This is a genomic window from Lentzea sp. NPDC036955 (genome assembly GCF_055608005.1).
This window is the reverse complement of record NZ_JBVJRC010000006.1, coordinates 629,974-687,644: the sequence shown is the minus strand read 5'-3', so window position 1 is coordinate 687,644 and position 57,671 is coordinate 629,974. Positions and strand designations below refer to the sequence as shown.

At 72.1% G+C, this 57,671-nt stretch carries 46 protein-coding genes and 2 pseudogenes (2 of these 48 only partly in view); 35 read left to right on the top strand and 13 right to left on the bottom strand.

What is annotated here, in order from left to right:
• Nucleotides 1-50, top strand: the end of a protein-coding gene (locus ACZ7CF_RS23690; protein WP_470370616.1) for an FAD-dependent oxidoreductase. The gene continues 1,903 nt to the left of window position 1, outside the view; the window shows 50 of its 1,953 coding nt (coding positions 1,904-1,953); its start codon lies beyond the left edge, outside the window; it ends in the stop codon at nt 48-50.
• 48 nt (nt 51-98) lie between these two features.
• Here ACZ7CF_RS23690 and ACZ7CF_RS23685 read toward each other — a convergent pair whose 3' ends face one another.
• A complete protein-coding gene (locus ACZ7CF_RS23685) occupies nt 99-1,175 on the bottom strand; it encodes a HEAT repeat domain-containing protein (protein WP_470370606.1) in 1,077 nt (358 codons plus the stop codon).
• 113 nt (nt 1,176-1,288) lie between these two features.
• Here ACZ7CF_RS23685 and ACZ7CF_RS23680 point away from each other — a divergent pair, with 113 nt between their 5' ends.
• Nucleotides 1,289-4,321, top strand: a complete 3,033-nt coding sequence (locus ACZ7CF_RS23680) for a TIM-barrel domain-containing protein (protein WP_470370605.1) — start codon at nt 1,289-1,291, stop codon at nt 4,319-4,321.
• 3 nt (nt 4,322-4,324) lie between these two features.
• On the opposite strand, the gene ACZ7CF_RS23675 is transcribed toward ACZ7CF_RS23680, so the two are convergent.
• Complete coding sequence (locus ACZ7CF_RS23675) at nt 4,325-5,026, bottom strand: FadR/GntR family transcriptional regulator (protein ID WP_458432028.1); 702 nt, start codon at nt 5,024-5,026, stop codon at nt 4,325-4,327.
• Nucleotides 5,027-5,171: 145 nt separating this feature from the next.
• On the opposite strand from ACZ7CF_RS23675, the gene ACZ7CF_RS23670 reads away from it, so the two are divergent.
• The 13 genes and pseudogenes from ACZ7CF_RS23670 to rph all read left to right on the top strand — a co-directional run bounded on the left by ACZ7CF_RS23670 (nt 5,172) and on the right by rph (nt 19,586).
• Nucleotides 5,172-6,461, top strand: a complete 1,290-nt coding sequence (locus tag ACZ7CF_RS23670) for an SLC13 family permease (RefSeq protein ID WP_470370604.1) — start codon at nt 5,172-5,174, stop codon at nt 6,459-6,461.
• Nucleotides 6,458-7,873: an acyl-CoA synthetase gene (locus tag ACZ7CF_RS23665; RefSeq protein ID WP_360388649.1), complete on the top strand. Its 1,416-nt coding sequence runs from the start codon at nt 6,458-6,460 to the stop codon at nt 7,871-7,873. The genes ACZ7CF_RS23670 and ACZ7CF_RS23665 overlap by 4 nt, the downstream gene beginning before the upstream one ends.
• A complete protein-coding gene (locus tag ACZ7CF_RS23660; protein ID WP_360388651.1) occupies nt 7,857-9,173 on the top strand; it encodes a carboxyl transferase domain-containing protein in 1,317 nt (438 codons plus the stop codon). The genes ACZ7CF_RS23665 and ACZ7CF_RS23660 overlap by 17 nt, the downstream gene beginning before the upstream one ends.
• A gap of 15 nt (nt 9,174-9,188) precedes the next feature.
• Nucleotides 9,189-9,281, top strand: a pseudogene (locus ACZ7CF_RS23655) (adenylyl-sulfate kinase); the annotation flags it as partial.
• A 122-nt stretch (nt 9,282-9,403) separates the two neighbouring features.
• The gene (locus tag ACZ7CF_RS23650; RefSeq protein WP_470370603.1) at nt 9,404-9,595 is read left to right on the top strand and encodes an adenylyl-sulfate kinase; all 192 of its coding nucleotides are present in this window, start codon (nt 9,404-9,406) and stop codon (nt 9,593-9,595) included.
• A 56-nt stretch (nt 9,596-9,651) separates the two neighbouring features.
• Complete coding sequence (locus tag ACZ7CF_RS23645) at nt 9,652-10,710, top strand: DUF1214 domain-containing protein (protein ID WP_360388653.1); 1,059 nt, start codon at nt 9,652-9,654, stop codon at nt 10,708-10,710.
• Nucleotides 10,707-11,855: a sulfotransferase family protein gene (locus ACZ7CF_RS23640; protein ID WP_470370602.1), complete on the top strand. Its 1,149-nt coding sequence runs from the start codon at nt 10,707-10,709 to the stop codon at nt 11,853-11,855. Before ACZ7CF_RS23645 ends, ACZ7CF_RS23640 begins: the two co-directional genes overlap by 4 nt.
• Nucleotides 11,855-12,634 (top strand): SDR family oxidoreductase, encoded by a 780-nt coding sequence (locus tag ACZ7CF_RS23635; RefSeq protein WP_360389849.1) that lies wholly within the window; start codon nt 11,855-11,857, stop codon nt 12,632-12,634. Before ACZ7CF_RS23640 ends, ACZ7CF_RS23635 begins: the two co-directional genes overlap by 1 nt.
• The gene (locus ACZ7CF_RS23630; protein ID WP_360388657.1) at nt 12,631-13,083 is read left to right on the top strand and encodes an SRPBCC domain-containing protein; all 453 of its coding nucleotides are present in this window, start codon (nt 12,631-12,633) and stop codon (nt 13,081-13,083) included. Before ACZ7CF_RS23635 ends, ACZ7CF_RS23630 begins: the two co-directional genes overlap by 4 nt.
• Nucleotides 13,084-13,304: 221 nt before the next feature.
• The gene (locus tag ACZ7CF_RS23625) at nt 13,305-14,582 is read left to right on the top strand and encodes an aminotransferase-like domain-containing protein (RefSeq protein WP_470370601.1); all 1,278 of its coding nucleotides are present in this window, start codon (nt 13,305-13,307) and stop codon (nt 14,580-14,582) included.
• A 14-nt stretch (nt 14,583-14,596) separates the two neighbouring features.
• Nucleotides 14,597-15,178, top strand: a complete 582-nt coding sequence (locus tag ACZ7CF_RS23620; protein ID WP_360388663.1) for a hypothetical protein — start codon at nt 14,597-14,599, stop codon at nt 15,176-15,178.
• A 74-nt stretch (nt 15,179-15,252) separates the two neighbouring features.
• Nucleotides 15,253-16,878: a purine-cytosine permease family protein gene (locus tag ACZ7CF_RS23615; protein ID WP_470370600.1), complete on the top strand. Its 1,626-nt coding sequence runs from the start codon at nt 15,253-15,255 to the stop codon at nt 16,876-16,878.
• 125 nt (nt 16,879-17,003) lie between these two features.
• On the top strand, nt 17,004-19,586 hold the full coding sequence (gene rph / locus ACZ7CF_RS23610) for a rifamycin-inactivating phosphotransferase (RefSeq protein ID WP_470370599.1): 2,583 nt from the start codon (nt 17,004-17,006) through the stop codon (nt 19,584-19,586).
• 190 nt (nt 19,587-19,776) lie between these two features.
• Here rph and paaK read toward each other — a convergent pair whose 3' ends face one another.
• Nucleotides 19,777-21,075 carry a phenylacetate--CoA ligase PaaK gene (gene paaK / locus ACZ7CF_RS23605; RefSeq protein WP_470370598.1) on the bottom strand — a complete coding sequence of 433 codons (1,299 nt, stop codon included), beginning with the start codon at nt 21,073-21,075 and terminating at the stop codon, nt 19,777-19,779.
• A gap of 138 nt (nt 21,076-21,213) precedes the next feature.
• Between paaK and ACZ7CF_RS23600 the strand changes: the two genes are divergently transcribed.
• Nucleotides 21,214-22,872, top strand: coding sequence for a glycoside hydrolase family 99 protein (locus ACZ7CF_RS23600; protein WP_470370597.1), 1,659 nt, complete (start codon nt 21,214-21,216; stop codon nt 22,870-22,872).
• Here ACZ7CF_RS23600 and ACZ7CF_RS23595 read toward each other — a convergent pair.
• Nucleotides 22,863-23,714, bottom strand: a complete 852-nt coding sequence (locus ACZ7CF_RS23595; protein ID WP_458432014.1) for a LysR family transcriptional regulator — start codon at nt 23,712-23,714, stop codon at nt 22,863-22,865. The two genes, ACZ7CF_RS23600 and ACZ7CF_RS23595, sit on opposite strands and share 10 nt — an antisense overlap.
• A gap of 69 nt (nt 23,715-23,783) precedes the next feature.
• On the opposite strand from ACZ7CF_RS23595, the gene ACZ7CF_RS23590 reads away from it, so the two are divergent.
• The gene (locus ACZ7CF_RS23590) at nt 23,784-24,380 is read left to right on the top strand and encodes a short chain dehydrogenase (protein ID WP_360388679.1); all 597 of its coding nucleotides are present in this window, start codon (nt 23,784-23,786) and stop codon (nt 24,378-24,380) included.
• On the opposite strand, the gene ACZ7CF_RS23585 is transcribed toward ACZ7CF_RS23590, so the two are convergent.
• The 3 genes from ACZ7CF_RS23585 to ACZ7CF_RS23575 are packed head-to-tail and all read right to left on the bottom strand — an operon-like array spanning nt 24,368 to nt 27,607.
• Entirely contained in the window at nt 24,368-24,967 is a 600-nt protein-coding gene (locus ACZ7CF_RS23585) for a helix-turn-helix domain-containing protein (RefSeq protein WP_470370596.1), read from the bottom strand. The genes ACZ7CF_RS23590 and ACZ7CF_RS23585 overlap by 13 nt on opposite strands.
• A gap of 38 nt (nt 24,968-25,005) precedes the next feature.
• The gene (locus ACZ7CF_RS23580) at nt 25,006-26,154 is read right to left on the bottom strand and encodes a GDSL-type esterase/lipase family protein (RefSeq protein WP_470370595.1); all 1,149 of its coding nucleotides are present in this window, start codon (nt 26,152-26,154) and stop codon (nt 25,006-25,008) included.
• Nucleotides 26,138-27,607 carry an amidase gene (locus ACZ7CF_RS23575; RefSeq protein ID WP_470370594.1) on the bottom strand — a complete coding sequence of 490 codons (1,470 nt, stop codon included), beginning with the start codon at nt 27,605-27,607 and terminating at the stop codon, nt 26,138-26,140. The genes ACZ7CF_RS23580 and ACZ7CF_RS23575 overlap by 17 nt, the downstream gene beginning before the upstream one ends.
• A gap of 238 nt (nt 27,608-27,845) precedes the next feature.
• On the opposite strand from ACZ7CF_RS23575, the gene ACZ7CF_RS23570 reads away from it, so the two are divergent.
• Together ACZ7CF_RS23570 and ACZ7CF_RS23565 are read left to right on the top strand one after the other, a co-directional pair.
• Nucleotides 27,846-29,459 (top strand): ABC-F family ATP-binding cassette domain-containing protein, encoded by a 1,614-nt coding sequence (locus tag ACZ7CF_RS23570; RefSeq protein WP_470370593.1) that lies wholly within the window; start codon nt 27,846-27,848, stop codon nt 29,457-29,459.
• Nucleotides 29,452-31,062, top strand: a complete 1,611-nt coding sequence (locus tag ACZ7CF_RS23565; protein WP_470370592.1) for an ABC-F family ATP-binding cassette domain-containing protein — start codon at nt 29,452-29,454, stop codon at nt 31,060-31,062. The genes ACZ7CF_RS23570 and ACZ7CF_RS23565 overlap by 8 nt, the downstream gene beginning before the upstream one ends.
• A 7-nt stretch (nt 31,063-31,069) precedes the next feature.
• On the opposite strand, the gene ACZ7CF_RS23560 is transcribed toward ACZ7CF_RS23565, so the two are convergent.
• The 3 genes from ACZ7CF_RS23560 to ACZ7CF_RS23550 form a co-directional block, all read right to left on the bottom strand.
• Nucleotides 31,070-31,894, bottom strand: a complete 825-nt coding sequence (locus tag ACZ7CF_RS23560) for an aminoglycoside phosphotransferase family protein (protein ID WP_458432008.1) — start codon at nt 31,892-31,894, stop codon at nt 31,070-31,072.
• Nucleotides 31,895-31,910: 16 nt separating this feature from the next.
• Complete coding sequence (locus ACZ7CF_RS23555; protein ID WP_360388700.1) at nt 31,911-32,111, bottom strand: hypothetical protein; 201 nt, start codon at nt 32,109-32,111, stop codon at nt 31,911-31,913.
• 166 nt (nt 32,112-32,277) lie between these two features.
• Nucleotides 32,278-33,441: an LLM class flavin-dependent oxidoreductase gene (locus ACZ7CF_RS23550; protein WP_470370591.1), complete on the bottom strand. Its 1,164-nt coding sequence runs from the start codon at nt 33,439-33,441 to the stop codon at nt 32,278-32,280.
• Between the two features lie 398 nt (nt 33,442-33,839).
• Here ACZ7CF_RS23550 and ACZ7CF_RS23545 point away from each other — a divergent pair, with 398 nt between their 5' ends.
• The gene (locus tag ACZ7CF_RS23545; protein WP_360388706.1) at nt 33,840-34,529 is read left to right on the top strand and encodes a response regulator transcription factor; all 690 of its coding nucleotides are present in this window, start codon (nt 33,840-33,842) and stop codon (nt 34,527-34,529) included.
• Nucleotides 34,526-35,779: a sensor histidine kinase gene (locus ACZ7CF_RS23540; protein WP_360388709.1), complete on the top strand. Its 1,254-nt coding sequence runs from the start codon at nt 34,526-34,528 to the stop codon at nt 35,777-35,779. The genes ACZ7CF_RS23545 and ACZ7CF_RS23540 overlap by 4 nt, the downstream gene beginning before the upstream one ends.
• On the opposite strand, the gene ACZ7CF_RS23535 is transcribed toward ACZ7CF_RS23540, so the two are convergent.
• Nucleotides 35,706-37,256 carry an aromatic amino acid ammonia-lyase gene (locus tag ACZ7CF_RS23535; RefSeq protein ID WP_470370590.1) on the bottom strand — a complete coding sequence of 517 codons (1,551 nt, stop codon included), beginning with the start codon at nt 37,254-37,256 and terminating at the stop codon, nt 35,706-35,708. The genes ACZ7CF_RS23540 and ACZ7CF_RS23535 overlap by 74 nt on opposite strands.
• 63 nt (nt 37,257-37,319) lie before the next feature.
• Here ACZ7CF_RS23535 and ACZ7CF_RS23530 point away from each other — a divergent pair, with 63 nt between their 5' ends.
• From ACZ7CF_RS23530 to ACZ7CF_RS23505, 6 genes are read left to right on the top strand one after another with little or no spacing between them, the layout of a single operon-like run.
• Entirely contained in the window at nt 37,320-38,864 is a 1,545-nt protein-coding gene (locus ACZ7CF_RS23530) for an NAD(P)-binding domain-containing protein (protein ID WP_470370589.1), read from the top strand.
• A complete protein-coding gene (locus ACZ7CF_RS23525) occupies nt 38,851-40,245 on the top strand; it encodes a class I adenylate-forming enzyme family protein (protein WP_360388718.1) in 1,395 nt (464 codons plus the stop codon). Before ACZ7CF_RS23530 ends, ACZ7CF_RS23525 begins: the two co-directional genes overlap by 14 nt.
• Before the next feature lie 11 nt (nt 40,246-40,256).
• Nucleotides 40,257-41,801, top strand: coding sequence for an NAD(P)-binding domain-containing protein (locus tag ACZ7CF_RS23520; protein ID WP_360388721.1), 1,545 nt, complete (start codon nt 40,257-40,259; stop codon nt 41,799-41,801).
• Nucleotides 41,798-42,793, top strand: coding sequence for an alpha-hydroxy acid oxidase (locus tag ACZ7CF_RS23515; RefSeq protein ID WP_470370588.1), 996 nt, complete (start codon nt 41,798-41,800; stop codon nt 42,791-42,793). The genes ACZ7CF_RS23520 and ACZ7CF_RS23515 overlap by 4 nt, the downstream gene beginning before the upstream one ends.
• Complete coding sequence (locus ACZ7CF_RS23510) at nt 42,787-44,082, top strand: cytochrome P450 (RefSeq protein ID WP_360388727.1); 1,296 nt, start codon at nt 42,787-42,789, stop codon at nt 44,080-44,082. Before ACZ7CF_RS23515 ends, ACZ7CF_RS23510 begins: the two co-directional genes overlap by 7 nt.
• Nucleotides 44,083-44,098: 16 nt before the next feature.
• Nucleotides 44,099-45,388, top strand: coding sequence for a cation:proton antiporter (locus ACZ7CF_RS23505; protein WP_360388730.1), 1,290 nt, complete (start codon nt 44,099-44,101; stop codon nt 45,386-45,388).
• Nucleotides 45,389-45,684: 296 nt separating this feature from the next.
• On the opposite strand, the gene ACZ7CF_RS23500 is transcribed toward ACZ7CF_RS23505, so the two are convergent.
• Entirely contained in the window at nt 45,685-48,180 is a 2,496-nt protein-coding gene (locus tag ACZ7CF_RS23500; protein ID WP_470370587.1) for an FtsX-like permease family protein, read from the bottom strand.
• A gap of 3 nt (nt 48,181-48,183) precedes the next feature.
• On the bottom strand, nt 48,184-48,915 hold the full coding sequence (locus tag ACZ7CF_RS23495; RefSeq protein ID WP_360388736.1) for an ABC transporter ATP-binding protein: 732 nt from the start codon (nt 48,913-48,915) through the stop codon (nt 48,184-48,186).
• A 235-nt stretch (nt 48,916-49,150) separates the two neighbouring features.
• Between ACZ7CF_RS23495 and ACZ7CF_RS23490 the strand changes: the two genes are divergently transcribed.
• The 8 genes and pseudogenes from ACZ7CF_RS23490 to ACZ7CF_RS23455 form a co-directional block, all read left to right on the top strand.
• Nucleotides 49,151-50,542 carry a serine hydrolase domain-containing protein gene (locus ACZ7CF_RS23490; protein ID WP_360388739.1) on the top strand — a complete coding sequence of 464 codons (1,392 nt, stop codon included), beginning with the start codon at nt 49,151-49,153 and terminating at the stop codon, nt 50,540-50,542.
• A complete protein-coding gene (locus ACZ7CF_RS23485; RefSeq protein ID WP_470370586.1) occupies nt 50,539-51,465 on the top strand; it encodes a serine hydrolase in 927 nt (308 codons plus the stop codon). Before ACZ7CF_RS23490 ends, ACZ7CF_RS23485 begins: the two co-directional genes overlap by 4 nt.
• On the top strand, nt 51,462-53,006 hold the full coding sequence (locus ACZ7CF_RS23480) for an ABC transporter substrate-binding protein (protein WP_470370585.1): 1,545 nt from the start codon (nt 51,462-51,464) through the stop codon (nt 53,004-53,006). Before ACZ7CF_RS23485 ends, ACZ7CF_RS23480 begins: the two co-directional genes overlap by 4 nt.
• Nucleotides 53,003-53,983 (top strand): ABC transporter permease, encoded by a 981-nt coding sequence (locus tag ACZ7CF_RS23475; RefSeq protein ID WP_458431996.1) that lies wholly within the window; start codon nt 53,003-53,005, stop codon nt 53,981-53,983. The genes ACZ7CF_RS23480 and ACZ7CF_RS23475 overlap by 4 nt, the downstream gene beginning before the upstream one ends.
• Nucleotides 53,983-55,860, top strand: a complete 1,878-nt coding sequence (locus ACZ7CF_RS23470; RefSeq protein ID WP_470370584.1) for a dipeptide/oligopeptide/nickel ABC transporter permease/ATP-binding protein — start codon at nt 53,983-53,985, stop codon at nt 55,858-55,860. The genes ACZ7CF_RS23475 and ACZ7CF_RS23470 overlap by 1 nt, the downstream gene beginning before the upstream one ends.
• Nucleotides 55,857-56,573: pseudogene (locus tag ACZ7CF_RS23465) on the top strand (ABC transporter ATP-binding protein); the annotation flags it as partial. The gene ACZ7CF_RS23470 and the pseudogene ACZ7CF_RS23465, both read left to right, overlap by 4 nt.
• A gap of 5 nt (nt 56,574-56,578) precedes the next feature.
• The gene (locus ACZ7CF_RS23460; RefSeq protein ID WP_360388753.1) at nt 56,579-57,607 is read left to right on the top strand and encodes a dipeptidase; all 1,029 of its coding nucleotides are present in this window, start codon (nt 56,579-56,581) and stop codon (nt 57,605-57,607) included.
• Between the two features lie 16 nt (nt 57,608-57,623).
• Nucleotides 57,624-57,671 carry the 5' end (the start) of a serine hydrolase gene (locus tag ACZ7CF_RS23455; protein ID WP_470370583.1) on the top strand. It continues 3,171 nt past the right edge of the window, so 48 of the gene's 3,219 nt are visible here — the first part of the coding sequence; it begins with the start codon at nt 57,624-57,626; the stop codon falls past the right edge of the window.

Below are 57,671 nucleotides of genomic sequence, written 5' to 3'. Positions count from 1 at the left end.
TGGAGACGGCCCTGGGCGCCGCTCCGCTGGTCAGGCGGGACTCCGCCTGACCAGCCGCTGCACGGTGGTGAGGTCAGGCCCTTGCCCGCCACGGCCAATCAGAGCAGTGCGCGCAGCCCGTCGCGGTCGGCGGGCAGACCGGCCCTGCGCAGCCACAGCACCCGGTTCGCGATCGAGCCCCAGCAGCGGTCGTTGTCCACCACCGCGCCGAGAAAGCGCCGCTGCGCCTCGGAGAGCCGATCACCTGGACCGCCGCGGAACGCCCTGAGCAGCAGCGGTCCCCAGTCCGCGTCCACCGTGTACTCGTTGGTCATCCGGGCGACCGCCACGGCCTCGTCGGCGATCTGGTCGAACTCGGTCGTGCGCCGCAACAGCGCCGCGACCAGCTGGAACCGCAGCTTTCCCTCCAGCTGGGGCGGGTGCTCGCCGAGCAGGTCGTCGGCTGCCTCAGGGTCGCGCAACGCCGCCCGGACCTCCGCGAGCGCCGCGGGATCGCCGTCGTGCGCGGTGGTGACGGCCGCGCACGCCCGCACGCCGGGGTGGTCGTCGGTCAGCAGGGCCGGGATGCCCCAGCCGCCCAGGCTCAGCGCGATGCCCGCGCGCTCCGCCGGGGACGCGTCCTGCGCCGCACGCAGCAACCGGTCGGCCACGGCGCCCCGCCGGTCGGCGAGCTCGTCGGCCTGGAGCAGGTGCGCCACGGCACCGGTGGCCGCCTGGCGCACGGCGGGGTCGGTGTCGTCCAGGAACGGCGCGACCCGGTCGAAGAGGTCCGGCAGGAGGAGCCGGCCGGCCACCCACGGGTCGTCCTCGTCCTCTTCGTCGTCCTCGTCCTCGTCGTCCCACGTCACCGACTCCGCGAACGCGCCGAGCCACTCCAGCAGAGCGGCGCGCAGCGGGCGTTCCCTTTCATCCCACGGCAGAGCGCTCTCACACGGGACACCCACGCGCGGGTCGTCGAGGACCGCGGCCACGAGCTCGGCGGCCGGGAGAGTCGCCGAGCAGACCGAACCCTGGTGCAGCAGCGCCGAGTCGAGGAAGCCGAGGGCGTCTCCGCAGGCCTCCGGGTCCTCGCTGAGCAGGGCCGCCAGCCGGCCGGGGGCATCGGAGGCGGGACCGCAGGCGTGTTCCAGGTCGTCCCAGCCGGTGTCCCGCAAGATCGCTTCCGCTGTGCGCACGGCGGCATCATGTCAGGCCGAATTCCCTCTTGATCGGTCCACCCCGGCAGGCCAGGGTGTGTGCAAGAACCTGAACGACCCTCGCACGCCAACGTTGTCAACGAGGAGACCCGATGCGGAAACGCACGACAGCACTACCTCTGCTGGCACTACTGGGCCTGGTCCTGCCGATTCCGGCGACCGCACAGCCGACGGACACGGTCGTGTCCGGGCAGGCCAGGTTCCAGGTCCTCTCCCCCACCCTGGTGCGCACCGAGTACGCCGGTGACCGCCGCTTCGAGAACGCGGCCACTTACAACGTTGTAAACCGCGCCGGCTTCCCCCGCACGGCCTACCGCTCGCGCACCGAGAACGGCTGGCTGGTCATCACCACCTCGGCGATGACGCTGCGCTACCGCGTCGACTCCGGGCCGTTCCGCGCGGACAACCTGGAGGTCAAGACGGCGAGCACGACCGCGTCCCCGTGGCGGCGGGTCGTGTGCGCGACCGGGCAGCTCTGCGAGGTCGAGGACCAGCAGCGCGAGGGCCTGCTGATCGCGGCCGACCACCCCGGTCACACCGGCAGCGGGTTCGCAGCCGGGTTCCAGTACCTCAACAACGGCGTCACGGCGACCGTCCGCGCCACCGCGGCGGGCAAGCACCGGATCGTCGTGCGCTACGCCAACGGGCAGGGCGGTGACGGCAGGCACGAGAGCCGCACGCTCGGGATCGGCGTCGACGGCAAGGCGCCGAAGCAGGTCACGCTGCCCAGGACCGCGGACTGGCGGGACTGGCAGCTGGCCGAGACCGAGGTCGACCTCACCGCCGGCGAGCACCGCGTCGCACTGACGCGAGGAGCGGGCGACTCCGGCAATGTCAACGTTGACAGCCTCGCGCTCCTCACGGCCGGCCAGGCGTTCCCGACGCAGCGGGCGACCGACGAGTGCCGGTTCGGCACCACCTGCGAGGCCGAGAACGGTGTGACCGACGCCGACATCGCCGACGAGCACGCCGGGTACGCGGGCACCGGGTTCGTCGCCGAGCTGGTCGGCGGCAGGAGCGTGAGGCAGCGGGTCAGCGGGGTCCCGGCGGCGGGCACCCACGCGGTCCAGCTGCGCTACGCCAACGGCGTCGGCGGCGACGGCAAGCACGAGGCGCGCACGGTGTTCGTCAACGGCACGGCGGTCTCGTTGCCGGCCACGGCGAACTGGGCGACCTGGGGCACGGTGACGGCGCAGGTGCCGTTGCCGGCGGGCAGCTCGGAGCTCGCCGTCACGTGCCCGGCGACCGGCTGCCACGTCAACCTCGACACCATCGGGATCGCCTCGACGTCGCAGCACCTCCAGCTCGGCGGTTACCGGCGTTCGCTCGACGGCTACTCCGGCGACGACGGCCCGCCGAGGCTGTACGCCGGTCTGCTGCACCGCGACGGCTGGTACCTGCTCGACGACACGACCTCCGCTCTCGCCACCAGGGCCGTGCGGCCGGACCGGGGCGCACAGCCCTACCAGGACGGGTACGTCTTCGGTTACGGCCAGGACTACAAGGCGGCGCTGGGTGACCTGGCGACGCTGACCGGTGGCCCGAAGCTGCTGCCGAGCTGGGCCTACGGCGTCTGGTACTCGGAGTACATCGACCGGACCGCGGCCGACTTCCGAGACCGGATCGTGCCCGCGTTCCGCGCGAACGGCGTGCCGCTGGACGTCCTCGTGATCGACACGGACTTCAAGGCGCACAACGCGTGGAACGGCTGGCGGGTCGACCCGGCGAAGTTCCCGGCCGACTTCCAGGACTGGGTGCACGGGCAGGGCCTGCACAGCACGCTGAACATCCACCCGAGCATCCAGGCCGACGACCCCGACTTCGCGCAGGCCCAGGCCACCGCGAAGGGCAAGCTGGCGAAGAACGGCAGCCGCGGCGGTGTCGACAGCTACGCGTTCGACTGGGCGGACCCCGACCAGCTGCGCGCGTACCTGGACCTGCACCGGCCGATGAAGACGGACTTCTGGTGGCTCGACTGGTGCTGCGACGGCTCCGGCTCGTCGGCACGCGGCGTCACGCCGGACACGTTGATCAACGAGGAGTACGCGAAGCTGTCCACCCTGGACCGCGGGTTCGCGTTCTCCCGCGGCTACGGCTCGCTGCAGGCGGGCGGCTACAGCGGGTCCGGCCCGCTGCCGACCGGTCCGTGGGCGGAGAAGCGGCACACCCTGCACTTCACCGGCGACACCTCGTCGACGTGGGGTGCGATGAAGGGCACCATCGGCCTCACCTCAGCGGAGGGCGTGGCGACCGGCATGTCGAACATCAGCCACGACATCGGCGGTCACAACGACACCACCGGGCTGCGCGGCTCGGAGACCTACCTCGACAACGGCCAGCTCCGCCACACCACCAAGCTGCCGGACGACCTGTACGCGCGGTGGGTGCAGCTGGGCGCGTTCCAGCCGATCACCCGCTTGCACAGCAACCACGGCGACCGGTTGCCGTGGCAGTACGGGCCGGCGGCGCAGGCCTCGGCGACGAAGTTCCTGAACCTGCGCGAACGGCTCGTGCCCTACCTCTACACGCTGGCGGAGCAGGCCAACCGGACCGGTGTGCCGATGGTGCGTCCCGCGTACCTGGAGTACCCGAGCAGCCCGGAGGCGTACTCCACCGTGGACACGCAGTTCCTGCTGGGGTCTGACATGCTGGTCGCACCGATCACCACCCCGGGTGAGGTCGGCGAGACGCGGGTGTGGTTCCCGCCGGGCCAGTGGACCGACTACTTCACCGGCCGGGTGTACCAGGGCAACACCTGGGCGACGGTGAGCGCGGGCCTCGACACCATGCCGGTGTTCCTGCGCTCGGGCGGCCTGCTGGTGGAGCGCACCGGGAACGTCGCCAACCACGTGCAGAACAAGGCCGACGCGCTGACCGTGCACGTCACGGAAGGCGCTCGCGGTGAGTTCTCGCTCTACGAGGACGACGACCGCAAGCTGTCCGCGCGCACGCGCATCAAGCACGAGGACGGGAAGGTGACGATCGACCCGGCGCGCGGCTGGTTCCCCGGCAAGGTGTCCCAGCGGGACTGGACCGTCGTCGTGCACAGGGCCGACGGCACCACGCGCACCGTGCAGGCGATGGCGAAGTCGGCGCACCGGCGGGTGGTGGTCGACCTCCGCTGACGGTCAGTCCTCCGGGACCCAGTCCAGGAGCCTGACCTTCGCGACCGTCCGCACGTGCCTGCGCATGGCCATCGCCGCCTTCTTCGGTTCACCGGCGGCGATGGCCTCGTAGATCGCGGTGTGCTGGGCCAGCGACCGCGACGGGCGGCCGGGCTGGCGCAGCGACTCGGTGCGGCTCTCGGTGATCTGCGTGGCGATGGTCCGCATGAACTCGGCCAGCAGCGCGCTGTGCGCCGCGGCGGTGACGGCGGCGTGGAACCGGCGGTCGCCCTCCACGCCGGCCCCGCCGTCCGCGATCTCGTCGCGCATGAAGTCCAGTGCCAGCCGGATGTCCTCCAGCTCGGCGGCGGTGCGGCGTTCGGCGGCGAGCTCGGCCAGCTTGGTCTCCATGGCCTCGCGGGCCTCCAGCACGTCCGGGAGGCGCTTGCGGCGTTCGACGAGCTGCTCGACCGGCTCCACGTCGAGGGTGTCGCGCACGAGGTAGGTGCCGCCGCCGTGGCGGGCCTCGACCAGGCCCTGTACCTCCAGCACCACGATCGCCTGCTTGACCGACGCGCGGCTCACCCCGAGGCCGGCGGCGAGGTCGCGTTCGGGCGGCAGCCTGTCCCCCGCCTTCAGACCCGCCTCGGCGACGTGGGCGCGCAGGCGTTCGAGCACCTGCTCGTACAGGCGGGACTTCACCACCGGCCGCAGCGCCTCGGACATCTGCCCAGGGTAACCGGTCAAGTGGCTCAGCCACTAGGCCACCTCTTGACAGCCGGTGGACCGCGGGCGGAAAGTGGCTGAGCCACTCGGCCACTGACCCGGACCACCGGCCCAGCTCGGACAGCACCGACGACGGGAGCCCCGCATGTCCGCCGAACTGATCTCGATCCTCGTGCTGGTCGTGGTGTTCGTGATCGCCACGACCCGGTCGGTCAACATGGGCGCGCTCGCGTTCGCCGCGGCCTTCGGGGTCGGCACGCTGGTCGCAGGCATGGAGGCCGACGACATCTTCAAGGGCTTCCCCGGTTCCCTGTTCGTCGTGCTGGTGGGCGTGACGTTCCTGTTCGCCATCGCGCGCGCCAACGGCACCACGGACTGGCTGGTGCACCAGGCGATCCGGGTGGTCGGCGGGCGGATCGCGCTGATGCCGTGGGTGATGTTCGCGATCACCGGCGTGCTGACGGCGATCGGTGCCGTGAGCCCGGCGGCGGTGGCGATCATCGCGCCGATCGCCATGGGCTTCGCGGCCAAGTACCGGATCAGCCCGCTGCTCATGGGCGTGATGGTCGTGCACGGCGCGCAGGCCGGTGGCTTCTCCCCCATCAGCATCTACGGCACGATCGTCAACGGCATCGTGGCCAAGGAAGGCCTGCCGGGCAACGAGGTCGTGCTGTTCCTGGCCAGTCTCGTGGTGAACCTGCTCATCGCGGCCGTGGTGTTCGTGGTGTGCGGCGGCCTGAAGCTCGCCCGCCAGCCGCTGGAGACACCCGCGCTGGTGCGGACCGGCAGTGGTGGCGACGTCCCCGGCGACAGCGGTGGGACCGAGGAGCGGACCACCCTCACCGCGCCGCGGATCGCCACCCTCGCCGGCCTGGTCGCGCTCGTCGTGGCCGCGCTGGTGTTCGACCTCGACGTCGGCCTGGCCGCGATCACCGTGGCGGTGCTGCTGAGCGTGGTGTGGCCGGAGCAGAGCAAACAGGCGATCAACCAGATCACCTGGCCGACCGTGCTGCTGATCTGCGGCATCCTCACCTACGTCGCCGTGCTGCAGACGATGGGCACGATCAAGTGGGCCGGCGACTCGGTGGCCGGTGTCGGCGCACCGCTGGTCGCCGCGCTGCTGATCTGCTACATCGGCGCGATCGTGTCGGCGTTCGCCTCGTCGGTCGGCATCATGGGCGCGCTCATCCCGCTCGCCGTGCCGTTCCTGCTCCAGGGCGAGGTCAGCGCGGTCGGGCTGATCGCGGCGCTCGCGGTGTCGGCGACCGTGGTCGACGTCAGCCCGTTCTCCACCAACGGCGCGCTGGTGCTCGCCGGCGCGCAGGACGTGGACCGCGACAAGTTCTTCAAGCAGCTCATGGTCTACGGCGGGATCATGGTCGCGGCGGCGCCGCCGCTGGTCTGGCTCGCCCTCGTCGTCCCCGGAATCTGGTGAGTGCCTTGTTCTCGTCGCCCTCGAACCGCGTCGCCCTCCGCTTCGGCGACCAAGCCCTGACCCACGCCGAGCTCGCGTCCTGCGCGGGCGCCCTGGCACAGCGGCTCACCGGCCTGCCGCGGGTGGCGGTCTGGGCCACCTCGACGATCGAGACGTGCGTGGCCGTCGTCGCGGCGCTGCTCGCCGGGGTGCCCGCCGTGCCGCTCAACCCGAAGGTCGGCGAACGGGAGCTGGCGCACATCGTCTCGGACAGCGCACCGGCCGCGGTGCTCGCGGCGCCGGGTGTCGAGCTGCCGCCGGGCCTGCGGTCGGTGCCGCGGCTCGACGTGACCCTCGGCGGTGCTTCCGCCGAGACGTTCGCCGAGCCAGGTGACGAGGCGCCCGCGCTGATCGTCTACACCTCGGGCACGACCGGGTCCCCCAAGGGCGTGGTGCTGCCCCGCCGCGCCATCACGTCCACGTTGGACGCGGTGGCCGACGCGTGGCAGTGGACGGGGGACGACGTGCTGGTGCACGCGTTGCCGTTGTTCCACGTGCACGGCCTGATCCTCGGCGTGCTCGGGCCGCTGCGGCGCGGCGGGACCGTCGTGCACCTGGGCAAGTTCTCGACCGCCGCGCTCACCGAGGCGTTGTCCGGTGACGGCACGATGATGTTCGGCGTCCCGACCATGTACCACCGCATCGCCGAGGAGGTCGGTGACAACCCGGCGCTGGCGGCGGCGCTGCGGGGTGCGCGGGTGCTGGTGTCGGGTTCGGCGGCGTTGCCGGTGCGCGACCACGAACGCATCGCGGCGGCGACCGGGCAGCGGGTCGTGGAGCGCTACGGGATGACCGAGACGCTGATGAACACCAGCGTCCGCGCCGACGGCGACCGCAAACCCGGCGCGGTCGGCCTGCCGCTGGCCGGTGTGGAGGTCCGGCTGGTCGACGACGGCGGTGCCGTGCTGGACGAGACCGGTGCCATCGGCGAGATCCAGGTGCGCGGCCCGAACCTGTTCACCGAGTACCTCAACCGCCCGGACGCGACGGCGGAGGCGTTCGCGGACGGCTGGTTCCGCACCGGTGACGTCGGCACCCGCGACCCGGACGGCTACTACCGGATCGTCGGCCGCAAGGCCACGGACATCATCAAGAGCGGCGGCTACAAGATCGGCGCCGGCGAGATCGAGAACGCGCTGCTCGAACACCCGGCGGTGAAGGAGGTGGCGGTGACCGGCGAGCCCGACGACGACCTGGGCGAGCGGATCGTCGCCTGGGTCGTGCCGGCCGGTGCCGCGCCGTCCGAACGCGAGCTGGCCGACCACGTCGCCCGGCTGCTCACCCCGCACAAGCGCCCGCGGCGGGTGCGGTTCGTGGAGTCGTTGCCGCGCAACGACATGGGCAAGGTGATGAAGCGTGCCCTCCGGCCGTGAACCGGCCAGGGCGCTGATCGCGGCGCTCACCACGTCGTTCACCGAGCTGCCCGGCGACCTGCCCGGGGTGTCGGACGGTCCGCTGGGGTGGCCCGGCTACGGCTCCTCGCTGACCGCCGCCGCGGACCGCACCGGCGAACGGGAGTCCGTCGTGTGCGGCGTCGCGTCGATCGGTGCCGTCCGCGCGGTGGTCGTGGCGTTCGAGTTCGGCTTCCTCGGCGGCTCGCTGGGCACCCATACCGGCACGCGCATCGAGCAGGCGTTCTCCCACGCCCGCTCGTCGGGCCTGCCGGTCGTGTCCCTGGTCGCCACCGGCGGCAGCCGCATGCAGGAGGGCACCGTCGCGCTCACCCAGCTGCACCGCATCGCGCGCCAGCTCGTCCTCACCCGCGCCGCCGGCCTGCCGCACCTCTCGGTCCTGCGCGACCCGTCGACCGGCGGTGGCTGGGCGACGCTCGGCGCGGGCGCGGACGTCGTGCTGGGCCTGGAGGACGCGCAGGTGGGGTTCGCGGGCTCGCGGGTGCGGCCTCCGGGTTACGCGGTGGCCCAGCAGTTCGCAGCGGGTTCGGTCGACCAGCTGGTGCCGCCGGGCGAGCTCCGGCCGCGCCTGGAGCGGTGGCTGCGCCTGCTGACCACCCCGTCGCCCGTTCCCGCCGCGGTTCCGCCGGCGTTGGGTTCGGCGACGCTGCCGCGGACCGGCTGGGAGGCGGTGGAGAACGCCCGCGCGCCGGACCGTCCCCGTGCCGCCGAGTACCTCGCGGCGTACTTCGACTGGTACGAACCGATCAGCGGCGACCGCTGCGGTGGCGTCGATCCGGGTGTGCTGTGCGGCTTCGGGTTCCGCGAGGGCGTTGCCGTCGCGTTCGCGGCCCAGTGCGGCACGGCCACCCGTCCCGCGGGCTTCCGCACGGCGGCACGGCTGGTGCGGCTGGCCGACCGGCTCGCGATCCCGGTGCTGACGCTGGTGGACACACCGGGCGCGGCCAACGACCTGGCCGCGGAGGAGGCCGGGGCCGGGCCGGCGATAGCGGACATGTTCACGGCGGTGGCGTCGGCGTCCGCCCCGGTCACGACGCTGCTGATCGGCGAGGGCGGATCGGGCGGTGCGCTGGCGTTCGCGGCACCGGACCGGACGTGGGTGACGCCGGACAGCTACCTCGCCGTGATCTCGCCGGAGCTGGCGGCGGCGATCCTGAAGCGTGACCGGGACCAGGCGCGGGAGACGGCGGACCAGCTGCGGTTGCGGCCGCAGGACCTGGTGGAGCTGAAGATCGCGCGGGGGATCGCGGACCGCTCCTGACTCACCGGCGACAACGTGCGGCACGGGCTCAGCTCCGCCCTCGGGTTCAGCGCCGCCGACCGGGCGGAGAACGTCCGGCGGATCGCCGAGGTCGCCGCGCTGATGGTCGACGCGGGCCTGATCGTGCCGGTCTGGTTCATCTCGCCGTTCCGCACCGAACGCGCGCGCTGGCACGGGACCTCATCGTCGAGAACGAGTTCTACGAGGTCTCCGTCGACACCCCGCCGGCGGTGGCGGAGCAGCGCGACCCGAAGGGCCTGTACCGCAAGGCCCGACGCGGTGAGCTGCCGAACTTCACCGGCATCGACTCCCCTTACGAGGACCCGGAACGACCGGAGGTCCGGATCGACACCGCGGTGCTGACGCCGGAGCCCGCCACGGCAGAGGCGCTGGCGGGACTGCGTGCGCTCGGCGCCTGTTGAACGTTGTCCAGAATCGGGTATCTTTGACTAGAACACGTTCTAATCGGGAGGTCGGTGTGCCGGATCAGGCGTGGTCGCGGTTCTGCCGGGCGCTGGAGGAGGCAGGCCGGGTGGTGCTGTCGGAGCACGCGCCGGACACCCAGCTCGACCGCGCGGAGGGCTACCGCTACCTCGCCCGGCTGACCCGCGAGATGCTGTACTCCTGCCTGGACAACGCCGACCCCGACTTCCCGCGGTTCCACGAGCTCGACCTGGTGAAGATCGGCGCCGACAACCCGGACAACGTTTACCTGTCCGCGAACATCCGGGGCGACCGCACCTACCGCATCACCGGGACGCGCGGCAGCATCGCCTACTTCAGCATCGGCTCGAAGGCCAACCGCTACGCCAAGGACGGCACGATGGCCTCCACCGGTGAGCTGTCCGGTGCCGACCTCGTGACCGCGCCGGACGGCACCGTCGAGATCATCGCGAGCGCGCAGGAGCAGGGGCCGAACTGGCTGCCGCTGGCCCCCGACTCGACCGGTCTCGTGGTCCGGCAGACCTACCTCGACCGCACGACCGAGGTACCCGGCCGGTGGCACGTCGAACAGGTCGGCGGGCCTGCCGAGCCGGCCCCGCTGACGCCCGAGTTCCTCGCCAAGGCCCTGCACCGGGCGGCCCTGTCGGTGCACGGCACCGCGGCCACGTTCGCACACTGGACCCGGACGTTCATGGCCCGCCCCAACGAGTTGCCCGACTTCGGCCAGGAGGTGTTCCAGCGCGCGGGTGGCGACCCGGAGATCTTCTACCTGCACGGCTACTGGACGCTGCGGCCCGGCGAGGCCTGGGTGGTCGAGACCGACGTGCCCGACTGCCCGTACTGGAACTTCCAGCTGGGCAACTGGTGGATGGAGTCGCTCGACCACCGCCGCAAGATCACCGTCAACAAGCACACGGCCGTGCTCGACCGCACCGGCCGCCTCACGATCGTGGTGGCCGAGCGCGATCCCGGCGTGGGCAACTGGATCGACACCTGCGGTCACACCTCCGGCACCGCGCTGCTGCGCTGGCTCGGCGCCACCGAACACCCGATCCCGAAGTGCCGTGTCGTCGCCCTGGAGGAGCTCCGATGACGGTCACCACCGCGCTCGACGTCGACGAGCTGCTGACCGGGGCCGCTGCCAAGACCGGCCTGGACGACTTCGGCGACGACTGGTTCCGCGAACCGCTCGGCGTGCTCGTCGCGAGCCTCAACGCGGAGGCCTCCCTGTCACCGCCGGGGGTGCGGCTCACCCGGCACCGGCTCACCGCGCTGCTGGCCGACCGGTTGCGGCTGCGCGCCCTGCAGCGCGAGCACCCCGAGGTCCTCGACGTCGAGGTGCGGGTCGCCGCGGAGATCTGCGGCCTGCCGCGCACCGGTTCCACGCTGCTGCACCGGCTGCTGGCCGCGTCGCCGCAGCTCACCTCGACGCTGTCGTGGGAGGTCGCCTACCCGGTGCCGTTCCCCGGGGAGGGGCCCGATGCCGCCGAGCGCAAACGCCGTGCCCAGGAACGCATGCGGGCCTTCGCGCAGCTCTCCCCCGACTTCGGCGACCTGCACACGGTCGTGTGGGACGGGCCGGAGGAGGACGTGCTGCTGCTGGACCGGACGTTCGTGTCCATGAGCTTCGACTCGTTCTACCGGGTGCCGTCCTACGGCGACTGGCTGCGCGCCGCCGACCAGACGCCGGCCTACCGCGAGCTGCGCGAGTGGCTGCAGGTGTTGCAGTGGCAGCAGGAGGGGCGCACCCGGCCGTGGGTGCTCAAGTCGCCGCACCACCTCACCGCGGTCGACACCGTGCTGGACACCTTCCCCGGCTGCAAGGTCGTGATGACCCACCGCTCACCCGCGCGAGCCGTGCCGTCGTACGCCTCGATGGTGCGCATGATGTCGTCGCAGTACAGCGAGAACGTGGACCCGCTGTGGATCGGCCCGTACTGGTCCGGCCGGTTCGCGCAGACGCTGCGGGGTTTCGCCGCGGCCCGGCAGGCCCGCCCCGAGCGGTTCGTGGACGTCCGGTTCGCCGACACCGTGGCCAAACCGCTCGTCGTCGCCCACGACGTGCTCGGCGAGCTCGGCCTGCCCGCGGGCCCGGCCGACGACCAGGCGTTCGCCGCCTACCTGCGGCAGAACCGCGCCGAACGGCACGGCGCGCACTCCTACGCCCCGGAGGACTTCGGCCTGACCGAGGACCGCCTCGAACGGGACTTCGCCTTCTACACGGAGGTCTACCCGTGATGCTCCAGGACGAGGTGGTCGTGATCACCGGCGTCGGGCCGGGCCTCGGCTCGAAGCTCGCACTCCGCGCCGCCGCCGAGGGCGCCAAGGTCGTGATGGCCGCTCGCTCCACCGGCGTGATGGACCGGGTGGCCGAGGACGTGGCGGCTGCCGGCGGCGAGGCCGTCGGGGTGTCCTGCGACGTCCGCAGACCCGACCAGGTGGCGCGGCTGGTCGAGACCGCCGTCGACCGGTTCGGCACGATCACCGGCCTGGTCAACTCGGCGTTCGGCCACCCCGGTTTCGCCGACCTGCTGGACACGCCGGAGAAGGCGGTCCGGCGGTCGATGGACATCATCCTGCACGGCGCGCTGAACGTGACCCGCGAGGTCGTGCCGCACATGAAGGCCGCAGGACGCGGCTCGATCGTGAACATCGGTACGATGACCACCCGCAAGCCGATGCGCGGCGAAGGCGGCTACGCGGTCGCGAAGGCCGCGATGGCCACCGCGACCCAGTTCCTGGCGCTGGAGCTCGGCGAGCACGGCATCCGCGCCAACCAGGCCGTCATGGGCTGGCTGGACGGCCCCGGCGTGCGGTTCTACCTGAAGTTCACCGCCGACGCGCGCGGCGTGAGCGAGCAGGACGTCTACGACGAGATCGCCGCCCGCAACCCGCTGGGCCGCATCCCCACCGACGAGGCGTGCGCGGGTGCGGTGCTGTTCCTGTTGTCCCGCTTGGCCTCCGAGGTCACCGGTGCGACGCTCGACGTCAACGGCGGGGAGTACATGCCGGCATGACCCACCTGATCGAGTCCGTCGTCGTGGAGATCGGCGCACCCGCCGAGTTCGTCTGGCAGGTGCTGGTCGACTACGCCGGCTACCCGCAGTGGAACCCGTACACGCTGAGCGTGGCCACGACGCTGGAGGTGGACTCGCCGATCGACCTCACCCTGCCGCGGCCGGACGGCTCGCCGGGCACGTTCGTGAGCCGGGAGTTCGTGCGTTCCGTCGTCCCACCGAGGTTGTTGCGCTACGACACCGGGGACACGTTCCCGGGGCTGCTCGGGGTGCGGGACCAGTGGATCACGCCGCTGGGCCCTGCCCGGTGCAGCTACCACACCTGTGAGACGTTCAACGGCAAGTACGCCGACGCCGTGGTGGCCGCTCAGGGTGCCTACGTGAAGCAGGGTTTCGACGCCGTGGCGCACGCGTTGCGCGACCGGGTGGCCGCACTGGTCACGGGCTGACCCGGTCCACCGGCCCTGCGGGCAAGAAGACGTCCCAACGCTCGGAACCGCATGTTCGAAAGGGTCGAGGCGGCGCCCAGGCGGTCATTGTCGGACGGCGTCTCATTGCTTGCCAATGGACATCCGCCATACCCTCCGCATGCTCATTTGCCAGTTGATTCGGGGCGATGCGGGTGGGACCCTTCACGGTCGCTTTGAGTGACCTCCATGAAACGCAGAGCATGCCATTCGTCGACGCGACCGCTCTTCGCCGGGTCACGTCGGGAAAATCGGGTGATGTCATCTCGCTCGCTTCCGGCACACCGGACGAGAGCGACTTCGACCTGAACACCGTGCGAAGTCATCTGGAACTCTTCCACCGACACCTCGCGGACAGCTACGGCGGGGACGAGCGCGACGCGACCAGGACGATTCTTCAATACGGCCGCGTCAAAGGTGTGATCAACGACCTCGTGGCCCGGCACCTCGAGGTCGACGAACAGATCACCGCGGACGCGGATTCCATTGTTGTGACGGTGGGCGGCCAAGAGGCGCTGTTCTTGGTGATGCGGGCAGTGCGCCGCACCGACAGGGACGCGGTTCTCGCGGTCCACCCCACCTATTTCGGCTTCACCGGCGCGGCAGAGCTCGCCGATCTGAAGGTGCTGCCGGTGAAGGACAGCGCGGACGGGATCGACCTGGACGACCTGGCGGACGTGGCCGCCGAGGCGGTCGCGGCCGGTCTCCGGCCCCGTGCCGTCTACGTCGTGCCGGACTTCGCGAACCCCACCGGTACGACCATGCCCGTGCACACCAGGCAGCGACTGCTCGAGCTCGCAGGCCGGCTCGGGTTGCTGGTGGTGGAGGACAACGCGTACGGGCTGCTGTCCACCGATCGCGCGCACCCGCGCACGATCAAGTCGATGGACCGGGACAAGCAGGTCGTCTACTGCGGTTCGTTCGCCAAGACCGGTGTTCCCGGCGCCAGGGTGGGGTACGTGGTGGCCGACCAGCCGGTCACCGGCGGCGCCCCCGGCGAGACGTTGTCGGACGAGCTCGCCCGGATCAAGAACATGGTCACGCTGAACACCTCGCCGATCGCACAAGCGGTCATCGGAGGAAAGCTCCTCCACCACGATTTCAGCCTGCGCGAAGCCAATCTCGCCGTGGCCCGGCACTACCACCGCAATCTCACCGTCGCACTGGACACCCTGGCCGAACTGTTCCCGGAGGGCTCCGAACCGGAGGTCACCTGGTCCGCGCCGCGCGGTGGGTTCTTCATCGTGGTGAACGTCCCGTTCGAAACCACGGACGAGCTCTCGGGAAAGTGCGCTGCGGAGCACGGAGTTCTGTGGGTTCCGATCCACCGGTTCTACGGCGACGGAAGACCGCGTCGCCAGCTGCGCATCTCGATCAGCTCGGTCACGCCTGAGGCGTTGCGCACCGGACTAGTCAGATTGGCCGGCTTCATCTCGCAGCACGTCGAGAACTGTTCGCCCAGCGTTTTCCCCACCTCCTGACCGGGAGCTCCACAATGACTCAGTTGAACGAGGTCCGGCCGTCGTCGACCACCCGGTCGGCCACTGCCACCTGGCAGATCAGCCTGGCGGGAAACCAGCGGGGTGCGGTGGTCGAGGGCCCGCAGAAGCAGTTCTTCCGCGCCGTCGCGACCGACGGGTTGTGCGGGGCTTCCGACCTCTCCGCCTACAGCGTGGCCCTGACGCCCGATCGGCAGGTGATCCCCCACTACCACGAGGACGACCGCATCGTCGTCATGCGCTCCGGAACGGCCGTGACCCTGCTCGCCGCACCGGACGAGAGCACGTGGGAGGTGGCACTGGTGTCGGGACCAGGGGACATGATCTTCATTCCCGCGTTCTGGCGGCACCAAGCGGTCTGCCTGCACGACGTCGACGCCTTGGAGATCTCCGGAGACGCCCGGTTCAACCACTCCGTGGTGCTCGCTCCCGAGTTCGAACGCCCGGACGTCGAACAGGAGCTGCGCGAGCAGTACTCGGCAGGACGCCTGGCCCGCGGAGCCCACCTGCTGACCGGGCTCGCACAGCCGCGCGAGCCCCTGGGTGCGGGTGACGTCGGACATGTCCTCCCGTCGTAGTCGGCCAAGCGGGTAACACGGCGGTCACAAAGCTCTCCCCTGGGCGAAACGCGGGCTTCCTAGCGTTGCCGGTCGTGACAGCTGACGTGGTGGAGCGCAGCCAGACTTCCGGTACCTCGGGGGAAACCCTGGAGGACTACACCCTGCGGTTCGCGCCGCGCACCTACCGCCGCTGGACGCCAGGGGTGGTGGGTGCGTCGGCGCTGGGTGGCATCGCCTACATGGCGGACTTCTCGATCGGCGCGGGCATCGGGCTGACCCACGGCACCGGCAACGCGTTGCTGGCCATCGGGTTCGCCGCACTCGTGATCTTCGTGACCGGCTTCCCGCTGGCGTACTACGCCGCGCGGTACAACATCGACCTCGACCTGATCACGCGCGGGTCCGGGTTCGGCTACTACGGGTCCGTGCTCACGAGCGTGATCTTCGCGAGCTTCACGTTCATCTTCTTCGCGCTCGAAGGCTCGATCATGGCGCAGGGCCTGCGGTACGCGCTCGGGCTGCCGCTGTGGCTGGGCTACCTGCTGTCGACGCTGGTGATCATCCCGTTGGTGGTCTACGGGATGAAGGTGCTGGCGAAGCTGCAGAGCTGGACGAACCCGCTGTGGCTGCTGCTGATGGTGGCGCCGCTGCTGTTCCTGGTCGTCACCGAGCCGGAGTCGGTGCGGCGGTTCCTCTCCTACGACGGCGGCGGCAACGGGGTCGGCACCGCCGCGGTGGTGCTGGGGGCCGGTGTCTGCCTGTCGTTGATGGGCCAGATCGGTGAGCAGATCGACTACCTGCGGTTCATGCCGCCGCGCACCGCGGCGAACAAGCGGGTGTGGTGGACGTCGGTGGTGCTCGCCGGACCGGGCTGGGTGGTCTTCGGCGCGCTCAAGCAGGCCATCGGCGTGTTCATGGCGGTCTACGTGCTGGACGCGGTCGGCGCGGTGGCGGCCGTCGAGCCGATCGAGCAGTTCACCGGCGTGTTCAAGCAGTTCATGCCGGCGTGGCTGGTGGTGCCGCTGGCGCTGGTGCTCGTGGTGCTCAGCCAGGTGAAGATCAACGTCACGAACGCCTACTCGGGGTCGCTGGCGTGGACGAACTCGTTCACGCGCGTCACCAAGCGGTATCCGGGGCGGCTGGTGTTCGTGTGCGTGAACCTGGCGATCGCGCTGGTGCTGATGGAAGCGGACATGTTCAGCTTCCTCAACAAGATCCTGAGCTTCTACTCCAACTGCGCCATGGCGTGGGTCGTCACCGTCGCCACCGACATCGCGGTCAACAAGTACCTGCTGAAGCTGTCGCCGAAGCAGCCGGAGTTCCGGCGCGGCATGCTCCACGCGGTCAACCCGGTGGGCGTGGTGTCGTTCCTGGCGTCCTCGGGACTGTCGATCGGCGTCTACTTCGGACTGTTCGGGCCGGTGGTCCAGCCGTACTCGCCGGTCGTGGCCGTGGTGGTCCCGGTCGTGGTGACGCCGCTGATGGCGGTGCTCACGCGGGGCCGGTTCTACCTGCGCCGCACCGACGACGGGATCGCGGAGCCGCTGCTGGACGCGGACGGCAACCCGAGCGGCAGCAGGTACGACTGCGTGGTCTGCGGTGAGTCCTACGAACGGCCGGACATGACCGCGAGTGCGCAGGGCGGTGAGGTCTGCTCGCTGTGCCTGAGCACGGACCGCACGGGCGCACACGTACTGCCCGCCACTACCAACGTATAGCGCACGGGGGGTCTTGCCGCAAGACCCCCGGTGTGCAGCACACTCTCCCGTCGAAGGTCACGACCTGCGGAAATCCGGCGTCGGCAGGATGCTGGAGCCCCGCAGGCGAAACGGGGGAACCGAAGTTGACGTACAGCAGTTTCGTGCTCGGGCTCGACGAGGTCGACCAGGCACAGGTCGCGGTCGTCGGCGGCAAGGGCGCGCACCTCGGCGCCCTCACGCGCATCGACGGGGTGCGCGTGCCGGCCGGCTTCTGCGTGACGACGGAGGCGTTCGAACGCGTCGTGCGGGACGCGGCGGTCGGTGACCTGCTGGACCGGCTGGCCCGCCTCTCGCCGGACGACCGGGAGGAGATCCGCCGGGGCAGCGCCGAGGTGCGACGGGTGCTGGAGGGCGTCGCCGTCCCGGACGAGGTGACCGCGGCGATCACCGGCGCGGTCACCGGGCTCGGCGCCGAGCACGCCTACGCCGTGCGGTCGAGCGCCACGGCCGAGGACCTGCCGACGGCGTCGTTCGCGGGCCAGCAGGACACCTACCTGAACGTGGTGGGTGCGGAGGAGGTGGTCCGGCACGTCAGCCGGTGCTGGGCGTCGTTGTTCACCGAGCGGGCCGTGACGTACCGGCTGCGCGGCGGTTTCGACCACCACCGGGTGCGCATGGCCGTGGTGGTGCAGCGGATGGTGTTCCCGCGGGCGGCGGGCGTGCTGTTCACCGCCGACCCCACGACCTCGAACCGCAAGGTCGCGTGCGTGGAGGCCACCTTCGGCCTCGGTGAGGCGCTGGTCTCCGGCCTGGTCAACACCGACGTGTACCGGGTCCGCGACGGCGAGGTGCTCAGCCGGTCGATCGCCGCCAAGGACGTGGCCGTCGAGGCCCTGCCGTCCGGCGGCACCCGCGAGCAGCCGGTGGACCCGGCGCGGCGCGAGCTGCCGGCGCTGACCGACGCGCAGGTCGTGGAGCTCGTGCGGCTCGGCCGGCGGATCGAGGCGCACTTCGGCCGCCCGCAGGACGTCGAGTGGTGCCTGGCCGACGACGGGTTCCAGGTGGTGCAGAGCCGCCCGATCACCACGCTGTTCCCGGTGCCCGGCGGCGACGGCGACGGCAACCGCGTCTTCGTGTCCGTCGGCCACCAGCAGATGATGACCGACGCCATGAAGCCGCTGGGCCTGTCGGTGTGGCAGCTGACGACACCACGCCCGATGGTCGTCGCGGGCGGCCGGTTGTTCGTCGACGTCACGCCGATCGTCACCGCACCGGCGAGCCGTGCCGCGTTCCTGGGCGTGGCGGGCAAGTCCGACCCGCTGATGGGTGACGCGCTGCAGACCGTCGTCGACCGCGAGGGCTTCCTGCCCGCACCGGACGACACGCCGGTGCCACCGATCCCCGGCGCGACCCCGGCCACGATCGAGACGGACCCGGCGGTCGTCACCGAGCTGATCGCCGCCGCCGAGGCCTCTGTCGCCGCACTGGAACGCGACATCGCGCCACTGTCCGGGGTGGACCTGGTCGACTTCGTCCTCGCGGACTTCCAGGAGCTGCGCCGAGTCCTGTTCGACGCGCGCAGCACCCAGGTGATCATGGCCGGCATGCAGGCGAGCTGGTGGCTCAACGACCACCTGCGCGAGTGGCTGGGCGAGACGAACGCCGCTGACACCCTGAGCCTGTCCGCGCCGCACAACGTGACCTCGGAGATGGGCCTGGCCCTGCTCGACGTGGCCGACGCGATCCGCCCGCACCCCGAGGTCGTGGCGTTCCTGGAGAAGAGCCCCGACTCGCTCGACGGCCTGGCCGAGGTGCCCGGTGGTGCCGAGGCCCTCGCCGCGTTGAACGGGTACCTGGACCGGTACGGCATGCGCTGCGTCGCCGAGATCGACATCACCCGGCCGCGGTGGAGCGAGCGTCCGTCCACCCTGGTGCCGATCATCCTGACCAACGTCCGCAACTTCGCGCCCGGTGCCGGTGAGCAGCGCTTCGAGCAGGGCCGCCAGGAGGCGTGGGCGAAGGAGCAGGAGCTGCTGGAGCGGTTGCGCGCGCTGCCGGACGGCGAGGCCAAGGCCGCGGAGACCAAGCGGATGATCGACCGCGTGCGGACGTTCATCGGCTACCGGGAGTACCCGAAGTACTTCATGGTGAGCCGGTACTTCGTGTACAAGAAGGCGTTGCTGGCGGAGGCCCGCCGCCTCACCGGCGTGCTGGAGTCCGAAGAGGACATCTTCTTCCTGACGCTGCCGGAGTTCCGCGACGTCGTGCTGACCGGCCAGGCCGACCTCGCGCTGATCCGCAGGCGCCGCGAGGAGTTCCGCTCGTTCGAGGCGCTGACGCCACCGCGGGTGCTGACGTCGGACGGCGAGGCCGTCACCGGCACCTACCGGCGGTCGGACCTGCCCGCGGGCGCGCTGGTCGGCCTGGCGGTGTCCGGCGGCACGGTCGAGGGGCGGGCGCGCGTCCTGCTGGACCTCGCGGAGGCCGACCTCGAACCGGGCGACGTCCTGGTCACCGCCCACACCGATCCCAGCTGGTCACCGCTGTTCGTGGCCATCGCCGGGCTGGTGACGGAGGTCGGCGGGCTGATGACGCACGGCGCGGTGGTGGCACGGGAGTACGGGCTGCCGGCCGTGGTGGGGCTGGAGAACGCCACCCGGCTGATCCGGGACGGCCAGCGGATCCGGGTGAACGGGACCGACGGGTACGTCGAGCTGCTCGACTGACCCCGGTCCCGCGCGCCGGGTCAGGAGTGGTGGTGCCGCGCCGGCCTGTTCTCCCCCGCCCACCGGTAGCCCCGCATTGCGGCGGTTGGGGTACGCGCCGCGTGGTGTGCTGCGGTGGAGCTCCAGAGGCGGTGCCGGGGGTGGGCCGAAGCGCTGGCCGTGCACGGCTTCGCCGAGGCCGCTGGACAGGTCAGCGCTTCGGGCGGCGGTCCACGATGCGCTTCATCTTCCCCACCGACCGCTCGATCCCGCCCGGCGCCACGACCTCGACGGCCACCGTCACGCCGATCGAGCTCTTCACCAGCTGCCGCAACGTCTCGCCCGCCGCACCGGGGCCGGTGTCCTCGCGGTGCTCGACCACCACGGTCAGGTCGTCGAGGTTGCCGGTGCGGTTCAGCACGCACTGGAAGTGCGGTGACAGCGCGGGGACGCGCAGGATGAGCTCCTCGATCTGGGTCGGGAACAGGTTCACGCCGCGCAGGATGATCATGTCGTCGGTGCGGCCGGTGATCTTCTCGATGCGGCGCATCGTGCGGGCCGTGCCTGGCAGCAGGCGGGTCAGGTCGCGGGTGCGGTAGCGCAGGACCGGCATGGCCTGCTTGGTCAGGGAGGTGAACACCAGCTCGCCCTCCTCGCCGTCGGGCAGCACCTCGCCGGTGACCGGGTCGATGACCTCCGGGTAGAAGTGGTCCTCCCACACGTGCAGGCCGTCCTTGGTCTCCACGCACTCGCTGGCGACGCCGGGGCCGATGACCTCGGAGAGGCCGTAGATGTCGACGGCGTGCATGTCGAGGCGGCGTTCCATCTCGGCGCGCATGTCGTTCGTCCACGGCTCGGCGCCGAAGATGCCGACCTTCAGCGAGGTGCCGCGCGGGTCGATGCCCTGGCGCTCCATCTCGTCGATGATCGAGAGCATGTACGACGGGGTGACCATGATGACGTCCGGCTCGAAGTCGCGGATGAGCTGCACCTGGCGTTCGGTCATGCCGCCGGAGACCGGGACGACGGTGCAGCCCAGCAGCTCGGCGCCGGCGTGGGCGCCGAGGCCGCCGGTGAACAGGCCGTAGCCGTAGGCGTTGTGCAGCACGTGACCGGCGCGGCCGCCGGCGGCGCGGATGCTGCGGGCCACGACCGAGGCCCAGGTGTCGAGGTCGGCCCTGGTGTAGCCGACGACGGTGGGACGGCCGGTGGTGCCGGAGGAGGCGTGGACGCGCAGGACGTCGGTGCGCGGGACGGCGAACATGCCGAACGGGTAGTTGTCGCGCAGGTCGGCCTTGGTCGTGAACGGCAGGCGGGCCAGGTCCTCCAGCGACTTCACGTCGTCGGGGTGCACGCCGACCGCGTCGAGGGAGGCGCGGTAGTGCGGCACGTTGTCGTAGGCGTGCCGGACCGACCACCGCAGCCGTTCGAGCTGCACCGCGCGCAGCTCGTCGACCGAGGCGGTCTCGATCGGCTCCAGGTCACCGGGCCGCGGGCTCAGGTCCAGCATCAGGTCCTCCTCCAACCGTTGCCCGCACGGTAGTTGATCGCCGGAAGTACCGGTCTTTTGCGCATTTCAGTCAACATCTTGCGGACTTCTGATTCAGAGTTGCACCCTGATGTCGGATCGCCGACAAAGGAGTTCGCGATGTCCCTGTCTCGTCGCACCCTGCTCAGCTCCGCCCTCGCCGTGCCCGCGCTCGGCCTCCTGCCCACTGCGGCGCGTGCCGCCAGCCCGCCGGGCGACGTGGTCGGCAAGATCACCGTCGGCTACCAGGGCTGGTTCGCCTGCCGCGGTGACGGTTCGCCGATCGACGGCTGGTGGCACTGGAACGACGACTGGAGCCGGCCGCCCGCCCCGGCGACCAGCTCGGTCAAGGTGTGGCCGGACGTGCGCGACTACGCCCGCACCTACCCGACGGCGTTCGCGAACCTCGGTGACGGCCGGCCCGCCGCTGTGTTCTCCAACCACGACCGGCAGACCGTGGACGTGCACTTCGCCTGGATGCGCGACAACGGCTGCGACACCACCGCCCTGCAACGGTTCAACCCCACCGGCGGTGAGGGTCCGGTCCGCGACGCCGTCACGGCGCACGTGCGGGCCGCCGCCGAAGCCACCGGCCGCAAGTTCTACATCATGTACGACGTCACGAACTGGCAGAACATGCAGTCGGAGATCAAGACCGACTGGCAGGCCAAGATGGCGGCGCACACCTCGTCGCCGGCCTACGCGCGGCAGAACGGCAAGCCCGTCGTCGGCATCTGGGGCTTCGGCTTCAACGACCCCGGCCGCCCGTGGGGACCCGAGCCCTGCCAGGACGTGGTGAACTGGTTCAAGGCGCGCGGCTGCTACGTCATGGGCGGCGTCCCTACGCACTGGCGCACCGAGGTCGAGGACTCCCGGCAGGGGTTCGGGAACGTCTACCGCTCGTTCGACATGATCTCGCCGTGGATGGTCGGCCGGATCGGCACCGCCGCGGACTCGGACCGCTTCCACACCAACGTGAACCTGCCCGACCAGGCCGAGTGCAACGCGCGGGGCATCGACTACCAGCCGTGCGTGCTGCCCGGTGACCTCAACGCGCGGCAACGGGTCCACGGCGATTTCATGTGGCGGCAGTTCTACAACATGGTCCGCCTTGGCGCACAGGGCATCTACATCTCGATGTTCGACGAGTACAACGAGGGCAACCAGATCGCGAAGACCGCCGAGTCGCAGGCCGACGTGCCGGTGGGGTCGGGTTTCCTGGCACTGGACGAGGACGGGACCCGCTGCTCGGCCGACTACTACCTGCGGCTCACCGGTGACGGCGGCCGGATGCTCAAGGGGCAGCTCCCGTTGACCGCGACCCGCCCGACTGTGCCGTGGGTCGGCGGACCGCCGGCGCCGGACGTGGACCTGGCGGCGGGCCGGCCGACCGCGCAAAGTTCGCAGAACCAGCACTACGGCAGCGGCAACGTGGTCGACGGCGACCCGAGGTCCTACTGGGAGAGTGCGAACCACGCGTTCCCGCAGTGGGTGCAGGTCGACCTCGGGTCCGCGGTGGCGGTGCGGCGGGCGGTGCTGACGTTGCCGCCCGACCCGGCCTGGGGACGGCGCACGCAGGTGGTCGCGGTCGAGGGCAGCGTGAACGGGCAGGCGTTCGGTCCGCTGGCCGGGGCGAGCGGGCGCGTGTTCGACCCGGCGAGCGGCAACAGCGCCACGATCACGTTGCCCGGCAGCCAGGTCCGGTACGTGCGGCTGGTGTTCAGCGGCAACACCGGCTGGCCCGCGGGACAGCTGTCGGGGTTGCGCCTCTACGCGTGACGCAGGTGGCGTTGCGCCAGCTCGACGAACGCCGCGGTGGACGGGTGCGCGGGCAGTGCGGGCCAGGCGAGGTGGACGGTGACCGGGTCGGCGTCGGTCAGCGGCAGGTACGTGACGCCTGCGTGCGGGTGGTGGTGGATCGTGCCCGCGGCCGTGACGCCGACCGTCGCCCCGGTCGCGATCGAGGTCAGCCACTCCTCCACGCCCGGCACGTCCACCGTGCGCGGGCGGGCACCGGACGGCCACAGGTCGGCGGTGGTCGTCGCCGCGGTCTCGCACACGGCCACCGCCTCCCCCACCAGGTCGTCGAGGGTGAGGGCGGTTCGGGCGGCGAGCGGGTGGTCGTCCGCCACGGCGGCCACGCGCGGTTCCTCGATCAACGCCGCGTGCTCCACGTCGGGTGACACCGGGTGGGTGCGCAGCACGGCGATGTCCGCCTCACCGCGCCGCAGCGCCGCCTCGGGGTCGTCGGCGCGGCGGATGCGCACCAGCACGTCCGGGTGCCGGGCCCGCCACTCGCGCAGGAACGGGATCGTGAACCGGCCGAGCGCCGCCCACGCGAACGTCAGCCGCAACGGCTGCGGCCGGACGGCCTCGGCGAGCGCGCTGTCGAGCTGGGTGAGGATGCGGTGGCTGTGCTCCCACAGCCGCTGCCCGCTGCCGGTGAGCGCCACGTGGCGGGTGGTGCGGTCGACGAGGCGCACCCCCAGCCGCCGTTCGAGCTGGTCGAGCGTGCGGGACAGCGCGGGCTGGGTGACGTGCAGCGACCGGGCCGCGGCGGTGATCGACCGGTGGTCGCCGATGGCGGCGAGTGCCCGCAGGTGGCGCAGCTCGACATTCATGACTGCCGATCATAAGTGCTGCACGATCGGCATTTCACCGGCGCGCGGAACGGGCCTAGCGTCGTCGGCATGAGGATTTTGCTCGTGGGAGCCACCGGACTGCTGGGCACCGCCGTGCACGAGGAGCTCGTCGCACGCAAGCACGACGTCGTCACCGTGTCCCGCACCGGCGGTGACCTGCGGTACGACGTGACCGACCCGGACCGTGTGGCCGACCTGTACGCGGCCGTCGGGCCGGTCGACGCCGTCGCGTCGGCGGCGGGCTCGGTGCCGTTCAAGCCGCTGACCGACCTGACCACCGCCGACTACCAGGCCGGGATCACCGGCAAGGTGCTGTCGCAGGTGTCGCTCGTGCGGGAGGGCCTCTCGCACGTCACCGCCAACGGCTCGTTCACGCTGATCACCGGCGTGCTCGCGCGCGAGCCGATCGTGACCGGGGCGGCGGCGTCACTGGTCAACGGCGCGGTGGAGGCGTTCGTGCGGGCCGCCGCCATCGAGATCGCACCGCGGCGGATCAACGCGGTGAGCCCCACCGTGTTCACCGAGGCGCTCGACACCTACGGCGACTTCTTCCCCGGCATGAGGCCGGTACCGCTGGCCGAGGTGGTGCGGGCGTACGTGCGGTCGATCGAGGGGCGGCAGACCGGCCAGGTCTACGTCCCCTGACCGGACCGGCCGGAGTGGCCGGGCCCGTGGACGTGGGTGCGCAGTCCCTGCGGGTCGAACAGGATCAGCAGCTCGACCGCGTTCCCGTCCGCGCTGCCCAGCCAGTGCGGCTGAGAGGTGTCGAACTCGGCGGCCTCACCGGGCGGCAACGTCAGGTCGAGGTCGCCGAGGAGCAGCCGCAACCGCCCGTTGAGGACGTAGAGCCACTCGAACCCGTCGTGCGTCTGCGGGGTCGGCTCGGCGAGCCCGCTCGGGATGAGCATCTTGAACGACTGCACGCCACCGGGGCGCCGGGACAGCGGGATGAACGTCATCCCGAACCGGTGGATCGGGGTCAGGTGGATGCGCGGGTCACCGGTGCGCGGGGCGCCGACGAGGTCGTCCAGCGGCACGTTGTACGTGCTCGCCAACGGCAGCAGCAGCTCCAGCGTGGCCTTGCGCTGCCCGCTCTCCAGCCGTGACAGGGTGCTCTCCGAGACGCCGGTGGTCGTGGAGAGCTCGGCGAGGGTGATGCCGCGGTGCCGGCGCAGGGCACGCAGCCGCGGCCCCACGCCGGTGAGCACGTCGTCGGTGTCCACGACCGGCATCTTGCCAGGGCAGGCCGCGGTGGCTGCCGCGCCGGGCGCTAGGCCGGGTCCTCGCTGAACGGACCACCCGGCGCGAAGGCGTGCTCCGCGAACCGCTCCCCGATCCGCCGGTGTGCCGCGGTGTCCGGGTGCAGCGCGTCCGGCAACGGCAGCTCGGCCGCGTCCTGCTCGCCGTACAGCCGCAGACCGTCCAGGTAGGACAGGTTCGGGTCGTCGTCCCTGCGCTCCACGACGGACTCCAGCGCCTCCCTGACCACCCGCAGCGTCAACCGGCCCGGCTCCGGCACCCCGGTCGCGGTGAACAGCCGCCACCCGGACGCCAGCGCGTCGAGGTCGATCGCACCCGGACCCGGCGTGTCCTCGTGGATGCCGCAGAAGATCGGCGAGATCAGCACCAGCGGCGTGTCCGGGTGGCCGTCGCGGATCGTGTCGAGGAACCCGTGCACCGCGGGCACGAACGCGCGCAGCCGCATGGCGTCGAAGTTCACGACGTTGATGCCGAGCTTGACGCTGATCAGGTCGGCCGGTCGGTCGCGCAGGACCCGCGCGGTGAACGGGTCGACCAGCGCGCTGCCGCCCAGGCCCAGGTTGTGCAGCTCGACACCGCCGTGGCGGGCGGCGACGGCGGGCCAGATCGCGGTCGGCGTGGCGGCGTTCGAGCCGTGGCTGATGGAGCTGCCGTGGTGCAGCCAGATCCGCCGGCCCGGGTCGTGCGGGCGCAGCGGGGCGTCGGCGCGCACCGCGACCAGGTCGACGACCTCGTTGTGCGGCAACCAGAACTCGATGACCTTGGTGCCCTCGGGGAGCTCGTGGCGCTCGGTGTGCGGCCGGCCGGGGACCAACCGGGCCTCACCGGTGCGCAGGTCGACCTCCTTGACGTCGCCGGCGGCGAGCACGGTGCTCGCCGCCGGCACCCCGTCCACCACGAGGTCGACGCTGCCGCGCGGCCGGTCGAGTCCGGCGTAGGCGGTGCAGGTCGGGTGCAGGACCAGCTCGACGGTGCGCGCCTCGGTCTCCGCGACCAGGCGCACACCGGACGGGTGGCTCTCCACCGACAGCAGCTGCGGGTCCGGGTACCGCTCGCGCACCCACGCGGGCAGGCGGTGCGGGCGCAGGCCGCGGTCGGTCTGCTCCAGTTCGGCGGCACCGCGCACGAGCGGCGCGACGGGTTCAGATCGGAGCGACACGGTCACCCCACGGCAGCGCCTGTTCGAGCTGGGCGGCGAGCCTGATCAGCAGCGACTCGCCGGCCAGCGGTGCGACGAACTGGACGCCCAGCGGCAGGCCGTCGGCGGTCCAGTGCAGCGGCAGCGAGATGGCGGGCCTGCCGGTGAGGTTCGCGAGCTGGGTGTAGGGCACCCAGCCGAGGTTGTCGCGGATCATGTTCTCCACGATGCCGGTGTTGCGCAGGAACCGCGCGGTGCCGGTCTTGAGCAGCACGTCGGTGACGCGCTGCAGGTTCACCGGCAGGTCGAACGCACCGATCTTGGGCGGCGGGGTGGCCAGCGACGGCGTGAGCAGCAGGTCGTAGGTGTCGAAGAACGTGCTGAGGCGGCGGGTGTGCTCGTGCCGGCGCTGCACCGCGTCCACGTAGTCGACGCTGCTGGTCGCCCGGCCCAGTGCGGCCATCAGCAGCGTGTCGCGTTCGAACGCGATGTCCGGCGCACCGGTCTGCCGCTTCGCGTCGCCGACCTTCCAGGCCAGGTTCACGAACCAGGTCAGCAGGAAGTCGCGGGCCAGCGCGGCGTCGTCGAACGGCGCCTCCGGCAGCTCCTCGACCTCATGACCCAGCGACGTCAGCACCTCGATCGCGCCGTCGACCGCGGCGCGTGCCTCGGGGTGCGGGTTCGGGTTGATCGCCGACGGCACGCGCACGCCGATGCGCAGCTTGCCGGGTTCCTCGGTGACGCACGACGCGTAGGACGCCTCGGGCATGCCGGGGGTGAACGGCCCGTACGGCTCACCGCCGCAGATCACGTCGAGCATCGCCGCCGTGTCGCGGACCGTGCGCGAGACGACGCCCTGCACCGCCGCGCCGTGCATCATCTCGGCGGTGCCCGGTCCGAACGGCGTGAGCCCGCGCCCCGGCTTCAGCCCGACCAGGCCGCAGCACGCCGCGGGGATGCGGGTGGAGCCGCCGCCGTCGTTCGCACCGGCGCACGGCACGATGCCCGCCGCCACCGCGGCCGCCGAACCGCCGGAGGAGCCGCCGGGCGTGTGGTCGAGGTTCCACGGGTTGCGCGCGGGACCCCACACGGCCGACTCGCTGATGGCCTTGGCGCCGAACTCGGGCAGGTTCGTCTTGCCGAAGATCACCAGGCCGGCGTCGAGCCAGCGCTGCACGACCGTGGAGTGCTCGGTGACCGGGAACGACCGCAGCGACCGCGACCCGTTCGAGGTCGGCAGGCCCGCGTAGTCCTGGCCGAGGTCCTTGATCAGGAACGGCACGCCGGCGAACGGACCGGTGAGGTCGTCGGAGGGTGTCGCGGGGACGTCCCTGACGATCGCGTTGAGCCGCGGGTTCACCGCGGCGGCGCGTTCCCGCGCCACGGTCAGCAGCTCGGCCGCCGACACCTGCCTGGAAGCGACCAACTGCGCCAGCCCGGTGGCGTCGTGTTCGCGGTACTCGTCGAAGTCCACGCGATCAAGGTAACCGCTCGTCGCGCCGCTTTCTGCCGAGCGGAGCAACGCCGGGAGCTGCTACCGTTGACCGGGTAGAGATCAACCTCCTCGAAGGAGCTCGACGTGCTGGTGGGTGAAGACGACATCTCCGGGTGAGCCCGGGGTGTGACAGGCCATCGCCTCCGATGGCCGTTTCGTCGTCCCCTCTTCCACCCGCGCGGGTGGCCCGCGCGTTCGCACCTCCCGAGGTCTCACCATGTCTTCCGACGCCTACGTCGTCGTGTCCGGCCTGTCCTTCTCGTGGCCGGACGACACCGTCGTCTTCGACGACCTGTCCGTCTCCTTCCCCGGCGGCCGCACCGGTCTGGTCGCCCCGAACGGTGCCGGCAAGTCGACGCTGCTCAAGCTCATCGCGGGTGCGTTGCCCCCGGCCGGCGGCAGCGTGACCGTCGACGGCGTGCTCGGCTACCTGCCGCAGGACCTGCCGCTCACCGCGGACGTGACCGTGGCCGAGGTGCTCGGCGTCGCGGCGGTGCTGCGCGCCATCAGTGCCGTCGAGTCCGGTGACGTCGACGAGGAGCACTTCACCGTCATCGGCAACGACTGGGACCTGGAGGAACGCACCCGCGCCCAGCTCGACCGGCTGGGTCTGGGCGACCTGGCGCTGGACCGGAAGCTGGGCACGCTGAGCGGCGGCCAGGTCGTGTCGCTGGGGCTGGCGGCCCAGCTGCTGAAGCAGCCGGACGTGCTGCTGCTCGACGAACCGACCAACAACCTCGACCTGGACGCCCGGCACCGGCTCTACTCGGTGCTCGACGACTGGCGCGGCTGCCTGCTCGTGGTGAGCCACGACCGGGCGTTGCTCGACCGGGTGGACCGCGTCGCCGAGCTCGACGCCGGCGAGATCCGGTTCCACGGCGGGAACTTCAGCGCCTACGAGGAGGCCGTCGCCGCCGAGCGCGAGGTCGCGGAGAAGAACATCCGCAGCGCCGAGCAGGAGGTCAAACGCGAGAAGCGGGAGATGCAGCAGGCCCGCGAACGCGCGGCCCGGCGTGCCTCGAACGCCCAGCGCACCCTCTCCAGCGCCGGACTGCCGAAGATCTTCGCGGGCACCATGAAGCGCAACGCCGAGGTGTCCGCCGCCAAAGCCGACGGCATGCACGCCGCCCGGCTCAGCGCCGCGAAGACCCGCCTCGACCAGGCGGAGCGGTCGCTCAAGGACGAGCAGCGGATCAGCCTGGAGCTGCCGCAGACCGCCGTGCCCGCCGGGCGCACGTTGTTCCTGGGCACCGGCATCCGGGTGCGGGACCTGTTCGACGACGCCGACCTCGCGATCCGCGGCCCTGAGCGGATCGCCCTGTCCGCACCGAACGGCGCGGGCAAGTCGACGCTGCTGCGGGTGGTCGAGGGCTCGCTCACGCCCGAGGCCGGTGAGGTGAAGCGCGCGGACGGCCGGATCGCGTACCTGTCGCAGCGGCTGGACCTGCTCGACGACAGCCGCACGGTGGCGGAGAACCTGGCCGCGGCCGCACCGGCGATGCCGCAGGCCGACCGGATGAACCTGTTGGCGCGCTTCCTGTTCCGCGGCGCGCGGGCCCACCTGCCGGTCGGGGTGCTGTCCGGTGGCGAACGGCTGCGCGCCACGCTGGCGTGCGTCCTGTTCGCCGAGCCGGCACCGCAGTTGCTGCTGCTCGACGAACCGACGAACAACCTCGACCTGGTCAGCGCCGCGCAGCTGGAGAGCGCGTTGAACGCCTACCAGGGCGCGTTCGTCGTCGTGAGCCACGACGAGCGGTTCCTGGGCGAGGTGCGGATCGACCGCTGGTTGCGCCTGGAGGGCGGCAAGCTGCTGGAGGCCGCTCGTGGCTGAGGCGGTGCCGGCGCAGGCGTTGGTGGCGCACGAGCTGGTGCGCGGGTTCGGTGGGCGCCGGGTCCTCGACGGGGTGTCGCTCACCGCGGCACCCGGCCGGCGGATCGGCCTGATCGGGGAGAACGGTGCGGGCAAGTCGACGTTGCTGCGGCTGCTCGCCGGGGTCGACGAGCCCGACGGCGGCCGGGTGGACCGGCCGCGGGACCTGGGTTTCCTGCACCAGGAGATGCCGTTCCCGGCATCGGCGACGGTGGCCGAGGTGGTCGGCGACGCGCTGGCCGACGCACGCGAGGACCTCGCTTCGCTGGACCGGCTCGGTGCGCTGCTGACCGCCGCGCCCGACGACGTGGAGCTGCTCGCGGCGTACGCCGACCACCTGGAGGTGGCGCAGCGGCACGAGGCGTGGGACGCGGACCGCAGGGCCGAGATCGTCCTGAGTGGACTCGGGCTGGGCGGTGTGCCGTGGGAGCGCACGCTGGGTTCGCTGTCGGGCGGGCAGCGCCGGCGGCTCGCGCTGGCGGCGCTGGTGGTGCGGCGGCCGGCGGCGTTGCTGCTGGACGAGCCGACGAACCACCTCGACGACGCGGCGGCGGCGTTCCTGGAGGAGCAGCTGCGCGCGTTGCCCGGCGCAGTGGTGCTCGCAAGCCACGACCGGGCGTTCCTCGACGCGGTGTGCACGGACCTGGTCGACCTCGACCCGGCCGTGGAGGGCGCGGTCCGGTTCGGCGGCACGTACAGCGAGTACGTCGGGCAGAAGCGGGCCGACCGCGAGCGCTGGGAACGGCGGTACGCCGAGGAGCAGGAGGAGCTGACCGGGCTGCGCACCGACCTGGAGCTGACCGCGCACCGGGTCGCGCCGAACCGGGCGATGCGCGACAGCGACAAGATGGGCTACGGCGTGCGCGCGAACCGCGTGCAGAGCCAGATCTCCCGCCGCGTCCGCACCACCGCGCGGCGGCTGGAGGAGCTGGAACGCCGGGCCGTGCCCGCTCCCCCGCCCCCGCTGCGGTTCCACGCCGAGCCGACGTCGGCGGCCGACGAGGTCCTCGTGTCGTTGCGGGAGGTCCACGTGCCCGGCCGGCTCGACCTCGACCGGCTCGACGTGCGCGAGGGCGACCGGGTGCTCGTGAGCGGTCCCAACGGTTCCGGCAAGTCCACGCTGCTGCTCGCCCTGGCCGGCCGCCTGGCGGTCACGGGGGTGCGGCGACGTCCCGATCTGCGGGTCGGACTGCTCGACCAGGACACGGTGTTCGAGCACCCGCGGCGCACCGCCCGTGCCACCTACGGGCGGGCGCTCGGGGCGGAGCGGGCGGCGCGGGTCCCGCTGGAGTCGCTGGGGTTGCTGCACCGGCGGGACCTGGGCAAGGCGGTCGGCACGTTGTCGGTCGGTCAGCGCCGCCGGCTCGCCCTGGCGTTGCTGGTGGCCGACCCGCCGCAGCTGTTGCTGCTCGACGAGCCGACCAACCACCTGTCGCCGACGCTGTGCGACGAGCTGGAGGACGCGCTGGGGCCGGGTCCGGGGGCGGTCGTGGTCGCGAGCCACGACCGGTGGCTGCGCAGGCGGTGGGAGGGCGAGGAGCTGGTCGTGGCCGCCCGGGGCTGACGCGGCCCTAGTGCAGCAGCTGCACGAGCTCGTCGACGACCGGTTCGGGACCGCCGTTCGCGACGTGGGCGACGACGGAGAACGGGGCGAACGTGCGCGCCCAGGCGAACAGCCGGTCGCCGTCGAGCCCGCAGGCACCCGCGACCGCCGCGCACCTGGCCGTGACGCCCTCCCGGCCAGCGCCGGTGAGCACGAGGTCGACGGCGTCGAAGCAGGGATCTCCCAGGCACGCCTTGGGATCGACCGCCACGAGGCCGCGTGCGGGACCGCCGTCGAGGGCGTTGCCGGGGTGCAGGTCGCCGTGCAGCACCACGGTCGTGCCGGTCGTGTCGAGCAGGCGCGCGCACTGCTGCATCGCCCGCGCCCACTCCATCGGCCCGATGCGCGCGGCCACGACGGGGTCGTGCAGCCGGCGCCCGATGCGGGCGAAGGCCTCCTCGCACCGCGCCCGCAGCGTGCCGAGCGGGTGTGCGGGCGGGTCGGTGGCGTGCAGCCCCGCCAGCAGGTCCGCCCACAGCGCGGGCAGCGCGTAGGCGGGCAGGTCCTCCGCGAGCGTGCCGGGGAGCACCTCCTCCAGCACGAGGGCGCCGGCCTCCTCGTCGGCCGCCAGCACGGCGGGCACCTTGCCCGACGGGGCGAACAGGGCGAGGGCGGCGGCCTGGGCGGCGATCAGCGAGCGGTCCTCGCTGACCTTGAGCACGGCGGGTGTGCCGTCGGACCAGCGGCAGCGCACGACGGTGGCCGACGAGCCGCCGTCGAACGGGGGGCCGAGGGTGAGGTTCCAGCGGGTGGCGAGGTGGGCGGTCGTGCGGTCCAGGTCCACCTTGATCACCTTGCCGCCTTCCCGGTCAGGGCCGGGTGAAGGCGCGCAGGAAGGTGTCCAGCAGCTCCTCGCGGCCCTCGACCGCCACCTGCCCGGACCGCGCGGCGCGGACGACGGCGCGGTAGGAGGGCAGCTCGTCCTCGGCGATCAGGGCGGTGGGCCTGCTCCAAGGCCCATGACGGCCTGAGCCGTCTCCCCTGCCTCTGATGGCATCTGCAAGTACCACCAACTCAACATCAACGGGCACTTTTCTACTACCAACAGCGCCTCCACCCGCCCGAAGGACTCAGGACTGGTTCGGCGAGTGGCGAACAGGTTGGTGGTAGTCAGCGGCGATTTGATCATGTGTTGGTGGTGCTTGCAGATGCCATGGGCGACAGCAGGGTCGGCGGTCAGGCCTGGTCGAACTCCGGGATCAGCTCCCCCACCAACCGGATGCTGGTCATCACCTCGTCCGCACCGATCGGCCCGATCTGCTGCAGGCACATCAACCGGTCGATCCCGAGGTCGGCGTACGCGCGCAGCTTCTTGCGGCACGTGTCCGGGCTGCCCACGATGAGCGACTGCTGTGCGGAGAGCACCTCGAACAGCTCGTCGTCGGGCACGTCCTCGCCCTGGAGGATCCGGCCGATCACGAGCTGCGCGTCGGTGGGAGCGGCGTCGGCCTCGGCGCGCAGGAACTCGCCGGTGAGGCCGGTGCCGCCGGTGGCGAGGATGTCCTGGTGGCGTTGCATGGTGGCGGCGAACTCGGCGGCGGCGTTGAAGAAGCGCAGCGCGGTGACGGTGTACCAGGCGGCGGCCGCGGCGGCGCCGTTGCGCATGGCCTGCTCGTCGGTTTCGGCGCAGTGCACGAAGGTGAAGTAGGCGACCTGGTTGTTGACGAACTCGCCGACGGGTGCGGTGCACTGCGCGGCGGCGGCGCGGTAGAGGTCGATCATGCGGGCCACCCGGTCGAGTGACTCCCAGATGGTGGTGCCGAGCACGCCCACACCGCGGCGACCGGCCTCCTCGAACGACGTCGGGGACGCGGCGGCCTGCCACAGCGGCGGGTGCGGGCGCTGCAGGGGCTTGGGGACGATCGAGACGTCGGAGATGTCGTAGTGCTCACCGGTGTGCGAGAAGCGGTCGGTGGTCCACATCTTCGGGATCATCTCGAACGCCTCCGCGGTCTGCGCGCGGGCGTCGGCGGGCTCGATGCCGAACAGGTTCCACTCGGGGATCGTCGACCGGGTCAGGCCGAGCTCGACACGGCCACCGCTGAGGTGGTCGAGGGTGGCGGCGCGTTCGGCGACGCGGATCGGGTGGTTGAACCGGCCCGGCGCGAGGACGGCGGCGTGGCCGAGGCGCATGCGGGAGGTCTGCTGGGACAGCGCGGCGAGCATCAGCTCGGGAGCCGAGGAGAGGCTGAACTCGCCGGCGCCGTGGTGCTCCACCTGCCACCAGCAGCCGTAGCCGAGCTCGTCGGCGAGACGGGCCTGGTCGAGGGCCTGGCGGAAGCGGAACTGCTCGGGAGCGGCACCGGGGTTCTGGATCTCGTTGAACAGGTCGATCTTCATCGGCACACCTCACGTCGCGCGGACACCACGGCTGATGTCTCCCCCGGCGGCCAGGTCGTTACCGTCCCGATGCACATTCGCGCGAACGGACGGGTGCCGGTCAGCCCACCGGTGGGTTCACGTTCTGGTTCGCGTTTTCGAAAACCATTGGACGTCAACACGAATCGAGACGAAAGGACCAGGAAAACCGGCATCACCGTTGACCGTCCACCCACGAGCGCAGGTCACGCCGCTGCCGCCGTTCACCGTGAATATGCCGGTGAACACAGTTCGCAGAAGCGGGCACGGGCGCTCACGTGGTCGAATGCCCGCGCCGCCGCGATCGGTCGCGGAGATCGACAGCTCGGCACCGGGTCGGTGATCTGTCCGTCTCCCCCGCTGCGTGCGATTCTGGCGAAATGCGGGGGAACTCCAGGTCCTGGCAGGCACATCCGTTCCGGCTGCTGCTCGTCGAGGACGACCGGGAGCTGGCCGAGCTGCTCGCCGCCGTGCTGCGCGGTGAAGGGTACTCCGTGGACGTCGCGCGGGACGGGCATCGGGGGCTGCACCTCGCGCTCACCCAGGCCTACGACGTGGTGGTCGTCGACCGCGGGCTGCCCGTGATCGACGGGCTGGACCTGGTGGTGCGGATGCGGTCCCGGTCCGTGCGCACGCCGGCGCTGGTGCTGACCGCGATGGGCGGGGTGGACGACCGGATCGACGGGCTCGACGCCGGTGCGGACGACTACCTGGTGAAGCCGTTCGACCTGGGCGAGCTGAGCGCGCGGCTGCGGGCGCTGTGCCGGCGGGCGGTGGAGCTGGCCGCCGTGCTGCGGATCGGGTCCGGTCAGCTCGACCTGCAGCAGCACGAGGTGGTGCTGCCCGACGGGGAACGGGTGCCGCTGACCACCAGGGAGTTCGCGCTGCTGCGGGCGCTCGCGAGCCACCCGGAGACGGTGCACACGCGGGCGGCGTTGCGCCGCACGGTGTTCCAGGACGCCCCCTCACCATCCATTGTGGACACCTACGTGCACTACCTGCGCAGCAAGGTCGGGCGCTCGGTCGTCCGAACGGTCCAGGGCGTCGGCTACCGGTTGGGGGCCCTGTGAGGGCGTGGGCCGAGGCGGAGCGCGCGGAGCTGAGGCGGGCGCGGTTGCGGATCAGCCTGCTGGTGGGCGTGGCGATCTCGCTGATGATCGCGTTCGTCGGCGGCATCGCGTACGTCGTCATGGAGCAGGGCCAGAAGTCGCTGGTGGCCAGGGAACTGCGGTACAACGCCGAGTTCGGCGTGCCCGGCACCGCGCCGCGGTGCGCCTGGGTGTTCACGCTGCGCGGCGGTGAGCTCGACCTCGGCGTGCTCGACGTGCCGCACGGCTTCCCGCTGCACGACGACCTGGCGGCGGTGCGGGCGTCCGGCGCACCGGTCGAACGCGCCGTCGCCGCCAACGGCACCGAGTACCTCGTGCTCACCCGGTCCGGCCGCGACGGCGCGGCGGTGCAGGCGGTGTTCGACACCCGGTACCAGCTCGCCGACCGGCGGCACCTGTTGCAGGCGCTGGGGATCGCGCAGCTGGCCGGTCTCGTCGCCGCGGCGCTGGTCGGCCTGGGCGTGAGCCGCCGGACGGTCGCGCCGCTGGCCGAGGCGCTGGCGCGGCAACGGCGGTTCGTCACCGACGCGAGCCACGAGCTGCGCACGCCGATCGCGCGGGCGTACACGCGGGCGCAGGTGCTCGTCCGGCTGGCCGCGGCGCACGACCTGCCCGACGACCACCGCGACAGCCTCGGCAAGCTGGCCGAGTCGATCCGCGGTCTCGGCGACGTGGTCGACGACCTGCTGCTGTCGGCGCGGCTGCGCCGTGAGCTCGACGGACGGCCGGTGGACCTCGCCGCCGTGGCGGACGCGGCGGTGACCGGCGAGGGCGACCGCGCCGCGGAACGGCGGATCAGGCTCGCGGTCGACCGCCCCGCCGAGCCGGTGGTCGTGACCGGTGTGGAGACGGCGTTGCGGCGGGCCGTGGACGAGCTGCTGGCCAACGCGGTGCGGCACACGCCGGAGGGCGGGCGGATCGACGTGCGGGTCGGGTCGGGTGCCGGGTACGCCGTGGTGGAGGTCGCCGACACCGGCGAGGGGTTCGCCCCCGCCGACGCGGACCGGATCTTCGAGCGGTTCCGGCACGGCGCGGGCGAGCAGCGGTTCGGCGTGGGGCTCGCGCTGGTGCGGGAGATCGTCACGAGCCACGGCGGCGCGGTCGAGGCCGCCGGGAACCCGGGACGGGGTGCGCGGTTCACACTGTTCCTCCCGATGGCGGGTGCGTCTCCGCGCTCGGTCCCGCCGCGGGTCGCGACCGCGTGCCCGTGACGAGGTCGGCGGCCACCCGCACGTCCTCGTCCAGCGGGCGGTCCGGGTCGACCGGCTCGATCGCCCCGGCCAGCGCGTCCAGCAGGTCGGCGCAGCCGGGCGCCGTCGGCCGCCGCCCGCCCACGTGCACCGCCTGCCGCAACCCCAGCGCCAGCGACCCGCACAGCAACCGCAGCAGCTCCGCGAGGTCGTAAGCGCGCAGCGCGGCCTGCGTCCCGAACGGCACCACGTCTTGGTTGTGCAAGTTCGTCGGCAGGCTCTGAGTGGACGCGGGCACGGTGCCGCGCCGCATCTCCGCGACGAACGCGGTGGTTGCCAGCTGCACGCCCTGCATCCCGTGCTGCTGACCGGGTCCCGCCGCGAGCATCGGGGGCAGGCCGGTGTTGCGCACGGGGTCGACGAGCAGGTCGAGCTGGCGTTCCGCGAGGTTGCCCAGCGACGTCGTCACCATGGCGAGCACGTCACCGGCGAACGCGGCCGGCTGGCCGAAGAAGTTGCCGCCGTGCGCCACGAGGTCGTCGTCGGGGAAGAACAGCGGGTTGTCGCTCACCCCGGCCAGGTCCGAGCGGACCACGCCGTCCACGTACCGCAGGGCGTCCTCGCACGCGCCCAGCAGCTGCGGTGAGCAGCGCAGGCTGTACGGCTCCTGCAACGGGCGATCGCCGCTGGGCCGGATGCCGTCCAGCAGAGCCCGCATGCGCGTGGCAACAACCCGAGCGCCGTCGTGTCCGTAGGCGTCGATCAGCCGCGGGTTCACGAAACCGGGGTCGGCACCGAGGACGTCCGCGAGCAGACAGGTCAGGTCCTGCACGGCGATGTGCGACGCGCGCACGGACGACAACGCGAGCGAGAGCGCGGCAGTGGTGACCGAGGTGCCGTTCACCAACGCCAGCGCATCGCGTCCGTCCAACGACAACGGCGTCAGCCCGGCCTCGGCCAGCGCCTCGGCCGCGGGCACCCGCACGCCGTCCAGGTAGGCGAACCCCCTGCCGCGCAACGCCTGCGCCGCGTACGCCAACGGGATCAGGTCCCCGCTGGCACCGACCGACCCGTAGCGCGGCACGGCGGGCACGAAGGACGTGCCGAACATCGCGGCGAGCCCGTCCACCACGTGCGCCGAGACACCGGACAGGCCCTGCGCCAGCGACCAGGTCCGCACCAGCAGGGCCGCGCGCACGACGTCCGGCGGGAGGTCGGGACCCTGGCCCGCGCCGAGGTGCGCCAGGGTGTTGTCGCACTGGTCCGCCTCGGACGCACGACCGGCGAAGCCCACGAGAGCACCGAAACCGGTCTTGGCGCCGTAGACGGGGCGTTCGTCGTCGGCCAGGACCCCGCGCAGGTGGTCGCGGCCGCGGTGCAGGCGCTGCGCGACGGTCGGCCCGACGAGCACCTCCACGGGTGCGGCCGCGCGGAGGAGGTGCTCGCCGGTCAGCGGCGAGGCGAGGTCCACGGTGGTGCGGGAAGCGGTCGTGGTCACGGCGTCGAAGGTAGGGAGTCGATCTCAGAGAGTTCTGAGATCGCGTGGGTAGCTTCCTCGGCCATGGCGCACGACTACCTGATCATCGGGGCCGGACCGGCCGGGTTGCAGCTCGCGGCACTGCTGGAGCGCGACGGTCGCGACTACGCCGTCCTCGAACGCGGCAACAGGGCGGGCGCGTTCTTCACCCGCTACCCGCGGCACCGCAAGCTCATCTCCATCAACAAGGTCCACTCGGGGTACGCGGACCCGGAGCAGCGGATGCGGATGGACTGGAACTCGCTGCTGCTCGACGATCCGGACCTGCTGTTCACCCGGTACAGCCCCCGGTACTTCCCCGCGGCCGACGACATGGTCCGCTACCTCGAAGACGTCGCCACCGGCCTGCGTGTGCACTATGACGTCGAGGTCGCCCGGATCGCCAAGCAGGGCAACGCGTTCGTCGTCACCGACCACAGCGGACGGACGTGGCAGGCCGCGCACCTGGTCGTGGCCACCGGCGTGTCGCAGCTCCACGTGCCGGACATCCCCGGCATCGAGCACGTCGAGCGCTACGACACCTTCGACACCGACCCGGAGGGGTTCACCGGCCAGCGGGTGCTGGTGATCGGCAAGGGCAACTCCGGGTTCGAGACCGCCGACGCGCTCGTCGAGCACGCCGCCGTCATCCACGTCGCCGGGCCGCACTCGGTGAAGCTGGCCTGGCAGACGCACTACGTCGGGCACCTGCGGGCGGTGAACAACAACTTCCTCGACACCTACCAGCTCAAGTCGGAGAACGCCGTCCTCGACGGCACGATCGAGCAGATCGACCGCAGGCCGGAAGGCGGTTTCCGGATCCGGTTCCGGTACGCGCGCACGCAGGAGCAGCTGCGCGAGCTGGACTACGACCGGATCATCGCCTGCACCGGGTTCCGGTTCGACAGCTCGATCTTCGCCGGCAGCGCACGGCCGCGGCTGGTGGTCGACGACCGGTTCCCGGAGCTCACCTCGGCGTTCGAGTCGACCACCGTGCCCGGCCTGTACTTCGCCGGCACCATCACGCAGTCGCGCGACTTCAAGAAGTCGACCAGCGGGTTCATCCACGGCTTCCGCTACGGCGCCCGCGCGCTGCACCGCATCCTCTCCGCCCGCAACCACGGCACGCCGTGGCCGGGGCGGGAGGTCGACGCGTCACCGGAGTCGATCAGCGACGCGCTCATCGCCCGGCTGAACCGCTCGTCGTGCCTGTGGCAGCAGTTCGCGGTGATCGGCGACATCGTCACGGTCGACGGCGGCACGGCGCGGTACGAGGAGGAGGTGCCGGTCGCCTACGTCCACGACGGCGGTCTCGACGCGGCCGAGCACCGGTTCGTCGCGACGCTGGAGTACGGCCCGCACCACGACACCGTCGACCCGTTCGACATCGACGTCCCCCGCGTCGCCGAGAACGACGCCGCGCACGCCGCCGACGCGAGCTACCTGCACCCGGTGGTCCGCTACCACCGCAACGGCGAGCTGGTCGCGACCCACCACCTGGCGGAGAACCTGGAGAACCACTGGGACCTGCCGGGCGTGCACCAGCAGCCGCTGGCCGTGTTCGTGAAGGAATGCCTTGCCGGCGCGTGAGGCCGGGCCGTTCCCGCGGGCGGTGCTCGACGTGCTCGCCGTCGCCGCGGACCGGCCGGTCTTCGAGCACGGCACCCGCGTGGTGACCGGCGACGAGCTGCTGGACCTCACCGCGCGGATCGCGCACGGACTGCGCTCCCGCGGCATCGGTCCCGGTGACGGGCTGGCGCTGCTGCTCGGCGTCACCCCGGAGGCGTTCGCCACGATCCTCGCCGGGCACGCGGTGGGCGCGCGGGTCGTGGGCGTGCGGCCGGGCCTGACCGACGCCCAGGTCCGGCACCTGCTCGGCCTCGACATCGCGCTCGTCCTCGAAGACGCCGACGTGGACGCGTTGCGGCGGCACGGGAGCGCCGAGCTCACCTGCGCCGGCCGCCCGGACGACGTCGCCCGGCTCATCCACACCAGCGGCAGCACGGGTGCGCCCAAGGCCTGTGCCCAGACCTACGCCGCGATGACCCGCGCGTGGACCGCACGGCCCGAGGCGTGGCCGCCCGCGATCCGCGACCTGGCCGGCCGCCTCGACCGCTACCTCGTGTTCGGGTCGCTGTCGAGCCAGGTCATGTTCGAGTACGCGGTCCTCACGCTCACCGCGGGCGGCACGGTCGTCGTCGCCGACACCCCCGCGCCGGTCGAGTCGATCACCCGCCACCGCGCCACCGCGCGGGTGATCACCGTGCCCGGACTGGCGAAGCTGGTGCGCGGCCAGCGCGAGCGGCCCGCTGACCTGTCGGCGTTGCGCGCGCTGCTCGTCTCCGGGTCACCGCTGACGGCCGAACGCCACCGCGAGGCACTGGAGGTCCTGGGACCGGTGCTGTTCCACGGCTACGGCCAGACCGAGACCGGCATGATCTCGATGGCCACGCCCGCTGACCCGCCCGGCACGGTCGGCCGGCCACCGGTCGACGTCGAGGTCCGCGACGGCGAGCTGTTCGTGCGGACACCCGGCCAGGCCGGCTCCTACTGGGCGAACCCGGCCGAGTCGGCCGAGGTGTTCGTCGACGGCTGGGTCCGCACCCGCGACCTCGGCCACCTCGACGCCGATGGCTTCCTGCACCTCACCGGGCGGGCTCGCGACGTCGTGATCGTCAACGCCAACCTGCACCACATCGGCCCCATCGAACAGGTGCTCGCCGAACACCCGGACGTCGCCGAGGCCTACGTGGTCGCCGTGCCGGACGAGGACACCGGCGAGGCCGTGCACGCGTTCGTCGTCCCCCGCGCCGACCGCGTGCCCGCCCTCGCCGAGCTGCGGCACCTGGTGACCGAACGGCTGGGCGCCGCCTGCGCTCCGGTGCGGGTCACCGCCATCGCCGAACCCCCCGTCGCCCCGAGCGGCAAACCCGACAAGCGCCGGTTGGTCGAACCGGTCGGCACCGCGTGAAGGAGAAACCCTTGTCCAGCGAGGTTTCCACCGACTGTCTCGTCATCGGCGCCGGTCCTGCCGGACTGCAGGCGTCCGCCCTGCTCAAGCAGGCGGGACGCGACCACCTGGTGCTCGAGTCCGGTGCGGCGGCCGGGACGTTCTTCACCCGGTTCCCGCGCCACCGGATGCTGATCTCCATCAACAAGGTGCACACCGGCTGGGACGACCCAGAGCTGAACCTGCGCACCGACTGGAACTCGCTGCTCACCGACGACCCGGACCTGCTGTTCACCGCCTACACCCCGCGCTACTTCCCCGGTGCCGACGACATGGTCCGCTACCTCGGCGACTTCGCCGTGAAGAACGACCTGCCGATCCGCTACGACACCACGGTCGTCTCGGTGACCCGGCCGGACGACTTCGTGGTGCACGACCAGCACGGCGGCACGTACCGGGCGAAGCGGCTCATCGTCGCCACCGGCGTCTCGAAGCAGTACGTCCCCGACATCGAGGGCGTCGAGCACGCAGAGCCCTACTACGACGTGTCGGTGGACCCGGCCGACTTCACCGGCAAGAAGGTCCTCATCATCGGGCGCGGCAACTCGGCGTTCGAGACTGCGGACAACCTGGTCGAGACCGCTGCGGTCATCCACGTCGCCGGCCCCGGTTCGCTGAAGCTCGCCTGGCAGACGCACTTCGTCGGCCACCTGCGGGCGGTGAACAACAACTTCCTCGACACCTACCAGCTCAAGTCGCAGAACGCGGTGCTGGACGGGCACATCGCGGGCATCCGGCGCGACGGCGACGACTACTGGGTGAAGGTCAGCTTCCAGCGGGTGAACGAGGTGGTGAAGGAGATCCGGTACGACCGGGTGATCCTCGCGACCGGGTTCCGGTTCGACGCCTCGATCTTCGCGCCGGAGTGCCGCCCGCAGCTCACGATCAAGGACCGCTTCCCCGACCAGACCGCGGCGTGGGAGTCGGTGAACGTGCCCGACCTGTTCTTCGCCGGCACGATCACGCAGGCCAGGGACTTCAAGAAGTCCACAAGCGGGTTCATCCACGGCTTCCGCTACGGCGTGCGCGCGTTGCACCGCATCATCGAGCACCGCTACCACGGCGTGGACTGGCCCAGCCGGGAGATCGCGGCCGACGGCGTGACCGACGCGATCATCGAGCGGGTCAACCGGACCTCGGCGCTGTGGCAGCTGTTCGCGTTCATGTCCGACGTCGTGCTGTTCGGCGCCGACGGCACGGTGCGCTACGTCGAGGAGGTGCCGGTCGCGCACCTGCACGAGGCGGTGGCCCGCGGCGAGTTCGGCGACGTGGAGTCGTACCTGGTGGTGACGCTGGAGTACGGCGCCGACCACGACAAGGTCAACCCGTTCGACATCTCCGCAGGCCGCACCTCGCAGGACGACACCAGCGGGCTCGACGGCCGCTACCTGCACCCGGTCGTGCGCCGGTTCCGCGCCGGCGAGCTGGTCGACGAGCACCACCTCACCGAGAACCTCGAGAACGAGTGGGACAGCGAGACGGTGCACAGGGCGCCGCTGCGGGAGTACCTGCGGTGAACCCGGTGCTCGCGGATCTGCACGACAAGGCACGCGCGGTGCTCGACCCCGTCCACTACGACTTCTTCGCGGGCGGGGTCGGGGACGAGGTCGTGCTCGCGGAGAACGAGGCCGCGTTCGCCCGGCGCGCCCTGCTGCCCAGGGTGCTGCGGGGCGGCGCGGTGCGCACCGGTTTCCCGGTGGTGGTAGCGCCGACGGCGTTCCACCGGCTCGCCCACCCCGACGGCGAGCTGGCGACGGCGCGTGCCGCCGGGGAGGCGGTGCTGGTGTCCAGCATGGCCTCGACGGTGCCGATCGCCGAGGTCGTGGCGGCGGCGAGCGGGCCGGTGTGGTTCCAGCTCTACCTCCAGCCCACCCCCGGTGTGACCGAGGCGCTGGTGGAACGGGCGGAACGGGCCGGCTGCGCCGCGCTGGTCGTCACCGTCGACTCGCCGGTGTTCGGCCGGCACCGCAGGGACATCGCGCACGGGTTCCACGACCTGCCACCGGGGCTGGCGGCGGAGAACATGCGCGACCTCGCCGGTGCCACCGGTCTGCGCGACATCGAGATGGCGGCGTTCACGTGGGAGGACGTCGACCGGCTGCGTGCGCGGACCTCGCTCCCGGTGTGGTTGAAGGGGGTTCTGCACCCGGCGGACGCGGTGCTCGCGGTGGAGCACGGGGTGGCGGGGATCTTCGTGTCCAACCACGGCGGCCGTCAGCTCGACGTCGTGCCGGCGGCGCTGGACGCGTTGCCCGCGGTGGTCGAGGCGGTCGCCGGGCGGGTGCCCGTGGTGCTCGACGGTGGTGTGCGCGGCGGCGGGGACATCGCGGTGGCGCTGGCGCTCGGAGCGTCCGCGGTCGGCATCGGCCGGCCGGTGCTGTGGGGGCTCGCCGCCGACGGCGAAGCAGGGGTGCGGCGGGTGCTCGACGTGCTGCGCGACGAGTACCTGCACGTGCTGGCGCTGTGCGGGGGCGAGCTGAGCGGCGACATGGTGGTGACCCGGTGCTGAGGTGGTTGCCAGGGCGGGTGGTCGCGTTGCGCGCCAAGGTGTTCGAGAAGGTCAACGGCGACAACGCCATCACGTTCCCGAACGACGTGGTGGGTCCCGACCGGTTCCAGGAGCTCTACGGCCACCCCGCCGTGAACGGCCGCAGCAGGGGCGCCGGGTTGTCGGACCTGTTCTGGTACTGGCTCTCCCCCGGTCCCGAGGTGCACCAGGAACACCTGGAGGACGGGCCGCGCTACGACGACGTGGCCCGCGTGACGCGGACGTTCCTCGCCGGGCCGAGCGCCGATCTCGCGGACCTCGCCACCCGCTGCACGGCGAAGGTCCTCGGCGAGGTGCTGACCGGACCGGTCACGCACGTGCGGTTGCGCGACCTGATGATGCCGGTGTGGGCCGAGTACTTCTACGAGCTGGTGTTCGGCGAACCCTGCCCTCGGTACGCGCGTGACCTGGTCGTCGAGCACGCCGACGACGTCGTGAGCGCGTTGAAGTGCACGGGGCTGCGCCACCCCGCCCGCCGGGAGCGGCTGAGCCGGTACCTGCGGGTGCGGCTCGCGGACGTCCGCCACCCGCTGCCGGAGACGTTGTCGGAGACCGAGCAGGTGCACTACCTGCAGGGCACCTACTTCAACACCGCGGTCGTGCAGATGTCCGAGGCGATGGCGCACCTCCTGCTCGCACTGGCCCAACACCCCGAGGCGGCCCGGCGGGCGGACGACGACCGGTACTTCGGCCACGTGCTGGACGAGACGTTCCGGCTCTACCCGCTGTTCGGCATCGCCCACCGCATCACGACCGCCGACGTCGTGCTCGACGAGCACACGTCGTTCCCCGCCGGTTCGGTGCTGTGCTTCGACTACCCCGCCTACCACGCCACCGGCTACGACGACCCGCACGCGTTCGACCCGTCCCGCTGGGAGCGCACCAACGCCCGCCGCGAGCACCACATCCCGTTCGGCGTCGCCGCCAACCGGCCGTGCCCGGCGTGGCGGCTCTCCCCCATCGCGATGCGCGCGGCCGCCAGGGAGGTCCTGCGGCAGGTCACCCCGCATTCGCCGGTGGCGCACACCCGCTCGTTGCCCAGCCGCGGCCCGTGCCTGCTCGTCCGCACCGGCCCGGTGCCACGGCGGCGGCTCGCCCTGATGCGCGTGCGCGACCGCTGGGGTGACGTCTGGCGCAGCGTCGTCCAGCTCGTGCTCGGCACCGTGATGGTGGTGCACGCCCGCCGGCTGCGGCTGGCGGGGCGCTACTTCGAGACGAACGACCCGCAGGGTTGCCCGGTCCGCCACTGACCCCAGGAGATCCCCGGTGAACCAGATCCACTTCGCGTTGCAGGTCTTCGCAGCGCTCGCCGTCGTGCTGGTCGCGACCACGGTGTGCGGGCGGCTGGCCATGCTGGTCAAGCAACCCAGGGTCGTCGGCGAGATGGTCGCGGGCGTGCTGCTCGGACCGGCGCTGCTCGGTGCCGTCGCCCCCGGTCTGCAGGCCCAGCTGTTCCCGGCCGACGTGAAGAGCACGCTGTACGTGCTGAGCACGATCGGGCTGACGTTCTACATGTTCCTCGTCGGGTCCTCTTTGGACCACGGCCTGACCACGGGTGCCAACGCGCGCAGGGCGTCGGTGCTCGCGGTGTCCGGCATCGTGCCGACGTTCCTGCTCGGCGCGGGCGCGGCGATGCTGTTCTTCGACTCCCTCAGCCCGCAGGGGTCGAGCCTGTGGGTGTTCATGCTGTTCGTCGGCGGCGCGCTGTCGATCACCGCGTTCCCGATGCTGGCGCGCATCCTGCAGGAGCGCGGCATCGCGAACACCCCGATCGGCGGCCTGACCCTGGTGGCCGCGGCGATCGACGACGCGGTGGCGTGGGCGTTCCTCGCGCTGATCATCGCGGTCGGCGCGTCGGGCAGCCCCGGCGGTGCGCTGCGCACGATCATCGGCGCGGCGGTGTTCGCGGTCGTCATGCTCACGATCGGCCGCAGGTGGCTCGCGAAGCTGGGCGAGCAGACCGAGCGCACCGGCGAGCTCAGCCGCGACGCCATGGCGGTCATCCTGCTGGTCGTGCTGGTGGCCGGCTGGTTCACCGACTTCATCGGGGTGTTCTCGGTGTTCGGCGGGTTCATCACCGGGCTCGCGATGCCCAAGTCGCCGGTGCTGCGCCGGGAGCTGGAGACGAAGCTGACCGACCTGAACTCGATCCTGCTGCTGCCGGTGTTCTTCGCGTTCAGCGGTCTCAACACCCAGGTGTCCGGGTTCGGGTCGGGTGGGGCGCTGTGGTGGCAGCTCGCCGTGGTCGTGCTGGCCGCTTTCGTCGGCAAGTACCTCGGCTGCGGGCTGGTCGTGCGGGCGCAGGGCTACTCGTGGCGCTACGCCTCCGCGGTGGGCGGCCTGATGAACGCGCGCGGGCTGATGATCCTGATCTTCATCAACATCGGCCTGGCCTACAACCTGGTGACGCCGGAGATGTTCGCGATCCTGGTGGCGGTCGCCATCCTGACGACCGCCGCCGCGATGCCGATCTACCGCGCCTCGCTGCCCGCGGGCATGGACCTGCAACCGGAGGTGGAGCCCGCCCCCAGGACGCCGGCGCGGCCGGCTGCCTGATCACCGCCGCCGGACCGGGCATCGCCGCGCTCTTCCGCGCCACCTCCCCGGCGACCTCCCGCGTGGCGGGGTCGCCGAGGAGGTGGCGCGCCCGTTCGGTGATCACGGCCGCGGTCAGCGCCTCGCCGTTGACGAACTGGTCGGCGCCCTGCGGCGGCACCAGCTGGGGCAGGGCGGCCGCGAGCGCGCCGAGCACGGTGCCGGTGCCGCCCTGGCGAGCGGCACCAGCGGGTGGAGGTGGCCGTGGGCCGGGCGGCACGAGAAGAGGATGCGCACCCGGCCGAGGCCACTGATCATCACTCGCGCATGCCGATGGTGTCGATCGGCTTGGCGCGCAACGACAACCGGGTCGCGACCGCGATGGACGCGGTGCCCAGCAGCACCGCACCGGCGAGCACGGCCGGGAACACCCACCCCGGCCCGGCCGGCAGCGGTGTGCCGGTGGCGCCGAGCGCGAGCAACGCCAGCGGCAGCGCCGCCACCAGCGTGCCGAGCACCACGGCGATCCCGACGGTGAGCAGCGCCTCCGCCCGCATCATCCGCACGACCTGCCGGCGACCGGTGCCGACCAGGCGCAGCAACGCGAACTCGCGGCGGCGCTGGGCGGTCGACATCACCAGGGTGTTGGACACCGAGATGGCGACGTAGCCGAGGATCACGCCGACGGCGACCAGGTTGAGCAGGAACTGCGCCCGCTGGTCGCTGCGGTCCGGTCCGTCGAGCGCACCGGTGAGCGCGAGGCCGGGGTAGCGGTCGACCAGGTCGGTCAGCCGTGCGGCGTCGTCGGTGCGCACCAGCAGAGCGCTGTCCATGCCCGCGTTGGTGTGCGCGCGAGCGTCGGCGGCGGACATGACGTGGTCGCCGAACGCGAGGTCGTGCTTGAACGTCGCCACGACCTTGAGCCGCGCGGGCTGGCCGTCGGCGTACCAGAACTCGGCGGTGTCACCGATCTTCTTGTCGTTCCAGTACGCGTAGGAGTCGCTCAGCGCGACCGTGCCGGTGGTGAGGTCCCCGATGGTCCCGCTCGTGACACCGAGGTCGACGGCGGCGTCGGAGTCGATGCCGTGGGCGGGACCGCGGTTGACCTCCGTGCTGTCACCGGTCCTGCGCGCGGTGATGACCTCGGTGCGCACGAGCGGCGTCACCCCGGTCACGCCGGGCAGGTCCCGGACGGCACCGGCGAGCTCCGCGGGCACCCCGGCGACGCCGGTGACGACGTGGTCGGCGGTGATGGAGCTGGTCGTCTCCTGCTGCACCGCGGCGGTGAACGTCGTCTGGCTGTAGAAGTTCACGACGGCGAACCCGATCGCGAGCATCAGCGGCGTGACGGCGGCGGCCATGCGGCGGGAGTTCTTGAGCGCGTTGGCGGCGGCCAGGTGCCCGCTGACCCGGGAGAGCCGGCCGAGCCCCGGTGCGACGAGCCGCACCAGCCGGCCCACAACGCGCGGCCCGACCAGTGCCAGGCCGATGATGATCACCAGGGCGGCCATCACCGACATCGCGGCGCCGAGCTGGCCGCGGACGAACAGCGGCACCGCGGTGGCGCCGACGCCGACGGCCAGGGTGACCCAGCCGACGACCAGCCGCACCCGGCCGAGGTCGCGCTTCTGCAGGGAGGCCTCGCCGAGCGCCTCGACCGGGTTGATCGAGGACGGCCGTCGCGCCGCGCTCCAGGCGGCGACGCGGGCCGCGCCCAGTCCGATCAGGAGTGCGGCGGCGAGCGGGATCGGGCTGATCGTCAGCTCGAAGTCCGCCGGCACCACACCGATCTGCGCGAACGCGCTGCGCAGCCCCTGGCTGACCGCGATGCCGAGCACGCTGCCCAGCACACCGGCGACCGCCGCGACCACCAGCGTCTCGACGCCGATGAGCTTGCGGACCTGGCGCGGGGTCGCACCGACGGCGCGCAGCAGGGCGAACTCGCGGCGGCGCTGCTCGACGGCCAGCGCGAGCGTGCTGGCGACGACGAAGATCGCGACGAGGACGGCGTAGCCGCCGAAGGAACCGGCGATGATGGCGAGGATCGACTTGGTCTGGCTGACGTCGTCGAACTCGGCTGCGCTGCGGTCGGCACCGGAGGCCACGGAGACGTGGTCAGCGGCGAGGGCGTCCTCGATCCGGTCGGCGAGCCCGGTGGCGTCCCCGCCGCTGCCGAGCACGCCGATGGCGCTGACCTTGCCGGGATGGGCGGCGAGCTCGTCGGCCTCGGCGTCGGTGAAGAACACCGACGCCTGCCGCGACCCGGCGCCCTCCGCGACACCGACGACCCGGTAGGTCACCGGCACGGACCGGGTCGCGATCCGCACCTCGTCCCCGACCCGTGCGGCGAGCCCGGTGTCGAGCACCACCTCGTCGCCCGCCGCCGGGGCCCGCCCGGACTTCAACGTGAACGGCGAGAGCACCGCCGAACCCCAGTTGTGGCCGAACGACGGCTTGTCCGCGAGCACCTGCCCGTCCGCGGTGACCACCGTGGCCGGGAAGGTCTGCTCGGCGACCGCGGCGCGCACACCCGGCACCGCGCGGACCTTGTCGACCAGCCCCGCCGCGACCGGCGGCTGTTCGCTGGCGTGCTCGAACGCGAGGACGTCCCCACCCTCCGGTCGCACGATCCGGTCACCGCTGACGACGACGTCCGCCGCCGCGTACCGCTGGGTCGGCACGCCACCGCGCAACCCGGACTCCATGAGCACGCCGCACGCCGCGACGAGCGCCGTGCCGCACAGGATCGCCACGAAGGCGCCGATGAACCCGCCGGTGCGGGCCTTGACGGTCTGCCAGGCCAGGATCAGCACGGCTCACCACTCCCCGAGGTGCGTCATGCGCTCGGCGACCTTCTCCGGCGTCGGCGCGACGAGCTCGCCGGCCAGCCGTCCGTCGGCCAGGAACAGCACGCTGTGCGCGGCCGAGGCGGCCACCGGGTCGTGCGTGACCATCAGCACCGTCTGCCCCATCGAGTCCACAATGGACCTCAGCAGGGTCAGCACCTGGTGCGCGGTGCGCGAGTCCAGCGCACCGGTCGGCTCGTCGGCCAGCACGACCTCGGGCCGGGCGATCAGCGCCCGCGCTATCGCGACCCGCTGCTGCTGCCCGCCGGACAGCTCCGCGGGGTGGTGCCCCAGCCGGTCGCCCAGCCCGACCCGCTCGACGACCTCGTGCAGCCACCTGCGGTCCGTGGACCGGCCGGCCAGCCGCAGCGGCAGGGTGATGTTCTGCTCGACGGTCAGCGACGGCAGCAGGTTGTAGGCCTGGAAGACGAACCCGATCCGGTCGCGGCGCACCTTCGTGAGCGCGGCCTCCTTCAGCGCGCCCAGGTCGGTGTCGCCGAGCAGCACCCGTCCCGAGGTCGGCTTGTCCATGCCGGACGCGCAGTGCAGGAACGTGCTCTTGCCCGATCCCGACGGCCCCATCACGGCGGTGAAGGTGCCCCGGCCGATGCCGACCGTCACCTCGTGCAGCGCGGTGACCGCACCACCCCCGGTGCCGTACACCTTGCGCACCGCCTGCAGCGACAGCGCGTCTGCCCTCATCACGTTCTCCTCGGTAGGTCCTGCTTGCAGGAGAAACGTAGGTTCGGCGACCCCTTCGGAACGATCACGCAGACTGCCCGGCCGGAGGTGGAGCCTGCTCCACCACGCCAGGGCGTTCGTCGGAGCGGACGAACCCGGGGTGTCAGATTCGTCGGCCCGCACGAGGTGTCCGCGGGGCCGCCGAACCTAGCGTTGCCCGCGACCGGAGTCACGTCGAGGTGAACGGGGCACGTGCATGTCGAGGCTGAACGAGATCAACGACTGGTTGCAGCAGAACCTGCCCGAGCTGGTCGCACGGCACGGCGTGCCGGGAGCCACCGCCGCCGTGCTCGCCGGCGACGAGCTGGTCGAGGCCGCGGCCGGGGTGCTCAACAAGAAGACCGGTGTGGAGACCACCACCGACTCGCTGTTCCAGATCGGGTCGATCACCAAGGTCTGGACGACGACGCTCGTGATGCAGCTGGTCGACGAGGGCCTGGTCGACCTCGACGCCCCGCTGCGCACCTACCTGCCCGAGTTCCGCATCGCCGACGAGGACGCCGCGCAGCGGATCACCGTGCGGCAGCTGCTGAACCACACGGCGGGCTTCGAGGGCGATCTGTTCACCGACACCGGCCGCGGCGACGACTCCGTGGAGAAGTACATCGCGACGTTGCACGACACGCCCCAGCTCTTCGCACCCGGCGGGATGTTCAGCTACAACAACGCCGGCTACACCGTGCTCGGCCGGGTCGTGGAGGTGGTGCGCGGCAAGCACTACGACCGCTGCCTGCACGAGCACCTGTTCGCACCGCTCGGCCTGACCCACGCGGCCACCGACGCCTACGAGGCGATCCTGTTCCGCGCCGCGGCCGGGCACCTCACGCACGACCCCGGGCAGGGTCCGCAGCTCGCACCGGTCTGGGCGCTCGTGCGCTCGAACGCCCCCGCCGGCTCGATGCTCGCGATGAGCGCCCGCGACCTGCTCGCGTTCGCGCGGATGCACCTCGACGGCGGCCTCGCGCAGGACGGCACGAGGGTGCTGTCGCCGGAGAGCGTCGCCGCCATGCAGCAGGTGCAGGTCGAGGTGCCGAAGCTCGCGGTCATGGGCGACACCTGGGGTCTGGGCTGGGAGCTGTTCCACCTGCCCGGTGCGACGGTCGTCGGCCACGACGGCGGCACCATCGGGCAGAACGCCTTCCTGCGCCTGGTCCCCGAGCAGGGCGTCGCCGTCAGCCTGCTGACCAACGGCGGCAACACGCTGGAGCTGTACCGCGAGGTCGTCGGGCACGTCCTGCGCGAGCTCGCCGGCGTCGACCTGCCCGCCATGCCCGAACCGGCGCAGGCCGCTGAACGCCCCGACGGCGCGCGGTTCGTCGGCACCTACACGTCCTCGGTCGGCGAACGGGTCGTGACGCAGGACGACGACGGCCGGATCTGGATGGAGCTCGTGCCCAAGGGGATCATGGCCGAGCTCAGCCCAGAACGCGCCGGCCGCACCGAGCTGTTCCCGTGGGAGGGCGACACGCTCGTGGCCGCGGAGCCGACGCTCGGCATCTACCTGCCGCACGCGTTCGTCGGTGACGACGGCCAGGGCCGGGCCCTGTACCTGCACACCGGCCGCGCGGACCGCCGGGTGGCCCCGTGACGGACAGCGCGGTGGCGGACGGCGCGGTGACCGGCAGCGCGATCTCCGACCGCATCCGGGCCGCGTTCGCCGAGGCCGGTGCCGAGGGGTTCGTCCACGCCCGCGAGGTCGGCGTGACCGCCGGGCCCGAGGTGTGCGTCGGCGCGGACGACCAGGTCGTACTCGCGTCGGTGTTCAAGATCCCGGTGGCGGTCGCCTACGCCGCGGAGGTGGCCGCCGGGCGCCTCGACGAGACCGAGCGCACGCGGGTCACGTCCCGCTACCGGATCGGCGGCATCGGCACCGCGGGGTGTGCCGACGACGTCGAGATGAGCTGGCGGGACCTGGCGCTGTTCATGATGACCATGAGCGACAACGCCGCCACCGACGTGCTGTTCCACCGGATCGGACAGGCCGCGGTCGACGGGGTGCTCGACCGCCTCGGCCTGCACCGCACGCGGATCATCGGCTGCTGCGAGGACCTGTTCGCCTCGATGACCGCGGACCTCGCCATGGGCGTGGAGCAGGCGGAGGAGGTGCTGGGGGCACCGACGTGGGAGGTCGTGCGGAACCTGTCCATAGTGGACCCGCAGCGGACCACCTCCTCGACGCCGCGGGAGGTCACCGCGCTGCTGGACGCCATCTGGACCGACCGCGCCGCCGTCGCGCAGGCGTGCGAACGGGTTCGGTCGATCATGGCCAGGCAGGTCTGGCCGCACCGGCTCAGCTCCGGCTTCCCCTCCGACGTCCGGGTCGCGGCCAAGACCGGCACGCTGCCCGGTGTCCGCAACGAGGCCGGCGTCGTCACGTACCCCGACGGCCGCGACTACGCGGTCGCCGTGTTCACCCGCGCGGACTCCGCGGTCCTGCGCCAGCCCGCCGTCGACGCGGTCATCGGCCGCGCCGGACGCCTCGCCGTCGACCACCTCCGGAGCACCTCATGAAGCGCACGATCGCTCTGCTAGCGGGAATCACCCTGGTGGCCGGCTGCGGCTCCGGCGGCACCTCGTCCGGCGCGCTGGCGCAGGGCGGGACGTTCACCCTGTCCGTCGGCGCCGATCCGGGCACGCTCGACCCGGCGCTCACGGTGCTGTCCGTCGCGCGCCAGGTCGGCCGGTTCCTCTACGGCCGCCTCGTCGAACCCACGCGCTCGGGTGAGGTCGTGTCCGGGCTGGCGGAGAAGTGGGACGCCGACGTCAGCAAGGCGACCTTCACGCTGCGCTCCGGTGTCACGTGCGCCGACGGCGCCCCGCTCACCGCTGCCGACGTCGCCGCGAACATCAACTTCGTCGGCGACCCGCAGAACAAGTCACCGCTGGCCGGCCTCCAGGTCGCCCCCGGCACCACGGCCACCGCCGACGAGGCCACCCGCACGGTCACCGTCACCAGCGGCGCGCCGGACGCGTTCCTGCTGACCAACGTCGGCACGCTGCCGATCGTCTGCGCGAAGGGCATGGCCGACCGGTCGCTGCTCGCGAAGGGCGAGCAGGGCACCGGGATGTTCACGATCTCCGAGGTCGTGCCGAACGACCACTACACGCTGACCCGCCGCAAGGACTACGCGTGGGGTCCCGGCGACTGGCAGCAGGAGCAGCAGGGCCTGCCGGACAAGGTGGTCCTGCGGGTCATCCCGAACGAGACGACGGCGGTCAACCTGCTGCTGTCCGGTCAGCTCACCGCGGCCACGGTCGCCGGTCCCGACCAGGAACGCCTGCTGGCGCAGAAGGTCGACCACGTCGACTACGCGACCCCGCTGGGCATGTTCGCGTTCAACCACGCGCAGGGGCTGCCCGGCAGCGACCCGGCCGTGCGCAGGGCGTTGCTGCAGGCGCTCGACCTGGGGCAGGTCGGCAAGGTGCTCACGAGCGGCAAGGGCAAGCCGTCGCAGAGCTTCGTGACCGTCGAACCCCGGCCGTGCACCGGCGACAACGTGAGCGCGCACCTGCCGAAGTTCGACAAGGCCGCCGCCGAGAACGCGCTGAAGGCCGCCGGGTGGTCGAAGGACACCAAGCCGCTGACGATCCGGCTGATGCAGCCGACCATCCTCGGGCCGACGCTGACCGCGACCGCCGAGCTCATCCAGAAGGCCTGGCAGGAGATCGGGGTGCGGGTGACCATCCAGCCGGTCGACTCCGCCGGGCTCAACCAGGCGTTGTTCAGCACCGGCGCGTGGGACGTCTCGATGGCGCCGATCACGCTCGGGCTGCCCAGCCAGCTGGTGCCGTTCGCGGCCGGCCCGGTGCCGCCGCAGGGCGTGAACTTCGGTGCCATCACCAACCCCGAGTACGCCGAGCAGACGAAGCTCGCCGCGACGAAGGCGGGCAGCGCCGGCTGCGAGAACTGGAACAGGGCCGAGTCCGCGCTGGTGAAGAACGCCGACCTCCTGCCGTACTTCGACGCCGTGGTGCCGACGTTCGTCAAGGGCGCCAAGTTCACCATGAGCGACGGCCTCGACCCGGCCTCGATCCGGATGCTCGCCTCGTGACCACCGCCACGACCTCGACGGCTTCGAGCGGCGCCTCGTGGCTGCCGTTCGCGCGGCGGCGGGCGGTGCGGTTCGCGACCTCGCTGTGGGCGCTGGTGACGGCCGCGTTCCTGATGATCCACCTGATCCCCGGTGACCCGGTGCGGGAGGCGCTCGGCCTGACCGCGCAGCCCGACGTGGTCGCCGCGCGGCGGGAGGCGCTGGGGCTGGACGACCCGCTGCTCGTGCAGTACTGGAACTACCTGGGTGACCTGGTCCGCGGCGACTTCGGCGTGTCGCTGGTCAGCGGCACGCCGGTCGCGGACCTGATCGGCGACCGGCTGCCCGCCACCGTGCAGCTCGCGGTGCTGGCGTTCCTGGTCGTGGTCGTGGTGGCGGTTCCGGTGGGCGTCGGCATGGCGGTGCTCACGAAGGGCGGTCGCCGACGCGGCGGCGAGCTCGGGTTCACCTCGGTGAGCGTGGTGGTCGCGGCCATCCCCGAGTTCCTGCTCGCGGTCGCGCTGGTCAGCCTGTTCGCCGTCACGCTCGGCTGGTTCCCGGTGGCGGGCAACGACGCCGCCGGCTCGTGGGTGCTGCCGGTGCTGGCGCTCGCGCTGGGCCCGGCGGCGGTGCTCGCGCGGATGGTGCGGGTGGAGCTGCTGTCCGTGCTGGGCAACGACTTCGTGCGCACGGCCAGGGCGAAGCGGCTGCCCGCGCGGCTGGTCTACCTGCGGCACGCGCTGCCCAACGCGCTGACCGCGACGCTCACGCTCGGCGCGATGATGCTCGCCGCGCTGGTGGCGGGGACCGTGCTGGTGGAGAACGTGTTCGCCTGGCCGGGTCTGGGTTCCACGATCGTCGGGTCGATCCAGCAGAAGGACTACCCGGCGGTGCAGGGCATCGTCCTCGTCTACGGCACCGGTGTGCTGCTGGTGAACCTGGCCGTGGACGTGGTCCTCGCCCTGCTCGACCCCCGTTCGACGATCCGGGAGGCGTGATGCGCCGTTGGCTCGCAGTCGCCCGCACACCGGTCGGTGCCGCGTCCGCCGTCCTGCTGCTCCTGCTCGCGGGACTGGCCCTGTTCGCCCCGCTGCTGTGGGGTGAGCAGGCCGGCGCGATCGACACGGACGCGCTGCAGCAGGGTTCGTCCGCGGCGCACCCGCTCGGCACGGACGCGCTGGGGCGCGACATCCTCCACCGGGTGCTGGTGGCGACCCGGCTGACCATCGGCCTGGCGCTGCTGGCGACCGTGGTCGGCGTGGGCACGGGTGTGGTGCTCGGCGCGCTGCCCGCGGTGCTGCCGCGCTGGGCCGGGCGCGTGGTGACGGCGGCGGTCAACATCGCGGTGGCGTTCCCCGGTCTGCTGCTGGCGCTGTTCTTCGCGGTCGTCTTCGGCACCGGGACGACGGGTGCGGTGCTCGCCATCGCGTTCGCCCTCGCGCCGTCGTTCGCCCGCCTCACCCAGACGCTGACGGCGTCGGTGAGCGGCCGGTCCTACATCGCGGCGGCACGGGTGAGCGGCGTCGGCCGGTTCCGCGTCCTGGTGCGGCACGTGCTGCCGAACGTCGCAGAACCGCTGGTGATCAACGCGACGCTGGCGGCGGGGTCGGCGCTGACCGCGTTCGCGGGACTGTCGTTCCTGGGCATCGGCGTGCAGGCACCGTCCTACGACTGGGGCCGGCTGCTCGGCGAGGGGCTGAACCGGATCTACGTCTCCCCCGCGCCCGCGCTGGGACCGGCGGTCGCCGTGGTCGTCGCCGGGCTGGCGTTCAACCTGTTCGGCGAGGCGGCCGCGGCCGTGCTGGGCCACCGGCCACCACCGGTGCGGCGCGGCCGGCCTGCGCCTGCTCCGTCCACTGTGGACGACGTGGCGGACGAGGGCGTGCTGACCGTGCGGAACCTGCGGGTGTCGTTCCCCGGCCCGGACGGCTGGGTCACGCCGGTGCGCGGGGTGTCGTTCGCCGTGCGCGAGGCCGAGGTGGTCGGGGTGGTCGGCGAGTCGGGGTCGGGCAAGAGCCTGACCGCGCTCGCGGTGTCCCGGCTGGTCGAGCACCCCGGTGTGGTGACCGCGGACCGCCTGGAGTTCCTGGGGAAACCGGTGGAGGGCACGCCGGACCGCGAGCTGGGCACGTCGCTCGCCATGGTGTTCCAGGACCCGATGACGTCGTTCAACCCGACCCGGCGCATCGGCAGCCAGCTCGCCGAGGTTTCCCAGCAGCACCAGGGGATGTCGCGCAAGGACGCGTGGCAGCGGGCGGCGGACCGGCTGGAGTCGGTGCGGGTGCCGGGGCAACGCGCCAAGCAGTACCCGCACGAGTTCTCCGGCGGCATGCGGCAACGCGCCATGATCGCGATGGGCCTGATGGGCGATCCCCGGCTGGTGATCGCCGACGAACCGACGACCGCGCTGGACGTCACGGTGCAGCGCGAGGTGCTGCGGCTGCTCGGCCGCATCCGCGACGAGCGCTCGACGGCGGTCCTGCTGATCAGCCACGACATCAGCGTCGTGCAGCGGACCTGCGACCGGGTGCTCGTGATGTACGCGGGGCGGATCGTCGAGGAGCTGCCCACGGCGGAGCTGTTCACCGCGGCACGGCACCCGTACACGACGGCGTTGCTGGCGGCGGTGCCGACGCTGGAGACCGACCGCGACCAGCCGCTCGCGGTCATCCCCGGACGGCCGCCGGAGCCGGCCGAGGTGGTGGCGGGCTGCCCGTTCGCTCCGCGCTGCCCGCTGGCGGACGACCGCTGCCGCGCGGAGGAGCCGGTGCTGACCGCGGTCGAGGCGGGACACCGGGTGTCGTGCTGGCGGGTGGAGGAGCAGCAGCGGTCGGCACTGGCCGAGTCTGCCGGGAGCCGAGGGGGAACCACGTGAGCGAGCTGCGCTTCGAGTCCGTGTCCGTCCACTACGGACACCGCAGGACCGGGCACCTGGCCGTGGACGACGTCAGCCTGACCGTGCCGTCCGGGAAGGTCGTCGGTCTCGTCGGCGAGTCCGGCTCCGGCAAGTCCACCCTGGCGAGCACCGCCGTCGGCCTCGTCGACGCCACCTCCGGCACGATCTCGCTCGGCGGCGTGGACGTCCGCAGGCTCCGCCGGCGTGACCGCGGGTTGCAGATGGTGTTCCAGGACCCGTACTCCAGTCTCGACCCGCGGATGAGCATCGGCGAGTCGATCGCGGAGGCGATGCCGAGGGGCACCGACCGCCGCGCCGAGGTCGCCCGGTTGCTGGAGCTCGTGCACCTCGACCCCGACCGCGCGACCGCGCTGCCCGCCCGGCTCTCCGGCGGGCAACGGCAACGGGTCGCGCTCGCCAGGGCGCTCGCCGGGCGGCCGGAGGTGGTGATCGCCGACGAGATCACCTCCGCGCTCGACGTGTCCGTCCAGGGCGCGGTGCTCAACCTGGTGCGCGACCTGCAACGGCGGCTCGGCCTGTCGATGCTGTTCATCTCCCACGACCTGGCCGTCGTGCGGTACGTGAGCGACCGGATCGCGGTGATGCGCGGCGGCCGGATCGTCGAGGAGGGCGAGGCGGACCAGGTCCTCGCGCGGCCCCGGCACGACTACACCCGTGAACTGCTGGAGGCGTACTGATGGACCTGCACGACCGCTGCGTCGTCGCCGACACGCACAACGACCTGCTCGACGCGATCGCGCACCGGCCCGTCGAGCGCTGGGTGCCGCACTTCCGCGAGCGCTGGCTGCCGCAGCTGCGGGCGGGCGGGGTGAACCTGCAGGTGCTGCCGGTGTTCGTGGACGACGTGTTCCGGCCGGAGGGGGCGCTGCGTCAGACGTTGCGGATGATCGAGGCCGCACACCGCATCGCCGAGGCGAACCCGGACGCCGTCGCGCTCTGCCACGACGGCACCACCGTCGACGCCGCTCTCGCGGACGACCGCATCGCGCTCGTGCTCGCACTCGAGAGCGCACCGGGTGTCGGTGAGGACGTCGAGCTGCTGGAGACGTTGTTCCGGCTCGGCGTGCGGATCGCGTCGCTCGCGCACTTCGGCCGCACCGCGCTGGCCGACGGCAGCGGTGAGGACGCCACCGGCGGCAGGCTGACCAGGGCGGGCGTCGCGGCGGTGGCCGAGATGGAACGGCTCGGGATGATGTTCGACGTCAGCCACCTGGGCGTGGCCGGTGTCGAGCACGTGCTGGAGCTCGCCACCCGGCCGGTGATCGCCACGCACTCGTCGGCACGGGCGTTGCGCGACCACCACCGCAACCTGACCGACGACCAGCTCAGGGCCATCGCGGCGAACGGCGGCGTGGTGTGCGTGAACTTCTTCGCGCCGTTCCTGCACGAGACCGACTTCCGCATCGAGCGGCTGGTCGACCACATCGAGCACATCGCGGGCGTGATGGGCATCCGGCACGTGGGCCTGGGACCGGACTTCGTGAAGGAGGTCCTGGAGGACGTCACTCCCCCGTGCTGCGAGGCGCAGTTCATCGAGGGCGTGCCGACCGACCGGTTCCTCCCCGGGCTCGAAGGGCCGGCGGGGCTGCCGCTGGTCACCGAGGCGCTGCAGGAGCGCGGGTGGCCCGACGACGACATCGCGCTGGTGCTCGGCGCGAACGTGCTCGACCTGTTCCGCGCCGAGCTCGGCAAGCCGAACCACTGACGAGGGGATCTGCACCGTGACCACCATCGAGGACCTGTACGGTTTCGCGCTGCCCGAGCAGCCC

What these genes read in the sequence shown, in the direction of transcription:
- ACZ7CF_RS23640 (WP_470370602.1), top strand. Translation starts at nt 10,707, where the DNA reads ATGACGGTCACCACCGCGCTCGACGTCGACGAGCTGCTGACCGGGGCC.
- ACZ7CF_RS23470 (WP_470370584.1), top strand. Translation starts at nt 53,983, where the DNA reads ATGCGCCGTTGGCTCGCAGTCGCCCGCACACCGGTCGGTGCCGCGTCC.
- ACZ7CF_RS23460 (WP_360388753.1), top strand. Translation starts at nt 56,579, where the DNA reads ATGGACCTGCACGACCGCTGCGTCGTCGCCGACACGCACAACGACCTG.
- ACZ7CF_RS23545 (WP_360388706.1), top strand. Translation starts at nt 33,840, where the DNA reads ATGCGGGGGAACTCCAGGTCCTGGCAGGCACATCCGTTCCGGCTGCTG.
- ACZ7CF_RS23585 (WP_470370596.1), bottom strand. Translation starts at nt 24,967, where the DNA reads ATGCCGGTCGTGGACACCGACGACGTGCTCACCGGCGTGGGGCCGCGG.
- ACZ7CF_RS23670 (WP_470370604.1), top strand. Translation starts at nt 5,172, where the DNA reads ATGTCCGCCGAACTGATCTCGATCCTCGTGCTGGTCGTGGTGTTCGTG.
- ACZ7CF_RS23495 (WP_360388736.1), bottom strand. Translation starts at nt 48,915, where the DNA reads ATGAGGGCAGACGCGCTGTCGCTGCAGGCGGTGCGCAAGGTGTACGGC.
- ACZ7CF_RS23550 (WP_470370591.1), bottom strand. Translation starts at nt 33,441, where the DNA reads ATGAAGATCGACCTGTTCAACGAGATCCAGAACCCCGGTGCCGCTCCC.
- ACZ7CF_RS23595 (WP_458432014.1), bottom strand. Translation starts at nt 23,714, where the DNA reads ATGAATGTCGAGCTGCGCCACCTGCGGGCACTCGCCGCCATCGGCGAC.
- paaK (WP_470370598.1), bottom strand. Translation starts at nt 21,075, where the DNA reads ATGCTGGACCTGAGCCCGCGGCCCGGTGACCTGGAGCCGATCGAGACC.
- ACZ7CF_RS23600 (WP_470370597.1), top strand. Translation starts at nt 21,214, where the DNA reads ATGTCCCTGTCTCGTCGCACCCTGCTCAGCTCCGCCCTCGCCGTGCCC.
- ACZ7CF_RS23680 (WP_470370605.1), top strand. Translation starts at nt 1,289, where the DNA reads ATGCGGAAACGCACGACAGCACTACCTCTGCTGGCACTACTGGGCCTG.
- ACZ7CF_RS23620 (WP_360388663.1), top strand. Translation starts at nt 14,597, where the DNA reads ATGACTCAGTTGAACGAGGTCCGGCCGTCGTCGACCACCCGGTCGGCC.
- ACZ7CF_RS23635 (WP_360389849.1), top strand. Translation starts at nt 11,855, where the DNA reads ATGCTCCAGGACGAGGTGGTCGTGATCACCGGCGTCGGGCCGGGCCTC.
- ACZ7CF_RS23590 (WP_360388679.1), top strand. Translation starts at nt 23,784, where the DNA reads ATGAGGATTTTGCTCGTGGGAGCCACCGGACTGCTGGGCACCGCCGTG.
- ACZ7CF_RS23530 (WP_470370589.1), top strand. Translation starts at nt 37,320, where the DNA reads ATGGCGCACGACTACCTGATCATCGGGGCCGGACCGGCCGGGTTGCAG.
- ACZ7CF_RS23630 (WP_360388657.1), top strand. Translation starts at nt 12,631, where the DNA reads ATGACCCACCTGATCGAGTCCGTCGTCGTGGAGATCGGCGCACCCGCC.
- ACZ7CF_RS23675 (WP_458432028.1), bottom strand. Translation starts at nt 5,026, where the DNA reads ATGTCCGAGGCGCTGCGGCCGGTGGTGAAGTCCCGCCTGTACGAGCAG.
- ACZ7CF_RS23480 (WP_470370585.1), top strand. Translation starts at nt 51,462, where the DNA reads ATGAAGCGCACGATCGCTCTGCTAGCGGGAATCACCCTGGTGGCCGGC.
- ACZ7CF_RS23490 (WP_360388739.1), top strand. Translation starts at nt 49,151, where the DNA reads ATGTCGAGGCTGAACGAGATCAACGACTGGTTGCAGCAGAACCTGCCC.
- ACZ7CF_RS23570 (WP_470370593.1), top strand. Translation starts at nt 27,846, where the DNA reads ATGTCTTCCGACGCCTACGTCGTCGTGTCCGGCCTGTCCTTCTCGTGG.
- ACZ7CF_RS23625 (WP_470370601.1), top strand. Translation starts at nt 13,305, where the DNA reads ATGCCATTCGTCGACGCGACCGCTCTTCGCCGGGTCACGTCGGGAAAA.